Genomic DNA, 57,671 nt, shown 5'->3' with positions numbered 1-57,671 from the left:
GCTCTCTTAGCAAAGGGATTTTTTATAAGGTGGTGAGTAATAAATGATCCGAATCAATCAGGTGAGTAAAATATACCCTGCACGTGGAAAAGGATCTGAAGTAACAGCATTAAAAAATGTTTCTTTAAATATTAATCAAGGGGATATTTTTGGAATCGTCGGTCATAGTGGAGCAGGGAAAAGTACTTTACTACGGATGTTAAATGGATTAGAGAAACCAACTAAGGGATCCATAACCATTAATGATCAAGAGATTTCTAAGCTGAGTGATAAAGAATTGCGCCTTGCTAGACAGAAAATCGGGATGATTTTTCAGCATTTTCATCTATTGTGGTCACGAACAGTAAGAGAAAATGTCGCTTTTCCATTAGAAGTTGCCAGACTTCCAAAAGAGGAAATTTCCGAAAAAGTAGATCATTTATTGAAGAGGGTTGGATTAATGGATCGCGCTGATTCTTATCCTTCACAGCTATCAGGTGGACAAAAGCAACGAGTAGGCATTGCTAGAGCATTAGCTAATGATCCGGCAGTTCTTCTCTGTGATGAAGCGACTTCTGCTTTAGACCCAGAAACAACAGCTTCGATTTTAAATTTGTTAAAGGAGATCAACCAAGAAACAGGCATTACCTTGGTCTTGATTACACATGAAATGAGCGTAGTTCAGTCGATTTGTAATAAGATGGCGGTAATGGAGGATGGAGATATTGTAGAGGAAGGTCTAACTAAGAATATATTTGAAAATCCTCAGCATCCTGTTACTAAAAGGTTTTTACAAAAAGAAGAGAATAGTCATGAGATTTTTACGATTCCTTTTAAGAAGCAAGTGCACTTTGCAGAGTGGATTGAACTCGCTCGTACTTATCAGGTATCCATTCAATTTATAGGTGGGGGGATTGACTCTGTATCCGATGATCATTCGCTATCCTTCCGCTTGCTAGGTAAGCCTGAAAATGTCGCTAAAGTAAAGGATAAAATCATACTAAACATATCTGAACAGGAGGTGATTGATTATGCTTGAGCAGGTTGACTGGGGCCAAGTTTGGATAGCCACTCAAGAAACATGTTATATGGTCGGTATTTCGACGCTTTTCACTGTATTACTTGGGATTCCCCTTGGTGTATTGTTATTCATTACAGATCGAGATCAATTATGGGAAAATATAGCTTTACAACGTGTTTTAGGACTGATTGTGAATTTTTTACGTGCTGTTCCGTTTATTGTACTAGTTTTATTGTTATTTCCAGTTTCAGAGTTTCTTCTCAACACCTCATTGGGACCGACAGCAGCTACAGTGCCGCTAATTGCAGGGGCCGCTCCTTTTTACGCCCGAATGGTAGAAACGGCGATCCGCGAGATTGACTCAGGTGTGATTGAAGCAGCTCAAGCAATGGGAGCGAGTAAGTTAGCTATTATTCGTAAGGTATTCATACCGGAAGCGCTCCCGGCCATCGTTTCTGGATTAACAGTCACTTGTGTATCCTTAATTTCTTACTCAGCGATGGCTGGAATTGTAGGTGGCGGTGGTTTAGGAGATTCGGCATTTCGTTTTGGTTTTCAATCATTTAATGATCAAATGCTTGTCGTTTGTAGTTTACTACTTATTATACTGGTACAAATTGTGCAAGGAATTGGTGATTGGGTTAGTAAAAAATTGGATAAGAGATAAAGGAGGAATAAATATGAAAAAGTTAAGAGTATTATTTACAGCGGTAATCGTAGCTGCTCTTGGAACAGCATGTGGAGCAGGTGGAGGTAAAAGTGATGCGGATGCAAAAAAATTAACAGTTGCTGCTTCACAGATCCCTCATTCAGAAATTTTGGAGCATGTTAAACCTCAATTGAAGAAAGAGGGGATTGATTTAAAAATAGAAGTACGTCCTGATTATGTGACACCGAATACATTGGTTGAGGAAGGTAAAGCGGATGCAAATTTTTTCCAACATGTTCCTTTCATGGAAGCAACCAATAAAGAAAAAAAATACCATATCGTAAAAGTAGCAAATGTACACATCGAGCCTATGGCGGCATACTCTAAAAAAATAAAGAAAGTAGATGAACTAAAAGAAGGAGCAACGATTGCTCTACCTAACGATACAAGTAATTTAACCCGTAGCCTATTGTTACTCGAAGATCAAAAATTAATTAAACTGGATAATCGTGATGGAAATAAGACAGAACGAAATATTAAAGAAAACCCAAAAAAAATTAAATTTAAACTAGTAGAAGCCGCTCTCTTGCCACGTATTTTAGATCAAATAGATTTAGCAGTAATTAATACTAACTATGCTATTCAAGCGAAATTAAATCCTGTTAAAGATAATTTATTTATTGAAGGCAAAGATTCTCCTTATGCAAACGTATTAGCAACCAAACAAGGTAAAGAAAAAGATGAGTCCATTCAAAAATTAGTGAAAGCTTTAAATTCACCAGATACTAAGAAGTTTATTGAAGATAAGTATAAAGGTGCTGTTGTACCTGCTTTTTAAGATTGAACTAAGTCTGAACAGACTCCTCGTTATGGACATTTGGGGAGTCTGTTTTTTTATTATGTTTTTATTTGGGATACCCAATATATTATAAAATTATTTATAATATATATAAAATAATATACATCCTCCAAGGCTTATCCATATCTACAATCAGAAGTGTTTGTTTTACCCTATATTAAGAAATGGAGTGATTTCATGAGTGAGGATTTTTCACAGCAGGATATCGCTGTGATATACCGATTAATTCAGTCCCGTCGGGATATTCGGCATTTTTCTGATTCTCCTATTCCTAAAGATGTTCTACAAAGGATATTGGAAGCAGCACATTATGCTCCGTCGGTTGGGTTTATGCAACCTTGGAATTTTATTTTGATTACCGAAAATGAAATTAAACAAAAAGTAAAATTATCTTTTGAAGAAACAAACCAAGACCAACTCGATAAACTTTCTCAAGATGAAAGAAAAGAGCTTTATCGTATGCTTAAGTTAGAGGGAATTATGGAGGCACCTTTGAATTTAGCTGTAACCTGTGATCGGAATCGGGATGCACCGTTTGTACTGGGTCGAAGTCCTATGCCTGAAACTGATCTATATAGTACCTGTCTCGCGATACAAAATATGTGGTTAGCAGCTAGGGCAGAAGGGATTGGTATAGGTTGGGTGAGCTTAATGAATCAAAAAGAAGTTGAACAGATTTTAGGGTTACCCGCTCATGTACAACTAGTCGCCTACCTATGTATGGGTTACCCACTCGAATTCCCTGAAAAACCTATGTTAGAAAAGCTTGGTTGGAAGTCACGTCTTTCTTTACAAACATTAGTTTACGAAAATCAATGGGGCAAAGAGTATCCATTGAATTAAGAGCAAAGCTGCAGAAGTAGTTAGTTCTGCAGCTTTGTTCATAGCTTGCTATTGATTATGGTATTAGCTTTGGAAGATTGGGGATTGTTTGGTTACAATCTCCTTTAAGTGGTAATCACCAGCGTCATAGGACATGAGATTGATAAAATCGATTTTATCACCATAATCTTTTACATTGGTGATATAATTGGGGATATTTTCTGTCTTTAAATCATAGAGGCTTGTATTCCATGTACTTGCATAAGCAACATATCTCCGTGGAGTTTCTACTGAGTTGCCAGGCTCCGTTTTAGCCGTGATCTCATTGCTTGCAGAGGAAACATTTCCAGCTGCATCTTTTGCTTTTACAGTGAATGTATAGGTTGTATCAGATGCTAATCCGGTTATTTCTGCAGTGGTACCGCTTACACTAGCGACAAGAGTCGTACCACGATATACATCATAACCTTTTACACCAATATTATCAGTTGAAGCTTTCCAGGTAAGGGTAACACTAGAACTGGTTGTTTTGGTTACGGTTAAGCCAGTAGGAGCTGATGGTGGTTCCTTATCGGGATCTGGGACACTACAATCACTTATATATTTCCAAGGCCCCCATTCACCGCTTTGATCAGGTTGATCTCCTTGTGTCCACCATTTGGCTTCATAATTTTTACCGTTATAAGAAACACGGTTCCCACCACTATAAGCTGTCGTTGCGTTCCATGCAGGATATTGGCAGGTTGTATCACTACTAGATACAGCTGTGGCACTTACTAAATTTGGTGTTAATGTTGGGAATACACTGAATATAAATGTGGAAGTGAGTGCTGAAACTAGTAATGTTTGTTTGCCTTTCTTTCTGAAAGTCATTTCTTCCCCTCCCTTAATAAATAAATGAATCTAGTATTGTGATGTGTTGTATTGTATTTATATACATGCGATTTCTAATCGTATCTATATAAATACTAGATACTGGATTGCATATATATAATATTTTATGTATAAAAAATTAAATCAAGTATTTATCATATAATTTATAAATAAAATATAATAGGGGGATATTGAATCATCAAATGATTGATGCAGATCTTCTTATATAAGGAATAATAAGAGAGTCTATTAATGATAAGTATAAAAAGCTTACTATTATCAATAAGGATTATATAAAATAATATTTTGATATGAAGTTAAAATTATTGAAATAAGGTTTTAAAATAGGTTATAATAAAATGGCAAGTTTTAGAATATTCGATGTTATACTATATAATTAAGAACTTTTATGTAGAGAAAAGGAGATGGATGATGAAAGAAGACTTATCGACACTTACGACAGAAGCACGAAATCCGCAAACGATGAAGATCGATACATTTTCTACAAGGGAAATTTTACAAGTGATGAATGAGGAAGATCAAAAAGTGGCTCTTGCAGTAAAAGAAGTATTATCCGATGTTGAAATCGCTGTCAACAGGGCATTAGAAGCATTGCAAGCTGGTGGACGGATCATCTACGTAGGAGCTGGCACAAGTGGACGGCTTGGTGTGATGGATGCAGTTGAATGCCCTCCCACTTTTAGTGTGCCACCTGATTTAGTGATTGGATTGATAGCAGGTGGAACAGAGGCATTTACTAAGGCGGTTGAAGGGGCAGAAGATCATGAAGCGTTTGGAGAAAATGATTTAATTCAATTGGATCTAAATGAGAGAGATTTGGTGATTGGTATTGCAGCAAGTGGACGAACGCCTTATGTTATTGGAGCACTTCAATATGCTAAAAAAATAGGAGCCAAAACAGTTGCTCTTACTGCTAATCCCAACTCTAAGTTGGGTCATTATGCAGATCAAGTGATCGATGTGGTGGTGGGACCAGAAGTATTGACCGGCTCAACACGTCTTAAAGCAGCTACAGCTCATAAAATGATTTTAAATATGATTTCGACAACAGCGATGATTCGCTTAGGAAAGGTATATGAAAATTTAATGGTCGATGTGAAAGTAACCAATCATAAATTATATGAACGGGCTATTCGGATCATTCGTACTTTGACAAAAGTAGATGAACAGACAGCAAGACAGGCTTTAGAGCAAGCCAACAATGAAGTAAAGATAGCAATCGTGATGTTACAAACAGGAACTTCCATAGTAGAAGCAAAACAGCGTCTTAACCAAGCTCAAGGGGATGTACGAGCTGCTATTAAAATAGGAGATGAAAGATGACAACAGGTGTTTTTCAACGTATTCATTCTGTTTTGACAGCGCTTCCGATTTCTGAGAGGAAAATCGCCCAATATATTTTGGAGTATCCACATGAGGTCCTAAATCAGAGTGCTCAACAATTGGGACAATCGACAAACACAAGTGGTGCTGCAGTTGTTCGTCTATGTAAATCTCTTGGTTTAAAGGGCTTACCCGATTTAAAAGTCCGCTTGGCTGGGGATTTGGCCAAGAATACCCCTACCCCATTAGGCTATCGAGATATAGAACCGGAAGATAAGATCGAATCCATCATCGACAAAACGCTTCAAAATCATATTCAAGTCATTGAAGATACTGCTAGTTTGTTGGATTTAGCTAAATTAAAGCAAGCTCTTTATTTGCTAAATCAAGCTGAAACGATTCATGTTTTTGGTGTGGGTGCTTCGGGAATAGTTGCCCAAGATGCTCAGCATAAATTTTTACGTTTAAATAAGCATGCTACTGCTTTTACAGATACACATATGATTGCTATGCTTCTCGCAAATGCCAACTCTTCTGATCTTTTATTTGGAATTTCTTACTCAGGTGAAACAAAAGAAGTGATTGATTTATTAATTTTAGCTAAAAAATATGGATTAAACACGATCGGTCTGTCTAAGTTTGGTTTTCGAACGATCGATAATCATGTAGATGTATCATTAAAAGTATCTGGAGAATATGAAGCCGTATTTCGAAGTGCAGCGACGGCTTCTCGAATGGCTCAGCTATTTTGTATCGATGTACTCTTTTTTAGTTTAATATCACAAGATTACGAACCAATGATAAAGCATATTGACCACACTAGACAGGCTGTGAAATATCTGAAGGATCGGACATATAAATAATTCGTTCACAAGGAGGAGACCGGCGTGTCCGATGATATAAAAAGGTTAGCTAGTGAGATATTAGAGGTATTGGGTGGAGCAAGTAATATTGAATCTTATACCCATTGTATGACTCGTTTACGCGTCAAAACCATAGACGATAAACAAATAGATCAAAAAAAACTAAAGCAAATTGATGGAGTATTAGGAGTAATTGAAGCGGACACCCTTCAAATAGTCATTGGTCCAGGAAAGGTAAATAAAGTTGCTACTGCATTTGGGAAGTTATTAAAAGAAGAGGAGAGCACCCAGCTAAAAGAAAGAGCCAAAGAGTTAAAAAAAGAAGCGAGAGCAAAAAGCGAAACTTCATTCCATCAGATATTAAAAAAAATCGCTAGTATCTTCATTCCGCTTATTCCAGCACTGGTTGCATCAGGGCTTATAACAGGAATGACCAAAGCAGCAATCCAAGCAGGATGGTTAAATGAAAAAACGGAACTAGCTCAAATACTTACCCTGATCGGTGGAGGTTTATTTGTCTACTTAGCGATCTTTGTCGGGATCAATACAGCCAAGGAGTTTGGGGGTTCTCCGGCTTTGGGTGGGTTAGCAGGAGCCTTGATCATAAACCCAGCTATTGCAGAAGTAACTCTGTTTGGCCAGAAACTCGTTCCTGGACGGGGTGGACTGATTGGCGTAATGATTGCAGCTATTTTTATAGCTTATATGGAACGGCTAATTCGAAAGCGAATGCCTGCCTCCATTGATATTGTGTTTACACCAACCCTTTCTTTGTTGATTACAGGATTATTTACTTATCTTGTTTTTATGCCACTCGGAGGTTGGATCTCTGATGGAATCACCAAATTATTATTGCAAATTTTAGATATTGGCGGGATTATTGCAGGTTTTATTTTAGGAGCTACTTTTTTACCTCTTGTTGTAACTGGATTACATCAAGGATTAACCCCTGTTCATTTGGAACTCATTAATCAAATCGGAGATGATCCTCTATTGCCGATTCTAGCCATGAGCGGAGCAGGACAAGTTGGTGCAGCCTTGGCAATTTATGTGAAAACGAAGAAGAAGCGACTTAAACGAGCAGTGGGAGGAGCTTTACCAGCTGGAATGTTAGGAATTGGGGAACCGCTAATATTTGGAGTGACATTACCTTTAGGAAGACCTTTTTTAACAGCATGTTTAGGTGCAGGAGTAGGAGGAGCATTTCAGGCCTTTTTTAAAGTAGCTACGATTTCTGTCGGTGTATCTGGACTACCACTCACGTTTCTAGTTCATACTGAACAGATTGTTTATTATTTAATAGGCGTGCTTATTGCATATCTCGCTGGTTTTGTCTTTACCTATTTCTTTGGTTTTAACGATGAGATGGCAAGTGAATTTAAAGAATAATGATAAAAGACCAATACCCCAGTACATAAAGTACATGGGGTATTGGTCTTGACGATAAGAGCTGGTATAATACATTATTCTGCATCAGTTGTCAGATTCCTGCTAATTTTTCCATTTACTGTTGAAAAAGCAGGTATAAAATTTGCGATTAGACCGATAATCGGGCTAAAAGCAAGGCAATAAAGGCTTCCTGTTATTGGGAAATCCCATAACGTTTTGTCTAAGGCAGCGATGAGATGAGCTCCTAAGAAGATACTGACAATCATTCCGAGGAATCCTCCGGCAGTGGTAACTAAGATACCTTCCCACAGGATGAGTCGCAAGACCTGCCTACGTTTCCCCCCTAAGGCTCTCAACACTGCAAATTCAGCTCGTCGTTCTTGTAAGCTACTGGCTGTATTATTAAGTAGACCTAAAAGAGAAAATAGCGCAATCAGTGATACAGCGGCCCCTAAAAGCCATAACCGCTGCTTATATTGCTCAATAAACTTGCCAAATTCCTCCGTTCGGCTCGTTAGAATTGCTTTGGATAAAGAAGGATCTTTAAGTTTTTGATTGATTTGTTTTTCGATCTCTTTTTTAGCCGATGATTTAGTTACATCAAAGTAAATTTTGTCAATCGTAGAGATTCCGAAGATTTTCTTAGTGATGTCCGTATGGGTAATGAGTAGAAGGTCGTCTTTGGGCGCAAAAGGATATGGATCGATAATCCCGACTATTTTTAGAGTGATTCGTTTAGGAGGACCGTCTCCCCATTTGAGCTGTGTATCTTCTTTTAGAGCTATTGGATCCCCTAGCTTATAACCTGTCAGTTCGGAAAATGTTTTCGTAATCACGACACCATTTTGTTTTAGAGCAGATGAATTAATCTGTCCAGATATAATACGAAAAGGTAACTGTTTATAAATAGTTTCTAGGTCCGATCCGATTAAGCTAACCAGTGTTTGATAGCTACCATTCTCAGGAAAAAGGGATAGTTTCTCTTTCTTGATTTTTTTGATGTCTAGATTTTGTGTAGAAAAATGACCACGATTGTATAAAGGGAATGCTTTCATATGAGGCAGTTTAGCAATCGAGTCATAAATCTGTTCGGAAAATCCGGCTTCGCTATGTGAAGTATTGGCATCCAAAATATATTCCATCGGATATATTTCTGAGAGCTGCTTTTCTTGTTCATCTTTTAACAGATAAAGAATACTTAAGCCAACGTTTCCGATAATGATGGCTAACATCAGAACACTCGCAAGTTGAGTACTACGATGAAGCTGCCGTAACGTATTTCGGCTGGACAGAATGCGATCAGAGGATTGAACTAATTGGAATACCCAGCTAATTCCTCGTACCAATAAGGGAAGAATCCAAGAAACTGCGAGAAAGACCCCTATTGTAAATAGAAGACCACTAACTAAATAAATCGTTTGACTTGGCGTACGCATTAGGTTCCAGATTGTTAATGTGACTGAACTAATGATACAAAGCAGGGAGACCCACTTAATCACTGGCTTCTGCTTTTGAGATTGTGGTGCAGCTTGCCGAAAAGCGACCATAGGTGGCACTTGACTACTTCGGTAAGCTGGGATCAGTGATGCCAGTGTGATGAAGAGAATCCCCCCCATTAATGATAAAAGAATAAGTGTCCATGGGATTACAATGGGTACTATAGGGAGAGCCATCCATTTCATTAGCGATTGTTGAAGTAAAAATGAAAGACCGACTCCACCCCCTAGACCAAGAAGACTCCCTGAGGTACTCACCAAAATCGCTTCATGAATGACTAAGCGAAACAATTGATTTTTCTTCCCGCCAAGTAAGCGAATCGTAGCTAATTCCTTTTTGCGTTCGTGAAGAGACATTTGTAAGATCGTGATCATAAGAAGTGCACTGCCGATAAGAATGGTAACATTAAGCCCATAGACGACAGGTTTTAAGCCGCCTAGGTTTTCTCGTTCTTTATCAATCAGATCTCGTTTGTCGATATGGATCCGAGGGAATTGGTTACGGATTTGTTCAATAACAGCAGCCTTACTTTTTAAATCAGTTAGTTGAACTAACATCATGGTTATACGCCCTTGTTTAGCGGTGGTTTCTTGTAGCCATGCTAGATCAAATAGCGCAATATTGACATCTGTAACATGTAAAATACCTGAGATAGTTAGTCTCTTCTTTTTCTGACTTGCAAAGGGTATCTTGACTGAATCCCCTATACGTAATCCCTTCTTCTTCATATAAGGAAGGGATAAGACTACTTCGCCTGCTCTTGGTAGTTGTCCCTGCTTGATTCTTTTTATTAAATCCATTTCTTTAGCTAATGGGTTGTTGTTAACTCCAATATAGATAAAAGGGATAGGTGAGCCATCGAAAAAAATAGGATTCTCATCGATATAAGGATAGTAGAAAGGAGCTATCTCTTTCACTTGGGGTATTCTCTTAATCTTTGCAATATCGCTCTCAGATAAGAATTGCTTCGTCTTTTGGTACCCGACCATTAGATCATAATTACCATACTTTTGTTTGATTCCTAATTCACTTGCCTGTTCAAGGGTAGCGAGTAAAATTTGTGAAATGACTAAAATAATCATGGCTAAGGCAACACCAAGGATAGCAAAGCCCGTTCTTTTTTTATATCCATAAAAAAAACGCCAAACTAACTGCCTCATGAGATCGAACCCCCGATCTCCTCAACTACCTTCATTAAAAAGGAAGCATTGGCTTGTGGATGATCAGAAGTAAAGGTGTGTTCATAAACGATTCGACCATCTTGGAGAAAAATGACTCGATCGGCATACGCAGCTACATGTGGATCATGAGTTACCATGGCCAATGAATGATTTCTTTCTGCACAAAAGCGCTGTAAAATCGTTAAAATCTCTTTGCTGGTTTTAGAGTCCAAGCTACCTGTTGGTTCATCTGCGAGAATTAATTTCGGATCATTGATGAGGGATCGCGCGATAGCGACACGTTGTTGTTGACCTCCAGACATTTGTGATGGTAGGGATTTCGCTAACTGACCAATCCCCATAAATTGGAGTAGTTGTCTTGCTTTGACGGTGAGTTGTTGATTGGTTTTCCCAGCTAGCATAGCAGGTAAAGTTACATTTTCTTCAGCTGATAAAACAGGAATGAGATGAAAAAATTGAAAGATAAAACCGATTTGATCACGACGAAGCTCTGTTAATTGACTATCATTTAATCGATGTAGTGCCTTCCCATTAAAAAGAACTTCACCAGTAGTTGGTTGATCCAGTCCAGACAAAAGATGAAGTAACGTTGATTTTCCAGAACCACTGGTTCCCATAATGGCTACAAATTCACCTTCATAGATGGATAGTTGAATATCTTTTAGTGCATGAAACTGATTGATACCTTTACCATAGGTTTTATTTAATGAAATGGTTTGGATTACCGCATTCATTTCCTCACACCCTTTCGTTGACTGTTTTTAATGGTAGAGGATAAAGTTCAATAGCCTATGAGCAAAATCTCAATAAAGTATCAATTCTTTATTAAATAGTAGTAATGATTTTTATTGGGTTATTTCTTTTTGCTAGAGTTATATATAGGGAAAAATCATAAAGTTGAGGGGTTTGCCATGAGTGAAACCATTCTAATTGTGGATGATGAAAGAGAAATTGTAGAACTGATGCGAGACTTCCTAGAAGTAGAAGGTTATACTGTTTTACTGGCTGAGGATGCCATACAGGCAAAATCGCTTTTAGATAGACATTCGGTTGACTGTATGCTTCTCGATATTATGATGCCGGGTGAATCAGGCTTTTCTTTGTGTCGACAAATTCGTGAAGAAAGTGATCTTCCCATCCTCTTTCTAAGTGCACGTGAACATGACACGGATAAGATTCGGGGATTAAGTCTAGGAGCGGATGATTATATTGTGAAAACAGCCACACCTGGGGAGGTAGTGGCACGGATTAAAGCAGTCTTACGGCGAACCAAAGGGGAGCTAAAGCGACAAAAGATACCACGTCTAACAAGTGGAGAGATTGAAGTAGATGTACAAGCTCATGACGTATGGATTCGGGGGGAACAAGTCCCGTTTACTGCGAAGGAATACGCCTTGTTAACCTTCTTATTACAACATCCTCAGCAAGTGTTTACCTATGATCAATTACTAGAGCAAGTATGGGGAGATGTATATTCGGATCATCATACCGTACGTGTTTATATTGCGCGGATTCGTAATAAGATCGAGAAAAATCCGGCTGATCCGGAATATATTCAAACAATTTGGGGGATGGGGTATAAATGGAATGGACCACGAGGAGGATAGAGTTTTCTTTATCAACGAAGAAATGGTTAATTTTAATTTTAGTTGCTTGTGTCATATTTCCGATAGTAAGTTTGAGGCAAATATCGGACGCATTTGATCAGCAGATCATTCAGTCAACGGAATTTTTCAATATGGAGGATTGGATTGATCAACGACTAATTAGGCAATATCCATCGTGGAATGATCCAAATTGGCGTAAAAAATTGATTCCCGAGTTACAAAAGCATCAATTGGCAGTCCGTCTGCTTGATGAAAAAGGACGAACCATTTTTTCTACCCTTAACTATAAAGATACCTATACAACAGGGAAGTATCGAGTATCAAAAGGAACTTCTGAAGAATATTACATTTGGCAAGATGGAAAAGTGAAAGGAACTCTTCATCTGTATCAATTAGACGGCTATTATCAATTTGTTTCTTCTGAAAAAGATCTTTTTTTTGATGAGCGAGAGGAACTATCTCTTCTTTCTTGGGGAATCCTGATGATCTTCTGCTTTTCGATAGCTGCTTTCTTCACCCATCGTGCTCTAATTATCCCATTGCAAAAACTTGGAGATGCAGCGAGAGGGATTGGGAAACGACAGTTTGATTTTGAGTTGAAACGAACACGAGTGAAAGAAATCAACGAAGTGATTCAAGCTTTTCATGTGATGAGAAATGACTTAACTCACTCGATTCAGCAGCAAGCGAAGATGGAAGAAGAGCGGAAACTATTTATTTCTTCGATTATCCATGATTTACGTACTCCACTTTTTTCGATTCGCGGATATTTGGAAGGGATTCAAACAGGAATTGCCCATACCCCAGAGCGATTAGAAAAGTATGTAACGATTTGTCGAGAGAAAGCAGATCTACTTGGTCAGCTTATTTCTGACCTGTTCTTATTTACGAAGTTAGACTTATTGGAGCAAAAGCCAGAATGGAATCGGATCGAATTATTGCCAATACTTAAGCGAAGTGTAGAGGACTTTCATTTTGCTAGCGAGCAGAAGGAAATCGAATTAATCGAAGAGTATCCTAAGCAAACGATCTGGATCAATGGAGATACGACTTGGCTCATTCGGGCGTTGCATAATTTGCTACATAATGCTCAGCAGCATACTCCTAAAGGTGGCCGAATTAAACTCGGTGTTCATATCAAGAAACATGTTGCTTTTATTCGGATACATAATACTGGCAAAGGACTTGATCCCAAGGAGATTCCTAAACTATTTACACCACTTTATCGTGGAGAAAAATCGAGAAATCGTAAAACAGGTGGAGCTGGACTGGGACTTACGATTGCGAAGCGAGTTTTTGTGTCTCATGGAGGCGATTTAAGAGCCTATAATGATGAAGAGGGAGGAGCTGTCTTCACGGGTGTTTTACCTATTTTAAAAGAAAAAGAGCACCATTAAGGTGCTATGATCGGTACATCACGGTATTCAGTTGCCTCATATTTAATACGTGCTTGTCCATTCGTCCAATTCGTTACTTGTTCAGTCAATTTATTTTCTTCGCCAGCCGGAACCCAAACAGTCCAACAAATATGATCAGTAAATTGTGGTGTGTCTAACATATATCCAGTTTGGCGTAGTTCATACTCCATTTTACCCATAAAATGATAGTCAAAAGATAAAGTAACAGCTTGATGGAGTAGGCGTTTTACCATGCCGGCTGCAGAAATAGCAGCGGAAGCCCCTTGGCTATAAGCACGAACTAACCCACCGGCTCCTAGCTTAATTCCTCCAAAGTAACGAGTGACTACAATGGCTGTATATAATAAGTCTTTCGCATGAATTACTTCTAAAATGGGTCTACCAGCTGTTCCGGCTGGCTCTCCATCATCTGAAGATTTTTGTTTGGTATCTGTAATCATATAAGCATAGCAATTATGTGTGGCATCCCAATGTTTTTTGGCGATTTCTCCAACAAAGTGGGTTGCTTCTTCTTCCGATTTTACATGCTTAGCCCGACAGATAAAGCGGGACTTTTGGATAATGATCTCAGTTTCACCATAATCACCAATGGTTAAATAAGATGACTGTGACATAGAATTTCCACCCTCTTCTATTGTCATTATAAAAGAATAAGGAAAGGCTAGGTAGCCTTTCCTTATTCTTCTGTTTGAGATATTTCATTTTGTTTTACATTGCCATCTAAATTGGATTGATCAGGAGTCATATGATCCTTGTTGAGTTTTAGGTCTTTTTCGATCTCTTTATTATCTTGATAAACGCTTTCTGGATCATTATCATGCATGGCAGCAAATTTTTCTTCCCAATCCGAGAGAGGTGATGGTTCTAGCGATTTAGTAGCTTTATAGTCTAATTGTTTTTGTAAGATAAAACTAACTTCTTCCCTTTCTCTATTGGACCATAATTCATACCAACCGCCGTTAATCCAAGTTCCCTCGGAACGAAATTGATAACGTTGAATATTTCCTTTCGACATTTGATAGATTTTCGCTAAGGATGGAATATCCCCTGTACTAAAGTTGTGACTAAAGTTCGCTCCTACTGCTTTTACCACATCATTAAACTGTAACAGAGCATCGGCACTAACCAGCTTGTCCATTAATTTCATAATCACTTCACGTTGTCGTTCGTTGCGTGCCATATCACCAAGTGGATCTTGTTTTCTCATTCGTACATATGCTAAGGCATGTGCTCCGTCTAGATGAGTAGGTCCTGGTTTAAAATGAGCCCATTTACCACCGATCATCTCCTGAGAGAAAGGTTTTTTTACATCCACATCTACGCCGCCCAATGCATCTACTACATCGGTAAATCCTTGAAAGTTGATTTTAGCATAGTAATCGATGGGGACATTTAAGAAATTTTCGATGGTTTCGCGAATGGTTTGTACTGGGTCTAAATTATGCTTATAGCCCATATGTGAGGAGTGATTTAACTTACTAACTTCACCGGTTGAGATTCGTACTTTTAAGTCACGAGGTAGGCTGATTAGCTTTATCGATTTTGTTTTTGGATTGACAGCTGCTACCATAATCACATCAGGGCGCCAATTTTTGGATTCATGTCCACGTTGGTCTGTTCCGAGTAAGAGTACTGTGAATGGGGTTTCATCAATGACAACTTCGTTTTCCCTTAACTTGGATTTGCCAATTAGGTTATGACCTAAAGCAATGGCTTCAAAAATTTGATTTCCAGCATAAATACCTATAGTAAGAAAAACAAGTAAAACGGCGATAACGGACCGGATAACCCACTTTCGTTTTCTCTTTTTCTTGGTAGGCTTTGTTGTTTGATCGAGCGAAGTCGTCTCTTCTTCTTCTTTTTTTACTTTCGGTTGAATTTCCTCTGAGACTTCGACCTGTGCGTTTTCATTAAGTTTTTCAATAGATAGATTTTGATTTGGAGCTATGGAATTTTCGGACTGGGATTGCTCTTCAGAACTAGAATCTACCGTATCTTTCTTATCTGGTATATAACTATCTTTTACACTTTCATTAACTAATGTTAAACTTTCCGTACTTACTTTTTCTTCTTCTTGCAATATTTCATCTGATTTTGCGTTCATTGGTACCGCCTTTTCAACAATTGTTTCTTCTTTGTTTTTCATCCCGTCATTAGCTGCTTTAGTTTGCTCAGCAGTGTTTTTGTCTATTGCTTGATCTGTGTTTAAAAGATCTGTGATAATTGGAGATGGCTCCATTTGTTTATGATTGATTATGTCAACTTCTAATTCGTCCACGGCTATCTCAGATTCTGTATGAGTTAAGTGTTCTACAGATGAAATGACTTTTTGTTCATTCAGTTCTCCGGTTGTAGAGATAGAAGGCTTGGAATCTGCTTTAGAATCTATATTAGGCTTATTCATTGCGGAATTTTTTAATAGATGCTTTCTTTTCTTTTTTTTATTTTTTTTCCCCATTTTTTTCCTCCCTTCATCTTAAACAAAATAACTATATATTGTACTTATAAACTTAAAAAATCAATATCTTATATGGAGGTGTATATATATTACAACTAACCTTATTTTAATCTTTGGTTGAAGTGTTCCACTGATTTAGCTCGAAAATTTTATGACAATAACAGATAATTAGATTGAATGATTTACCAATTCAGAAATAAACTGATATAATGCCGATTTTTTCCTAATACAATAGATATATTCATCCACTCAACGATAATGAACTTACTTCCAAACATATTTACTTGATAAGTTAGCAACCCTTTTTAGCCATAAACGAGTAAATTAAGATTGATGGTTAGGAGTACTTGAGCAGTGAATGAAAGACTTTTCATATATCACATCAATATATATAAAAATATTATATCATATATAGTTTAATTTACTAAGAAGATAGAAATGGTGATATCTGGTGGTGAGTCATGCAAATAGTTGTTTTTCTAAATGCTTTAGGGTATTCTATTGTTGATATAAAAGGTGAATAGGGAGCACATTGCTTACTAAATAACTTTTAGCTTGTATCAGAGGATTTTAATTTGGTCTTTCCTCTTTTGGAAAGGCTTTTTCTTTGTTAATGGTAGGTAAGAAAGGGGAGAAACAAATGGCGTTAGATCATAAACGTTCTTTGTTTACATCAGAGTCTGTTACCGTTGGTCATCCAGATAAAATTTGCGACCAAATTTCGGATGCTATTTTAGATGCTATTTTAGCAAAAGATCCAAATGCACGTGTAGCGTGTGAAACTTCTGTAACCACTGGACTGGTATTAGTGGCCGGAGAAATATCTACAAACTGCTATGTCGATATTCCAAAAATTGTACGTTCCACGATTAAGGATATTGGTTACACCCGTGCTAAATTCGGATTTGATTCAGAGACATGTGCTGTGATAACATCCATTGATGAACAATCATCAGATATTGCGATGGGTGTCGATGAAGCCTTAGAAAAAAAAGAAGGTAAAATGAATGATCAGGAGATCGAAACGATTGGTGCCGGGGATCAAGGTCTCATGTTTGGCTTCGCCTGCAATGAAACGGAAGAATTAATGCCACTCCCTATTTCCTTGGCACATCGATTGGCACGTCGTCTGCATGAAGTACGTGTAAATGGTACACTTGATTATCTACGTCCCGATGGTAAAACACAGGTAACTATCGAGTATGAGGGAAATCGTCCTATTCGAATTGACGCTATCGTCGTTTCAACACAACATGCTGATCATATTGAACTAAAGCAAATTCAAAATGATATTCGTCAACATGTCATTCTACCCATTGTTCCAGAAGAGATGTTGGATGAAAATACCAAGTACTTTATTAATCCAACAGGCCGGTTTGTAATTGGTGGACCACAAGGTGATGCAGGGCTTACAGGTCGGAAAATCATTGTCGATACGTATGGTGGTTATGCACGACATGGTGGTGGAGCATTCTCTGGAAAAGATCCGACTAAAGTAGACCGCTCAGGTGCTTATGCTGCACGTTATGTAGCTAAAAATATTGTCGCAGCTGGACTTGCTGAAAAGTGTGAAGTGCAGCTAGCTTATGCGATTGGTGTAGCGCGTCCAGTATCGATTCGTGTCGATACTTTTGGTACAGGGAAGGTATCCGAAGATAAATTAGTTGAGCTGGTTGAGAAGCATTTTGACCTACGTCCAGCTGGTATTATTCGTGAGTTAGATTTACGTCGTCCTATCTATCGTCAAACGGCTGCATATGGTCACTTTGGCCGAACAGATATTGACTTGCCTTGGGAGAAAACGGATAAAGCAGAAGTACTTAAGCAAGAAGCTGGTGAGTTATAATTCCTAAGGATTAGGGGAATTTAGATGGATGTCGGGTACTCGGAAGATATTCCGAATGCCCGACGTTTTTTTATAAAAAGTATGTTCCTATCTCAATCATCAATATATGAAGACACACAAATCGTTTCAGTATAGGATCAACTTTTCGACCCTAGGGGTGTCTCAAGAATGGTACTTTCTATGGAATAATTAAGGACTATTGTAGTTCAAAAGGGCATTTTTCCTATTTTAAACACTGAATTGACATGATAAAATATAATAAGAGGTATGTCTATTTGCAATTTTAAGGAAAAGAGGTGGATGCCTTGGTTGAGAGTCATATAGAGGTGAACGACGATCATCCAAGCCAACACCATGTTTATACAAAAACATTGATCCGTATACTAATTGCTGATTCTGATTTGAATTATCGTACAAAGGTTAGAGCAGCCATTGGATTAGAGAAAGATATGGTGGTGGTTGGGGAGTGTAGTGAAGGATTAGATGTCCCGCGATTGTGTAAACTGCATATGCCACACATCGTGGTGATGGATTTACATTTACCCAACATGAATAGTGTAGAAGTCACTTTTCGAATTTGCCAAATGACTCCTCAAACTAAGGTGCTTATCCTATCCCGACAAGATGATCCATATGTGTTGGAAACAATTCGATCTGGCGCTACAGGATATTTATTAAAAAATATAGATGACAAACATGTAATGGAAGCAATTCGAGTACTTGCTTACGGTGGAGTTTATATTCATCCGATCATGATGGGAAGATTGGTGAACGAATTTAGAAGGCTAAGCAGAGAAAATGGAAAGTACGAAAGAGTATCACCGTTTTCATGGCGAGAAATTTTAACCTATCGTGAAATGGAAGTACTTCGTTTGATGTCACAAGGAAAAAATAATCGTTTGATAAGCGAACAATTAGAAATTAGCGAAAAGACTGTAAAAAACCATGTAAGTAAGATTTTGTATAAATTAAATGTTCGAGACCGTACCCAAGCAGTTCTATTTGCGATTAAATACGGTTGGGTACCACTGATTTAGGGTAAAGGATATGTAATTGATATATGTTCACCTTCTTTATTCACTTGCATATGATTAAAGGAAATAAAAGGAGGGGCCCTAATGGAACAGTGGGTACTCTTTTTGGGATTTGTGATAGGCGGTATTTTACTGCTATACATCGTCCATCTTCTTTTAAAATACTTAGGAAAGAGATTTGGAAAAGCGTATCGCAATAAAGCAGATCACTTGGTTATCATCACTGGGAATAATCAACAGTCGATTGAACGTGTTATCTGGTCATATTATTTCTGGAACCGTTTTCGTGGGAAACCAGGTCAAATTACTTGTTTAGATATGGGTTCACTTGATGATACATTAGTGATTTTGCAAAAATTAAAGCGAAAATATCCAGGTCTTCGCATTGTAAAAATCGATGCAACCGCTGAAGATGCAATTTCAGACTGGATTCAATCACAACAAAAAGGAAAAGGTAAGATTTTAGTGATAGATTTAAGAGATATGGATAAATCTGAAGAAAGATATCTTGCATAAAAGACGACAAGGTCAGGCATCAAGTATAGATGCCTGACCTTTTTAGTGCTGATATATGTTGTTCTTATGGCTATGGGGTTCATTTACTTTGACCATATAAAGCTTTGATCTAGTATTTTAATGATTTATATCTTATGTTCTTGAACAGGGAGTGAGATGTTTTGGAGATGTTTGTCTACCAAGTTATTGAAAGTAATCAGCTTTATCTTAGTCTCTGTATTGAGGTAGATCGAGTTTATTGGAGAAAAAGAGGGGCTGATATTGCTATTTTGTTTTCTACATCATCAATCGGAGAAGCTTATTCATGGATTCAAAATAGAAAAGACCAATATATCATGAATGGTAAAAAGCCAGTTGCTTTATCAAAGTATCATCAACTCTTTTTATCTTGGTCAAGTCTCGAGCAGGAAGCAGAAAAATTATTTAACTTGTTGCAAGGACGTGCTCTACTCTGGTCAGAATTAATCTCATTTCTACATAAAAAGAATATAATCAATATAAAGTTAACATTATTACCCATTTTGCAACTGTTATATCTAGAGAACAGAATGGAAATAAAACCAGGTGTCACATGTAACGATGTTATATATCGTTGGACATGCCATCGCTGTATGTCAGATCGAAAATATTTGCGAATGACGGACTGTGCTACTTGTGGTAAGCAATGTTCGATGTGTGAGCAATGTATATGGTTAGGACGATCACGTACATGTACTCCTTTCTTCCTCTTTGCTCCATCTTCTATAAAAAAAGAAAAACTAATCAGTGTTAAACCACTTTCACTTACTGCTGCTCAGCAAAAAGTGTGTGAGCAAATTTTATCGTTTACCCAAAGCGAAGAAAAACAATTTCTTTTATGGGCAGTAACAGGGGCTGGGAAAACAGAAATGATGGTACCCGTGATAGCTCAAATACGGAGCGAGGGGAAAAAGATATGTTGGGTAACACCACGCAAAGATGTTGTTCATGAATTACAGCCACGTATAAAGCGAATATTTCCACAAGAAAGAGTACTGGCGTTGTATGGTGGAAGTTCAGACTTATGGATGGAAGGTGACATTGTAATAGCGACTGCACACCAGCTTTGGCGTTATTTTCAAGCATTTGATTTGATAATAGTTGACGAGGTGGATGCATTCCCACTATACCAAAATATAGCTTTAGAAAAAGGGATTGAACGAGCTTTATCTACGGGTGGAAAAATGATTTTACTAACAGCGACTCCTCCACGTCAATGGCTAGAGTGGAGCCGTTCAGGAAAACTTCCATCTGCTACTCTTTCAGCTCGTTATCATGGTCATCCATTACCCGTTCCAAAACTGATCCAAGAAAGGAGGCTCTGGGATAAGATTGAAAATAGAAAGCCTATTACCCCCTTTAATCATTTCATCAAACAGGTTATAACTTATCAAGGACAAGCTCTTATTTTTGTTCCAGAGATTAGAAGAGTAAAGCAAGTATTGGAATGGATTCGGGAAAATGGTCATGGGCATTTAGCGATGGCAGGAGTTTACAGTCAGATGTCTAACCGTGAGGAAGTAATTCGAAGGTTCCGAAATGTTGAGCTTGATTGCTTGGTTACAACCACCATTTTAGAAAGAGGTGTAACTGTTCCTAAGTGTTTTGTTATGGTACTAGGTGCAGATAACCTTCTATTTGATCAAGCCGCACTAATACAAATGGCAGGGCGTGTTGGTCGATCATCAACATATCCATATGGCGAAGTTTGGTTTTTAGCTACTGAACGCACAGAAGGACAGCTACAAGCAAAGAAACAGATTACTTATCTAAATCGATTAGCAAAAAAAGAAGGATTTATTAGAAAAGAGGCGTATTACCAATGAGGAGGTGGTGGTCGACTCTCTTTCCTTTGTCAAAGCCATGCTGGTTTTGTTCCACGCCAATTCGTTCACTTCCTTTTGCGTGCATTTGGAAGCAAATATGCTTTACTTGTCAAGAGCATTTTATGCGAATCAATGGCTCAGTCTGTCAGAAATGTGGAAGACCCATGGTAGAAGAGGAAAACCCAGCCTGTTTAGATTGTAGCCAAATAGATTCATCGACATTTACGCCCAATCGCAGTGTAGTACTTTATCAAGGCCAAGCTAAGAAAATTATTCAAATTTTTAAGTATCGGGGACAGGAGCGTCTGGCAGTTCCTTTAGGGCGTTGGATGGCTGAAGTCTGCTTTCAATATTATCGCTCTGTCCCTTTTTCTCTAATTACGTACGTACCTTTGCATGAAAACCGCTTAAAACAAAGAGGGTTTAATCAAGCAGAGCTTCTGGCCCAAGTGATGGGAAGGCAGTTAAGACTTCCTGTTCAAAAATTATTGATTCGAAGAAGAGAAACTTCTTCCCAAAGTCAACGAAGCCGCAAAGAAAGACTCCAGGCTTTACAACATGCTTTTATCTTAAATGAAGAATTTGATTCAACTTGGTTAAGTAGACAGTGTGTATTACTTGTCGATGATGTATATACTACAGGCTCAACATTACGTGAGTGTGTAAAGCCACTTAGTGAGATTGGAGTTAAGCAAGTTTATACAATTACTTTTGCTAGGTAAAGTCATTTCTATCTAAACAAATGTATAGATAGAGAAAAAGTAGTCAAGACTTTAAATTAACAAACTAGTCTAAATAGGAGGTGCATTTCTGCTACCATGTTTTGTAGCAGAAGAATTGAATGAATAAAACGGATTTAATAGAGAAAGTTGCTGAAAGTACTGGGAAAACTAAAAAAGAAGCAGCACTGGTAGTGGATACTGTTTTTCAATCCATTGCTGATGCATTAAAAAATGGAGAAAAGGTAACGTTGATTGGCTTTGGGAATTTTGAAGTGCGTGAACGAGCGGCAAGATCTGGTCGAAATCCTCAAACTGGAGAAAAAATACATATTGAGGCCAGTAAAGTTCCATCATTTAAGCCTGGTAAGCAGCTTAAAGAAGCAGTCAATACATAAAGATAAAATGGTAAAAAGAAGTGGTTCCAGTCAGTCTGGAATCACTTCTTTTTATGGATAAAATAGGTTTAAAAGGAAGGATTTGTGTTCGCAAAATAGTAGATAATATAAAAATAATTTCATAGTACAGTTGATTTCAGTATTATAAAATAAGAACAAATTATAATAAGAATAAATATTAATAGGTTATTTGAGAATGAAATTAAGTTATTTTCTGTATGTTGTTAATAATAACCAGTTGAGTTTGCATTTTTATACATGTAAAATTATTCTTATATGTAATTATTATAGATCTATCCACAAACGCTTTAAAAGACTCCAATCGGTCATCTCTTCCCACATAACAAGTTATTTTAATTGATCTAAACGTAGATTAGAGGTTTCTCTCTTAATCAATCGCTCTTCGTACTTAACTTACTCCCGCAAAAGGTATGGCGTAAAGGCCTGGGATGATCTAGATATCCAATCAAATGATGCAACATAATGTGATCAGTAACTATAAATAAAATTGACTATTCAATATGAATAAAATTAAGTGATTATTTATTATAAATATAAAATTATGTTGTATAGCTCAATCAAAAATCTGAGTTATATTTATGAATCATTCCAAACAGGTTCTACTCTAAAAACAATTCACCTTAAAGTGGACCTTCAGGAAGTGCTTGCTGATCAAGCATTTATGAATGATTTGTGATTGAACTATACAACCTTCTTTATTTTAAAAATCTATCGGAGGTGTTGAAGTGAAAAAATTATTGGGCTTGGTTATGGTTGCAGTTGTCGCTAGTGCTATGATTCTAACAAGTTGCAATATCAAGGTGGATTTTGGAGGAAAAGAAAGTTCAGCAAATGGAAAAAGGCTTGTTGTAGCCACAGATGCTCAGTTTCCCCCGTTTGAAAGTCTTGGGGCTGATGGAATTATTACAGGCTTTGATGCAGAGATATTGGATGCATCAGCTAAAGCAGCTGGAATTGAGGTGGATTTAAAACATGTAGGCTGGGACCCCATGTTTAAAGAAATAGATCAAGGGAAAGCAGATGCTGCCATTGCTGCCATATCGATCACATCTGAGCGACAAAGTAAGTATGATTTTACAAATCCATATTTCGTTTCTAAGCAATTACTTTTAGTTCCAGTAGAATCTAATGCTAAAACCTTAGGGGATTTAAAAGGATTTAAGATTGGTGCACTTGTTAACTCAACAGGAGCTGCAACAGTTAAAGAAGAATTTGGAGAAAATTACTCTAGATTGAAGGAATTCGATGATACTCCAACAGCAGTAAAGGAACTGGCTGCGGGTCGTTTAGATGCTGTGGTAGCAGATAGTGGTGTTGTCAAGTACTATGTCAAGACACTTGAAAAAGCAGAGGTCAAAAAAGAAGAAAAAATCTCATCTGAAAAAGGTGAGCATACATTTGTTGTCAAGATTGGAAGCACAAAAATTAAAGCAGTAGAAGATCCGTTTTTTTCACCGGAAAGCTATGGCATTATGGTGAAAAAAGGTAATAAAGAAGTTATTAAAAAATTTAATGAAGGATTGCAAAAGATTAGAGCCAATGGTACTTATGACCAAATTTATAAGAAGTACTTTGGAGAAGAATAAATATTTCTTTGTATATAAAATAGATAACATTATTATACATTAGGGCATATTCCGTTATTTGGCTAACAAGTTCATGCGTTTAGAATAGTGAGTAGCTAATTTTAATAGAGCATTCACTGATAGATCGACTACTCAAGATACATGGCTAAACTATATAAAAATCTAATATTAAAATATGTCAATATGTTTAATTTGTATAATTTGATTGCATACAAATTTTCTATTATTTGTTATTATAACTACAAATGGATATTTATGATTTTATCTATGTTACTGAATTGATAGCAAGGAGCGATGATAGTGAAAAGAGGCCTTTTATTATTAGTCACTGTTTTTATGACGATTAGCTTGGTACTTGTAGGTTGTGGTTCAAAAGCAAATAACAATGAGACTTCATCTTCTAGTTCTAAGAAAATCCGTGTAGGGACAGAAGCCCAATTTCCGCCTTTTGAAAAAATGGAATCCGATGGGAAAATCACTGGCTTTGATGCAGATATAATAGCCGCTGTAGCTAAAGCTGCTGGTATGGAATCGGATTTAAAGCATATGGGCTGGGATGCTATGTTTGATGGTATTAGCAGAGGGAAGTTAGATGTTGCGATCGCTGCTATTACAATGACAGATGAGCGTAAACAAAAGTTTGACTTTAGTGAACCGTATTTTGATGCAAAACAATGGATTCTATTACCCAAAGGTTCAAATGTGAAAACATTAAAAGAGTTAAATGGTAAAAAAATCGGTGTGATGGCAGGAACAACGGGTGAAGAAGTTGTAAAAAACGCATTTGGAAAAACTTATGCTAACTTAAAGGGATATGATGATGTACCTGGTGCTGTAGATGATCTCCAATTGAAGCGTTTGGATGCTGTCGTCGTCGATAAAGCAGTTGCCATTGATTACTTGAAAAAGCTAGGACAAGACAAATTTGAAACAGTAGAAGATCCATCAATTAAAATTGAGAAATATGGAATTTTGGTTAAAAAAGGTAATAAAGAATTACTTAATAAAATCAATGAAGGTCTAAAGAAAATTCGCCAAGATGGTACATATGACAAAATTTATGAAAAATATTTTGGTAAAAAGTAATATGTACATCGTAGCTTGATTGAGGAAAAAATGTACCATCTCGACGAAAGTATCAAATCACTTTTCACTAGATTAGCTTTTACACTATGCATTAGCAGAGAAAGTGGGGAAGCGATGCGAGGTTGATTAGTTAATTTTAAGTTTAATGAAAAAGAGGAGATCCCTCGTACTTTTGACAAAGCGAGTTTGTAGCTTTCCCCAGAAATACCCTATTAAAAGGTGTTTCATGGAAATGACTTTGTCATTAGTATCGGGGAGATGTCCCCTTTTTGATGTAATTTATTTTTTAGAATAAAGGATATTATATGTCAGATGGGACTATTCTGTGGATATGTGTATAATTTTGTGATTAACTTGTTAATGATGAAGGGATAAAGGCGGAGGAACTATTACTATGAGTATTGATTGGTCTGTAGTTATCGAATACAAAGATTTTTTTATTCGTGGGTTTATTACTACTATTGAGTTAACCATTGTTGGAATTGGGTTTGGTCTTTTGATCGGTTTGATCTTAGGGCTAATGCAGATTTCAGGTAAAGCTTACTTAAAGATACCTGCACGTATTTATGTCGATTTATTTCGAGGAACTCCTTTATTACTACAGGTTTTAGCCATACATTTTGCGGTTATTCCAACGATTTGTGAAGAAATTTTGCAAATAACTCCACCGTCTGCATTATTCTCCGGTTTTGTGGCTCTATCTTTAAATGCAGGAGCTTATATATCGGAGATTTTCCGTGGAGGAATTGAGTCGATCGAAAAAGGACAAATGGAAGCGGCTCGTTCTTTGGGAATGAACTATGCACAGGCAATGAGATTAGTTATTTTACCTCAAGCATTCAAACGGATGTTACCTCCTTTAGGTAATGAGTTTATCGCTTTATTAAAGGATTCTTCCCTTGTGACAGTCATAGCAGTAAATGATATTACCTATGCTGCCTTTACGACTGCTAAATCTACTTTCGAGCGTATGGGTCCATATATTACAGCAGCCGTGATGTATTTAATTATCACATTAATACTATCTCGTGTTGTCTTCTATCTAGAAAAACATTTTACACCGCAAACGAGAAAGAAGTGAGATGACCATGATCCAAGTAAAAGATTTAAAAAAAAGCTATGGAGAACATCAAGTTTTAAAAGGTATCACAACAGAAATTCATGAGCGTGAAGTAGTTTGTGTAATTGGTCCAAGTGGGTCAGGTAAAAGTACATTTTTGCGTTGTTTAAATCTATTGGAGGAGGTTACTTCAGGTAAAGTTATCATTAATGGCTTTGATCTGACGGATCCGAAAACAGATATAAACCAAGTTCGAACAAATGTAGGAATGGTGTTTCAACAATTTGAGCTATTTCCACACAAAAGAGTCATCGAAAATATTACGCTTGCTCCGATCCATGTACGAAAGGTTTCTCAAGAGCAAGCAGAAAAGAAAGCGCTTCAATTACTTCAAAAGGTTGGATTAGAAGAGAAAGCACAAGCTTATCCTGAAGAATTATCTGGTGGGCAAAAGCAACGGGTAGCTATTGCGAGAGCTTTGGCTATGGAACCAAAAGTAATGTTATTTGATGAACCTACTTCGGCTTTAGATCCTGAGATGGTCGGTGAGGTTTTAGCGGTAATGAAAGAATTAGCACAAGAGGGAATGACGATGGTGGTTGTAACCCACGAGATGGGATTTGCACGTGAAGTAGCAGATCGAGTATTTTTTATCGATGAGGGTTTAATTCTGGAAGAAGGTACACCAGAACAAGTTTTTACTTCTCCAAAACATGAACGGACTCAAGTGTTTTTAAGTAAGGTGTTGTAGCATACGACTTCTTAAAATGAAATTATACATGATAATAATGAAGGGGATGGCCCGAAAAAGATGAAAACATCTTTTTGATGTCATTCCCTTTGTTTTGAAAATGTATATCAAAATGGGAATAATAGTTTAAATATAAATAAATTACCCGAATGGTTATTTATATAATAAATATTAAAGTGCAGAAATGTAAATAAAAACCAGTTGCATTCGTATCTTTATACATATAAAATTTTATTTATAATTAGTATTAATATATTTATAAATCAAAACCAAGATGATCAAAGGAAGAAAATCTGGGTAAGTTATTTTACTACATAGAACAGAGATACGAATGAATTCATAAATAAGCTAAAAGGTTCTCGGATAGGTATGTGTAATAAAATCATAAACTTTTATTAAAATAAATTTGCCTTTTCGTGATTATACCGAATAGAGGAATGATTAAACCTATTTTTGCGACTTCCAATATCATTTAATATTACCTTCATTTACCAATGTAAATTTGTTATATAAATTTTTAGATTAAATATTCTTGAGTCAGTCTTTACTTTATTTGTTTATTTACAAATAATAGGATCATTTAGGTGATCGATTGCAAGTTATCCATGATGGAACTTCTTTTTAAAAATCCAATTGGAGGTGTTAAAGTGAAAAAGTTATTAGGTTTGGTTATTATTTTTGTTGTTTCTACTGTTCTTGTTCTCACTAGCTGTAATATTAAGGTAGACTTTGGTGGGGAAGAAAGTTCGGCAAATGAGAAAAGGTTGTTGGTGGCAACAGATGCCCAGTTTCCTCCTTTTGAAAGTCTTGGAGGAGATGGGATGATCACGGGGTTTGATGCTGATATTTTAAATGCGATAGCTAAAGAAGCAGGGATTGAAGCAGATTTAAAACATGTAGGCTGGGAACCCATGTTCAAAGAAGTAGAACAAGATAAAGCAGATGCAGCAATTGCAGCAATTTCGATTACACCTGAGCGACAAAGTAAATATGACTTTACAAATCCATACTTTATTTCTAAGCAGTTACTTTTACTTCCAGTAGAATCAAATGCAAGTTCTATGGAAGATTTAAAAGGGCAAAAGATTGGAACCCTTGTTAATTCAACAGGATCTAAAACAGTAAAAAAAGAATTTGGTGAAAATTACTCCAAATTAAAGGAATTTGATGATATTCCGACGGCAGTCAAAGAATTAGCAGCAGGTCGCTTAAGTGCAGTAGTAGCCGATAGTGGGGTTGTTAAGTACTATGTTAAAACACTTGAAAAGTCGGAGATAAAAAAAGAAGAGAAGATTTCTTCTTCAAACGGTGAACAAACATTTATTGTCAAGGTTGGAAGTACAAAAATCAAAGCACTAGAAGATCCATTTTTTACACCAGAAAGTTATGGTATTGTAGTGAAAAAAGGAAACGCTGAATTGCTAAAAAAATTAAATGATGGATTGCAAAAGATTAGAGCAAACGGTACTTATGATAAAATTTATAAAAAGTATTTTGGAGAAGAATAAACCCTCGATAAACACTGGAGCTTATCATACTGCTTATTTTTGAAATTCATATTACGTATAAAGTTAACTCAAAAGGGTCAAAACCAACAAAGACAAAATACCCATTTCACTCTAAAAAGTGAAGTGGGTTTCTTAATTTATTTAGTTAAAAATAGAACAACTCTTTAAAAGAGAGGATTATATTATTTTTTGGTTAATTTTTCTTTTGGAATTTGTTAATAATTTAGCAGGGATTTTTTAAGATGGGCGGGAATAGATAAATTATAAAGCGGAAGGAGGATTCACCTTATGAACTATGTCATCCGTGGAAATAATCTACAAGTCACAGATGCATTACGAGAGTTTATCGAAAAGAAACTCTCAAGACTGGAGAAATATTTTGACACACCAACTGATGCCCATGTTGCATTAAGCGTACAAAAAGAACGACATAAAGTTGAAGTAACCATTCCTTATCCTGGCTTGTTGGTACGTGCTGAAGAAGTAAGTGAAGATATGTATGCATCTGTCGATCTGGTTATTCAGAAGCTTGAAAGGCAGATTCGTAAGTACAAAACAAAAGTGAATCGCAAGTTTCGTCAGGATGGAAGCCTCCGCTCTATACAGTTTGAGAATGCTTTTACTACACAGTCTGTAGCAATAGCTACCAAAGATGAGGAAGAAGACTTTGAAATAGTTCGTCGCAAACAATTTGAATTAAAGCCTATGGATACTGAAGAAGCTATTTTACAAATGGATTTACTCGGTCATAACTTTTTTGTCTATATCAATGTAGAAACAGATCAGGTAAATGTGATTTATAAACGTAAAGATGGAAAGTATGGATTGATTGAAGCAGAATAAGTGATCAAAGGGGTAAACCCTAAAATATTAGATATTAAAACAATGGACGCCTGTATTTAACAGGCGTCCATTGTTTTAATCTTTTATACAGCATGATACATAATTCGATTGAAAATCCAGATCATACCTAGAGGAAGTCACTCATCGTTTTTGTGTAGGATCAGCTTTTGTACCAAACCTTTAGTGGGAGTGAGTGGGGAAGTGATGAGCAGCTAATTCAGGGGGCACCTCTTTATATAGAAAAGTTTGTCTAACAGTGGACTTATCCTTGAATAGGATAGATACATATAAATTTAATTCAAATGTAATGTTTTACTATGTAATGAAAATCTAGCTTCAGTAGTTAGTGAAATGAATGATCCTATGTTATGATAAACAAGGTATGGGGATCGGCTTACGTATGGTAGTTTATATGAATTAGAAAATGTCATTCCTGCTTAATGGAGGAGTGTTGCGGGATCGGTATAAGATATTTACATTTTAGATACCGAATCCAAAATGAGTGAATTATAGATGAAATATTTTAATTTGCTAAGGGGTTTTTGGAATGAAAGTTGTGACAGTAGTTGGGGCTAGACCACAATTTATTAAGGCAGCACCAGTATCTCGTGTATTGAGAAAAGTAGGCCAAGAGATTTTGGTTCACACAGGGCAACATTATGATAAGGTGATGTCAGATGTCTTTTTTGAAGAATTAAATATTCCAAGACCTGACTATCACTTACATGTTGGCTCCAAATCGCATGGAGAACAAACAGGAGCTATGTTGGCTAAGGTTGAAGAAGTTTTACTTAAAGAAAAGCCGGATTGTTTATTAGTTTATGGGGATACGAATTCCACTTTAGCAGGTGCATTAGCTGCAGCCAAGTTACATATTCCTGTGGCTCATGTAGAAGCAGGATTAAGAAGCTTTAACCGCCGTATGCCAGAAGAGATTAATCGAGTACTTACAGATCATGTTTCAAAATGGTTATTTTGCCCGACAGAAACAGCAGTACATCATCTTCAAAACGAAGGAATTACAGCAGGCGTCCATTTGAGCGGAGATGTTATGTTAGATGCAGTTAATTATAATCGTAAGTTAGCTGAGCAAGAGTCGAAAATTCTTAGCCGACTGAATTTAGAACCTAGCTCTTTTCTTTTAATTACACTACATCGTGCTGAAAACACAGATGATCCTAAGCGACTTAAAGAGATTGTACAAGCTATAAATCAACTAGAGGATCAAGCCGTCTTACCTCTTCACCCACGTACCTATGGAAAACTAGAACAGTACCAGCTAGAGATTGCTAATCCAAATGTTATGGTGATAGAACCAGTGGGCTATTTGGATATGCTTCAATTAGAAGTTAACGCTAAGAAAATTTTAACTGACTCTGGTGGTGTACAAAAAGAAGCTTTCTTTGCACAAGTCCCATGTATTACCATGCGTGATGAGACGGAGTGGACAGAAACGGTTGAACTAGGTACAAATAGATTAGTTGGTGCAAGTCATAAGGAAATATTGCATGCGGTTAGTCATTTTACTGTTGACTTTGCACAAATTCCACCTGTTTTTGGTGATGGAAAAGCAGCAGAAAAAATTGTGAGTCAGTTGATGGGTGAATAACATACGAGTTTATCGTTGCCTATCATTAATCAGAAGCTAATCAAGAACAATAGCAAGAAAGATTTACCAAAGAATGGGTCTCTCTTGAAGTTGTTTCAATAACTTTAATTGGTAAGAGAGACCCATTTCGGTTATCTATGTTTAAATGTTCAAAGATTGTTATAATGGATGTGTATTTTTGTGGAAAATACCAGTACTTAGGTTGCATAGGATAGGTTAATATGATAAAAGAAAACTTATGATTACTTTTTAGGTACTTCGGAAAGGATTTTACTTCAACTTTATGTTTAAGACTAAACGGGTTAATTGCAGGTCAATGATAAAGGAAAGCAACTAGTTTTGTTGATTAGAACTTTGTATTTTTAAGGATGGGGTAAGGTGATAGAAAAATTATTTAGCAGGTCGCGTCTTGAAATACTATTTTATGTCATGATGGCCTTCGCTTTATTAGGCCCTACTTTTGGTGTGAAACTATTGCCAAACTTTAATTTAATGTTTTTTCGAATTGCATTTTTTGTTTTACTTATCGCTTTGATCGTTCGCTTTATTTCGACGAAGCAATTAGAGGCTTCTCATCTAAAGCCAATTCGTTGGCCTATCGCTTTTTTTGCGTTTTGGCTGCTTTATGCTGCAATTTCACTTATTTGGGTAATTAATTTAAAATTTGGGATTCGCTATCTCTTCTTTTTAGCTATGATGATCCCATTTTGTATAGCTTTTCCATACTTTGCACATAGTCAAAAACAGCTTAGGCGAACTTTCGTTGTAGGTTTTGCGGTTTTCTGTATAATGGTGTTATTTGGTTTCTTTGAGTCGATCACTTATTTTCATTTACCTTCGTCACGCTATTATATGAGTGATAGTGCATCAGTTACTTCTTTTTTTAGAAATCAAAACGACTTTGCAACTTATATAACATTGGCTTTCCCATTTTTAGCAACGGCAATGTATGCTTTGAAATTGTCGCGTAAAATGAAGATTTGCCTTTATATCTTAATTGTTATTGCTCTATATTGCTTGTTAGCCACAGGATCACGTAGCAATACCTTCTTTGCACTTCCTCTCATTCTTATTATCTGGTTATTAGCATTACCTTTCACTGTTCAGAAAGAAAAACTAACTAAAAAGTATATATTTAAAGGAATAGCAGTTATCTTATCGGTTGTATTATTGGTTAGTTTGCTTAGTCAAGTTTTACTTGCGCAAAATGGTCGAGATAAGTTAGCAAGCACCTTTGGTATTTTTAAAGATCTCAAAGGTGGCACCATGAATATCCATGAGCTTGATGAGGTGGAAAAGGGTGAGGGAACCGGAGGCCAAAGTATTACTGTTAGGAAATATCTACTCCTTTATGGTTTAGACTTCTTACAAAAGAGTCATTTCCTTGGTGTAGGTGCGGGAAATGTAGAAGCACATATGAAAGGAAAAAAAGGAGTTAATAAAGTAAATATCCATAACTGGTGGGCAGAGGTATTGGTGAATTTTGGGGTCATTGTTTTTGTTCTTTATATGTCTGTATATTTATGGCTCCTGGTTAAACTTTGGAATCTCTCGCGAATCAAAAAAGCACCTCATGTTTCTTCATTCGTTCGATGGAGTGCCTTGTCTAGTTTATTAGCACTCATTGGCTTTTCTTTTGGAGGGATTGCTCCAAGTTCGTGTATTCACTTTACTCCTATGTGGTCTGTAATTGGCATTGCATTAGCAGTTGTAGCAATTGGAGAGAAGCAAAGAACAGAAGGACAAACTGCATAAATTCTCTATAGAAGCTAGAGAAAAATGAAAAAGCAGCCTAACTATCATCTTTTTGTATGTTGAAAAGGTGCATTTTAGCTGTTAGCCGTATTCAAAAGGCTAACAGCTAAGGTTATTCCTTTATTTTTATTCATCAGAATTGTGGATCTCTAATGAAGGAAGTGAAAGAGATTGCGAATATGGTTAGTAAATCATTATGCTGTTCCACCGAATATTGCTGGGATTACTCGTCATTATGAGCTAGCAAAAGTGTGGGCAGAAGAAAATAATGCTGATGTGACTTTGTGGATGTCTAGTTTTATACATCCACGTCGAACATTTATATCACAAGAAGAAAAAGCAGAATTGGAAAAAGTGGATCGTTTAAACCTCAAGTGGCTTTGGTCTTTCCCACATAAACAAAATGATTTTCGCCGTATTTTTAATATGGGAAGCTTTGCACTCGTCTTTTTTTTACGAGGTTTATTTGAGAAAAAACCAGATATTATTGTAGCTTCATCTCCCCATTTGTTTACGGCTTTTGCCGGATGGTTATTAGCAAAGCTAAAAAGTTGTCCTTTTGTATTTGAGGTACGAGACTTATGGCCGGATTCCCTTATTAAAATGGGTGGCTTAAATAATCGGATGATCGTTAACCTTTTGACATGGATGGAATCCTTATTATATAGAAAAGCAGATCAGATTGTCGTTCTAACAGAGCATCAACGCAATTTTATTGCGGATAAAGGTATTGATCGAGATAAAATCGAGTTAATACCAAATGGCATTGTCGTAGGATCTTGGAAGCCGAATGTGAACAAGAGAGCGGAATTTAAGAGGAAAATGGGTATTCCTGTTGATGACTTTGTAGCGATTTATACAGGAGCACACGGTCCCGCGAATGCCCTTGAGTATGTCGTAAGGGCAGGGAAGTTTTTGCCGGATGGAACACACATTGTTCTGATTGGTGATGGTCCTGAGAAGGAAAAATTAATCCGTATCAAGCAAGAAGAAGGAATCGAAAATATCCACTTTTTAGATCCCGTCCCTAAAGCGGAGATTTTTGATTATACGTATGCTGCTGATTGCGGAATTATTTCATTAGCAAATAATGACATCTTTAAGGGAGCTAGACCAAATAAATTGTTCGACTACACTTTTGTTGGGAAACCGATTATTACCACTGTTGATGGAGAAGTACGAGAAATCGTTGAAAAAAATGGTGTTGGTATTTATAGTGGAGCAGAAGATCCTGAAGGACTAGCTAAAGCCATTGAACGGATACGAAACTATACTCCTAAATTACTAGAACAAATAGCGAAAAACGGTCGAGAATATATAGACCGGGAAGGGGATCGTCAAAAGTTAGCACACCGCTTCTTTGGCTTATTAAAAAAGTGTGTTGAAGCTGTTACTAGTAAGAAAACAGCTGTTTCAACAGATCAAACTGCACAAACAAATGATGATAAGAAATAAAACGATGCGATGAGTAAAAATAGCAGGTAAAACAAGCCTGCTATTTTTTGTGCCATTATGAGAGTTAATATTAGGGCTATTAGGAAATATGCTTCACCTAGTTGAATGGCTTATGTTTGCCCTCAAAGAGGCAAGTGTGTTTCATAAGAAAAGCTCTGCGAAACTCGATGGGCTAGTCACTTAGTGAGAGCGAGAGAGGAAGCGATGAGCGGTCGATTAAGAAGGCGCCCTCTGTAAATCTTGCAAAAGTGAAAGGTTAATATTCTGTTTTGAAAGTTAAATCGATGGGAAGCCTCTTTTATCCTATGTAAACTAGGATTAACAAAACAGAAACACGGAGGGCAAAAACATGAATCAGAAAAAAGGAATGCTGGATATCGGAATTTTTATCTTGGTGGTATTAGGGATTACATTAGTCTTTAACTTAATCAAAGCGCCACTCTTTATCATGTTGGCTCAAGCAGCACCAATGTTAGCAGTAATAGTAATGTTGATCTTTTTTGGAAATAGAAAAGAAACCTTCTTAAAGATGGGAGTTCATCGTTTAGGAAAAATTCGTTGGTACTTGGTAGCCATACTTGCTAGTGTTCCTGTAATATTGAGCTTTTTGGTAGCATGGAGTGTTGGAATCGTAGATTTACCAACGACAGAACACTTTCCAGCAGGAATGACACAAGTAGGCCGGCTGTTTGCGATGATTCAGTTTTACCTGGGTTTTATGTATTTGACAACTCCGCTCGTATTTGCTTTTGCTGAAGAGATCGGTTGGCGCGGATTTTTACAAGTGCGTTTATCAGAAGAATTAGGAGAGAAAAAAGCGTGGCTTTATACCTCGATGGTTTGGGTTATCTTTCACTATCCTTTCTACCTCAATCAGTATAATGAAGATGGAAATGTTTGGATCAATATGGTTCTTTTTACTGTAACGATCTTGCCGCTTGGACTAGTGATGGGTTGGGTTCGTACGAAGAGTCAAAGTATCTGGCCAGTCGTTCTATTGCATATGCTCATTAACCATATACGATCTTTTATGACAGAGTTTTTCCATCAAAAAGAGTTTGGTTGGTCTTATATCGTTGGAGAATCGGGGCTTGTAGCTTTAGTTATTTGGAGTTTATTAGCTTGGATGATCTGGAAAAATAGTAAGACCGAAGAAAAATCCCTGAAATGTTATATTCGAACAAGCCGTGTGTAGGTCTAGCGGCTTTTTATGCGCCCAGCAAGACGGAAATGTTTGGATGAACAACGTTCTCTTAACCATATTATTAATCGATCATTAAGTACTCTTGTCATGGGAACAATTCTATATTACAATTATGAATAATCATATATAAGGAATGATGTTGATGTCTGTGTGTGCTCTTAACTAAAGCAAATTGGATACGGAGAAGTAATTGAAGGCAAAAAAACTACGCCTGTTATTAAGGGTGAGGTATGCCCAAATGACCTTTCTTCCGTTTGCTCGTTAAGAACACATCAGGATAATGAAGCTGATCTGGCCCTACTAACCTGCATATTTTTGTATACAGGTTTATTTAAAGCTGATCTGAATCTTCAGACCGTGAGTGATCCTTGTGTTCACTTACGGTCTTTTTATTTTTAAGACGAACGAATGAACCTCAGTATCCCTGATCTTGTAAAAATTGCTCATGTAATCATGATTTGTTCAGAGAGTAAGCGGTATAAAGGTGGATAATTATTTTATAATAGCAAGTTTTACTAAATGTAGGAGGGATTCATAGTGGAAGAAAAAACTGAACGTAAGTTGGAGTTTGATATAGTGAAATTAGAGTTAAGCAAATATACACTATCTGATGAAGCAAAGGTATACATTCGTGATCTAAAACCCCAGTATCACAGGGAAACTATAGAGCAACAAATACAAGAGACGACAGAAGCGAAGATCATTTTGAAGAAGGGACAAGTTCCAATACACAGTTTGTCGGGAGTAGCTCAGATGCTTGACCAATTTAATAAGGGGATGGTTTTTAAGCCCTCCCAATTCGAAGTGATCCTTCGATTTATTGAAAGTGGTAACAGACTGAAAGAATTTATGAAAGACAAGGCTCTACTCCCTCCAATAATTAGCAGTTATGCTGAAAATATATCCGAGCTAAAAGAGTTACGAGAGGCCATAATTAACTCGATCCGTCATGGAGTTATAGATAATTATGCCAGTAAAGAGCTAGCGAAAATTCGAAAACAAATTACTACTCATGAACAGAGAATCAAGGATACGGTACAAAAAATAGTACATTCACCCGCCAAGCGTAAGTATCTACAAGAGTACTTTGTCAGCCAGCGTAATGGTCGTTATGTGATTCCTGTTAAGAAAGAGTATCGAAATAAGATTGCTGGTCAGGTACTGGACTCTTCAGCCAGTGGTTCTACCGTGTATATTGAGCCAAAAGGAATTCAAAAAGACCAACAAAAAATATTGGAACTTCAAGGGCATGAATTCATTGAGGAACAGAGAATTCTATCTATGCTTACTGGAATGGCAGAAGTATATGAACAGGAGATTCGCTCAAATGCTGAGATATTAGCCCATTATGACTTTGTGTTTGCTAAAGCTAAATACAGTGAATTCTTGAATGCTCAACCAGTGGAAATTGTAGATACACCCATACTTGATTTAAAAAAGGCGAGACACCCTTTGTTACATCAAGAAGCGAAACCCTTGGATATCGGGTTAGGTGAAACTTTTCGTACCCTAGTGATTACAGGCCCAAATACGGGTGGGAAGACCGTGACATTAAAAACAGCAGGGCTATTGACTGTGATGGCTTTATCTGGTTTGCACATTCCTGCATCTAAAGATAGCCGAGTAGGATTGTTTGAACATGTGTTTATCGATATCGGTGATGATCAAGACATCAAGCAATCCTTAAGTACATTCTCATCCCAAATGAAAAATGTGATTGATATTTTAAATAAGGTCAACCAATATTCACTGGTTTTGTTAGATGAGCTGGGAGCGGGTACAGATCCTGCAGAAGGTATGGGATTAGCTATCGCTATTTTAGATCAATTGAATGAGCGAGGGGCACTTACCATCGCTACTACACATTATAATGACATTAAATCTTATGCATATCGACATCCGGATTTTGAAAATGCCCGAATGGAATTTGATCTGGAAACCTTGATGCCACTATACCAGCTTACTATAGGAAAGCCAGGAGAAAGCCAAGCATTTCAAGTCGCCCGAATGCTAGGTCTTGATCCAAAAATAATAAAAAAGGCACATGAAACGACATATGGTAAGAACCAGCAAATGAAAGCAAATAAATCATAATCATTTGGAGCGTATGGAAAAATCAATAAAAAAGAAATGAATATTCTAAGGTCATACAAACAAGCCGCTAATCATCTAATCGCGGCTTGTTTTGGTTTCATCACAATTTTGGCTTAACCCTCCCAAATAATTGATAAACTTTGTGACGGTAGGAGCCCAGTTGCCATTAGTATCATAGAGGTCATTTTTGGCTCCTACAGGTGCATATTTGGGTGCAATTTCTTTTGGGGTTTCTAAGCCAAGACTGATATAATTACGATATAAATTAGCTGTCATAGCATTGATTCCTTCTTCTAAAGTTTCAAATCGCTGAAACTCCATGGGGTTATCAGGATCCATAAGTCCACCTGGGTTGTTATAATTCTTTACAGCATTCGATGTTCCATAGCCTGTTTCGAATAGAGCAATTGCTGCAACCAAGGTAGGGTCTACATTATGATTTTTTCCAGCATTGATAAAGGCAGCTCCTTTATTTTTAAAAACTCCTTTATTTTTTAGTTTTTTATCTAACTCTTCTATTGGAATAATTCGTTGATTGGTCCGACATAGAATATGGTCATTGGGTGCTTTTGAAAGTAGGTAATTATCATAGTGGTCATTTATTATCTTTGATAGTAGGTAATTGCCATAGAAGTTGGACGAACGATACCATAAATAAATGCATAGAATCAGCACGACGGAGGTCAATAAAATTAGTATGAATTTAGCGTATCTTTTAACCATAATATCCCTTTAATCTCTTAGAAATTTTTGTTGGATCTTCATACACAAATCAATAGAAATGATGTTGGATGAGTTTTAGGTAATTATCTGGTTTATGCAATATTAGCAAACGCTTTCGTACTATTTTTGAGTTGTATTTTAGCATATGTATATGGTGGGGGCTATGTAAAAAATATGAACAATATTTAAAGACTAAAAAAGACACAATTTCAAAATAGATAGCGTTCTTTAGAATAGAAGGATATTAAGGTCGTTAAAGCAAAGTGACTTCAATCACCCTCAAACACATGAACCGTGAAAAAAAACTTGTGATTTGTTAAACTAATAGTTAGTATTTTTTTATTAACATGGATGATGATGAACTGTTTAGTTATAAATTTTAACTAATGGAGGGGATGAAGGTGTTTAAAGCCCTTCGTAAATTATTTGATGGCAATGAGCGTCAACTAGCAAAGTATTTTAAGATGGTAGATGAGATTGAGTCTTTGGAGCCTCAAATTTCAACTCTTTCTGATGAAGAGTTACGAGCCAAAACTGATGAATTTAAAGAAAGGCTAGAAAAAGGGGAAACCTTAGATGATCTGTTAATAGAAGCATTTGCAGTTGTACGTGAAACTGCAAAACGTGTTCGTGGTGAGCGCCATTATCGTGTGCAGCTGGTAGGAGGAATTGTCCTTCATCGTGGTGATATAGCTGAAATGAAGACTGGGGAAGGAAAAACGTTGGTCACTACTTTGCCAGCCTACCTCAACGCACTATCTGGTAAAGGCGTTCATGTTGTTACAGTGAACGACTATCTAGCTAAACGGGACTGTGAATTGCTACGGCCAGTTTTTGAGTTTTTAGGATTAACAGTAGGGTTAAACTTACCTCATATGTCTCCAGAAGAAAAGAGAGCTGCTTATCTAGCAGATATCACTTATGGTACGAATAATGAATTTGGTTTTGACTATCTGCGTGATAACATGGTGCTATATCCAGAACAACTGACACAACGTGAACTAAACTATGCGATTATCGATGAGGTTGACAGTATTTTAATCGATGAAGCTCGTACACCTCTTATTATTAGCGGTCAGGCAAGTAAAGCTACAGACCTATATTATGTAGCCGATCAAGTTGTCCGTCGCCTAAAAAAGGAAGAAGATTTTACGATTGATATCAAAACAAAACAGGTGTCACTAACTGAAGACGGAGCCAAGAAAGTTGAGTCTTTTTTAGGGATTGACAACTTGTATGATCTAAAAAATATCTCTTTAAACCATCACGTTCAGCAAGCCTTGAAGGCACACACACTGATGAAACGAGATGAAGATTATGTAGTTAATGAAGAAGGTGTTGTAATTGTAGACGAGTTTACAGGCCGCTTGATGCAAGGTCGTCGATATAGTGACGGATTACACCAAGCGATTGAAGCTAAAGAAGGTCTACAAGTTCAACGTGAAAGCATGACATTAGCTACCGTTACCTTACAAAACTATTTCCGTTTGTATCAAAAGCTTGCTGGGATGACAGGTACGGCTAAAACAGAAGAAGAGGAATTCCGTACGATTTACAATATGAATGTCATTCAAATTCCTACAAACCGCCCAATGATTCGTGAAGATCTATCCGATTTGTTATATAAAACGGAAGATGCAAAGTTTCGTGCAGTTGTAAACGAGATTACTGAGCGTCATAAAAAAGGTCAACCTGTATTAGTTGGTACTGTTTCAATTGAGAAGTCGGAAAAACTATCACGGATGCTAAAAAAAGTGGGAATTCCTCACCAAGTGCTTAATGCCAAGAATCATGAGCGTGAGGCGGAAATTATTGCCCAAGCGGGACAACGTGGTATGGTCACGATATCGACGAATATGGCCGGACGGGGTACCGATATTAAATTGGGTGAAGGTGTTGATAAACTTGGCGGTTTGCATGTACTTGGAACCGAACGACACGAAAGCCGTCGAATTGATAATCAGTTACGTGGTCGTTCAGGTAGACAAGGAGATCCTGGCTCGTCTCAGTTCTACTTATCTTTCTCGGATGAGCTGATGCGCCGTTTTGGATCTGAACGGATCGAAGGAATGTTAGAAAAAATGGGCTTTGATGAAGATGAAGCTATCCACGGAAGTACGTTTACTAAGGCAGTGAAGAATGCACAGAAAAAAGTGGAAGGTAATAACTTTGATGCGCGGCGTTGGGTACTCAAATATGATAATGTACTCAATGACCAACGTGAGATTATTTATAAACAACGTCGGGAAGTATTAATGAGCAATGACTTATCTGAAACTGTTCTAGCTATGGCTAAATCAGTGATTGAGAGAATTGTAGGCATTCACACGAGTGGAGAGCTTGAAGAGGATTGGGATCTTGAAGCGATTGTTGATTTTATTTCGAGTAACCTCTTGCCAGAAGGTCGTATTGAAGTAGAGGACTTGGAAAACAAAGAGCCTGAAGAGATGATCCAAACGATTGATGAAGCAATCGTAAAGTATTATGAAGAGAGAAAAGAAGAACTAGGTAATGAACGTTTACAAGAGTTTTCTAAAGTTGTCATTTTACGAACCGTTGACCGTAAATGGATGGATCACATCGATGCTATGGAAGAACTAAGACAAGGTATTCATTTGCGAGCTTATGGACAAGATGATCCACTTCGCTCTTATCAATTTGAAGGTCGTGCGATGTATGATCAAATGGTTGAGGATATCGAAGAGGAAGTTATCAAATATGTATTGAAAGCAGTTGTGCACGAAGAAGATGAATTTGAACGCGAAGAAGTAGCCGTAAATACAGTTGCTTCTTCTGGTGGTGGAGATCAAGAGAGCAAAGAGTCGAAAAAACAACCTGTTCGGCGTGGTGAGAAGATTGGGCGTAATGAACCTTGTCCATGTGGAAGTGGGAAAAAGTATAAAAACTGTTGTCAAAAAACGAAGCGATTAGAAAGTATAAATGCGTAAACAAAAAGCGTAAGGAGAATCAGAAGTGTCGATTGTCCAATCCATGGAATAAGAGGAGAGTTATATTGGGCTAAGAGGTCTCTGGCCCTATCTATACGGGATTAGAAGTTCTAAGAGACGTTATCTCTTAGAACTTCTATAGTGTCTATCTTAGTGAAATAAGTGGAATCGGTTGGCAACCTGCATCAGCCTGTTACAGCTGATGGAAGTTAAATCAGCATGTGCAGTGTTACGTTCTTCTAGAACACTAAGAGAAACGTGACGAAAATACGATCTCCTCGCTACCTAATTTAGGAAAAACGGCACAACTGAAGGAAAATGACTCCTTACGCTTTTTGTTGTTGTTTTAATGAAGCTTCTTTCGCTTTCTTCCTTGATTAATCCGGGTTATAATGGTAAGAGATGTTTTCTAGTTGAGGTGACGAAAATGGAATTAAATGAAATGAGACAGGAATTAGGAACGACAGCCAAACGTTTGGCGGATATCAGGGGGTCTCTTTGACCTCGATGCTAAACAGGAAAGATTAAAACAATTGGAAGAGCAAATGGCTGCACCCGACTTTTGGAATGATCAACATGCCGCACAAAAAGTGATCGACGAAATGAAGCATCTAAAAGAGCAAATCGAGAAGATGGTAGAGCTAGAAGAAAAACAAGAAGAACTACAAATGATTCTAGAACTACTCATAGAAGAGGATGACCCAGCACTATGGGAAGAACAAATCAATGAAATTCATATTTTAAAGAAAATGATTGATTCCTTTGAATTAAATATGATGCTTAATGAACCTTATGATAAAAATAATGCGATTATTGAACTTCATCCTGGAGCAGGTGGAACGGAGTCGCAAGATTGGGCATCCATGCTTTTACGTATGTATACCCGATGGGCTGAAAAAAGTGGCTACAAAGTAGAAACACTGGACTACCTTCCAGGTGAAGAAGCTGGGCTCAAAAGTGTGACTCTACTGATCAAAGGACTAAATGCATATGGATATTTAAAAGCAGAGAAAGGAGTTCATCGCTTAGTTCGTATATCTCCTTTTGATGCTTCAGGTCGTCGACATACATCGTTTGTATCTTTAAATGTTATGCCAGAAGTTGACAATGACGTAGATATCGAGATTAAACCGGATGAGCTTAAAATAGATACCTATCGCTCTAGTGGAGCAGGAGGGCAGCATGTCAATACAACGGATTCTGCGGTCCGAATTACTCATTTACCTACCAATATTGTGGTAACTTGTCAGTCGGAGCGATCTCAAATTAAAAATAGAGAAAGAGCAATGAAAATCTTAAAAGCTCGTTTATACGAACGGAAACTTGAAGAACAACAAAAAGAGTTGAATGCTTTAAAAGGTGAACAAACAGAAATTGGATGGGGGAATCAAATTCGCTCTTATGTCTTCCACCCATATAGCATGGTTAAAGATCACCGTACCCAAGTCGAAGTTGGAAATGTTCAAGCTGTAATGGATGGAGAAATTGGTTCTTTTATTGAAGCTTTTCTTCGTAGTCGTATGAAATAGGCCTGGTTGATAGAGTGGTTTATCTCACAAGAGAGCATGTTCAATAGTCTGATTCAAAGATTTAAAACAGATTGTTTGTCTCATCAAAATTACGGTTCTTCTATGAGTCAAGGATTACAGTGAAATCGTTGAGTTTAAAAGTGATGATAGGTTGAATTAGATTGTAATCTTATCTACTGTAAGAAGTTTTATTTTTATTATGAAGGACAATAAAACATTATTTAGAGAAAATATGCTTCCTGATGGTAGAAATCAATGTAAAAGTCTTTGTAAAGATGCGGGATTGGAAAAACTTGTGAGGAAACTTAAGATCGGGGTGACCAACGATGGTAAATCAATGGAAACATATTATGCTTGAACAGGGGAATGGATGGGCTCTGCTTACTCTTTCTCGCCCTAAAGTGTTGAATGCCTTAAACCAAGAGTTGCTTCAAGAACTTAATGAGGCAATAACTTGGGTGGAACAAGCAGATGATGTTCGCGTTTTGATTTTAACTGGAGCTGGTGATAAAGCTTTTGTCGCTGGTGCTGATATTGCAGAACTACGGCAAATCGATTCTGCACTTGAAGCCGAAAAAGTAGCCCTTCAAGGTCAAGCTCTATTTAATCGCATCGAAAATCTATCTAAACCAGTAATCATGGCAGTCAATGGATTTGCATTGGGGGGTGGATGTGAACTCTCCTTATGTGGGGATATCATTTTATCCTCTGATAATGCTCGCTTTGGACTGCCTGAAGTTAATCTAGGTGTTATTCCAGGATATGGTGGTACACAGAGGTTAGCGAGAGCAATCGGTAAAAATATGGCTAAATATTTATGTATGACTGGAGATTTTCTCACAGCTGCGGAAGCAAAAGAATTGGGACTTGTACAAAAGCTAATCCCTAAAGAACATTTGTTAGATGAAGCGAAGCAATTAGCTGAAAAAATTGCTCAAAAAGCTCCGCTTGCTTTAAATCTTATCAAAAAAGCTGTACATAGGGGATTAGATACCGATTTACAGACAGGATTAGGAGTAGAAGCAGCATACTTTGGGCTCGCCTTTCAAACAGACGATCGTTTAGAGGGAATGGATGCATTTTTACAAAAAAGGCAACCACAATTTAAAGGCCGATAAGTCGGCAAATTAGCCAATTATGTAAGTACGCTGATCGGAATAACTGGAAGCGCCTGTTCCAGTTGGCTAATAATTAGCCGGCAACTTTGCCGGCTTTCGTTATGAAATGATTGTTCAATTATTTGGAAATAATAGATGAAGGAGGTTTTACTATGTCCATACTTATGAACCCAATTCTATGGGTTGGCGTTTTAGTTGTAATTATTGGTGTTATTATAATCAGTATGATCATTAGTAAACGTAGAAAAAAAGAACTAGAAGAATTAGAGAATTTGTTTCCTGGTGAAAGGATGGAAACGAACACAGAAGCAATATCTGTAGAAAAAGTACGTCGAGCTACTTTAGAGCGTGAGAAACGCTTTCAATCTAAGAAAAAAGAGTTGGAACAAAGAAAGCCGCGCAAGATATTACCTGATGAAGATAAAGAAATCATCACTTCAGTAGAAGTGCATGATGAAGGACAGCTTGAGATTGATATGAATGAACAACAGCAGAAACGTTCAAACAAGGGACTTAATTTCCTCTCTAAAAAATCGAAAAACGAGCCACCGATGGTTAATAGTCAAGGTTTAGAAGTAAATATGACAACCAAAAAAGTATCGATAGAGACAGCGAAAGAGGAGCCAAAGCCACCTTCAGCTAATCGACGGAAGTATAAACAAAGTTTATTAAATCCAAGAAGAGAGACAAATAGTGATAATCAGCATAAAAACAACTCTTCTATGCTATCACGAACTATGTTGTCTAAGGGGGGGAATAATTCCCAAGCTAATCCGTCACAAAATGGAGATCAACAGCATCTATCACACAAAAAAACGTTATAAGTGATGGGAAGGGAAGTGGAAACATGTTGAAAAGCAAAAAATTATTTTTAATAGTAGCTATGAGTACAGTTTTACTTGCAGCTTGTGGCTCCAATCAATCTGCCAAAACAGATCAACCGGGGCAAGCACAAGAAGCATCGTTAGCACCTGAAGAAATCTATGCGAATAATTGCTCTAGTTGTCATGGCGGAAATTTAGAAGGTAGAATCGGTCCTAATTTGGAGAAGATTGGTGGTAAAATGTCTAAAGATCAGATCTCTAAAATCATCAAAGATGGAAAAGGATCAATGCCAAGCCAGATGCAGCTTTCTGACCAAGCTAGAGAAAAACTATCAAATTGGTTAGCAGAAAAAAAATAAATGAGTGCTATGATCATTTGTGTCTTGGATGACAAAATTTTTTTTTAGAATCAATTATATAAGTATAGATTCCCTTGATAATTTATGCTAAAATAACTATGGAAAATGTTCATATTAAAAGGGGAGTAGCTGTTACAACAAAGTCGTCATTACGGGAATACCCCGGCTTTGTTGGCAACGTATTATGTTGTTAGCAAGACCTTTACTTTTTTCCTAAAAAAGTAAAGGTCTTTTTATATTTTTTAGGCCCTTTGAGATATGACAACTGATTTTTAAGATTATAATCTGTATTCGAATGAATCAAATTCATGAGGAGGAATGTCAAAAATGGAGTATTTATCGTTAGATTTTCTCTCTGCACTCTTATCCATTATTGTGATTGATCTGGTTTTAGCAGGTGATAATGCAATTGTAATTGGATTGGCTGCCAGAAACTTGCCCCAGGATAAGCAAAAACAAGTGATATTATGGGGAACAGTAGGCGCCTTAGTTATGAGAATTGTTTGTACTTTAGTCGTCGTATGGCTATTAAAAGTCCCAGGATTGCTATTAGTGGGCGGGCTTGTTTTGCTTTGGATTAGTTGTAAGTTGCTTATTGATGATAAAGATCATGAACATGTAACAGCAAAAGAGAGTATGGGAGCAGCTATTCGTACGATTATTATTGCTGATACAGCGATGGGATTAGATAATGTACTAGCAATTGCAGGAGCTGCACATGGGGATTATGTTCTGGTCATACTAGGATTATTAATTAGTGTCCCTATTATTATCTGGGGCAGTACACTATTTTTAAAGTTGATGGATCGCTTTCCGTGGATTATTTACATTGGAGCAGGAATTCTTGCATGGACGGCAGCTAAAATGATTGTTGATGATAATATTGTGAAAGTCTTTTTTGATCAGAATATATGGTTGAAATATATAACTATTGTTGGTATTATTGTTGTTGTCCTTCTAATCGGTAGATTATTAAAAAACAGAAAAATGAAATCTAATCAAGTATAATTAAATTGCTTGGATTTGTTTGTAGGTAAATAACGGCTTTCCTATTCCGTTCTACTACTGCTTAATAAAAACAGTAAAAAAGCTCTTGAACAGAATTAGGAAAGCCACTATTTGCTGGCAATCAATCAACAGCATGTTGCCATCATTCGATGGAAAATCCAGATCATACCTAGAGGAAGTCGTAAATCGTTTTTGTGTAGGATCAGCTTTTGCGCCAAACCTTTAGCGATAGTGAGTGGGGAAGCGATGAGCGGCTAATTAAGAGGGCAACTTGAATCAAGTATAAATAACTTGATTTTTTACTATCAATTATGATTCCATTTATTGATTGTAAAGGAAATTTAAGAGAATTGAGCGTTTTTGTTCATGTTCCTTGGTTAAATGGAAGGAAACTTATCAGTTATAATAATAGTGTAAGGATGTAAGTTTCTTAGTTTGACGATGGGAAGAATTGGAGGAAGAAATACAGATGTGGAACTTGGATGCCTTTTATAACTTTATGAGCTACTTTATAGCAGTACTTCCCATTTTGTTTATTGGTATTTTTGTGTTTATTATATCTACACCTTACAATCATTTTGTTCTAATTAAAGAGGGGGCAAATAACTCAGAGCCTAAAAAAGTAGAAGCGGCAAAAGCTGTGGCTCATGATTTGGGGGGGAGGTTGATTGGTTTAGCTGCTGTTCTTGCTTCTTCCATTTTTAACTCTGTGCCTATCTTTGATTTAGTTATTTGGGGATGTTTAGGAATATTGATACAAGTGATTGTTTTTTACTTATTTCATTTGTTTGCTCCTGTCAATGTTCTAACTGAAATTCCCAATGGAAATGTTGCAGTAGCTATATTTTCTTCTAAACTAAGTATCATTTCTGGGATTACTTTAGCTGCTCTTATCAACTATTGAACATTTGAAAGAAATAGGTGTTTTTGATGGCAAGATTAGAGTATCGACTACTTGATGAAGAGAAAGGATTCCCCATCATTTCCTTTTACAGTCAAATTAGTAAAGAAGAGGTATTGCTTCGCTTTGCTTGTGACTACTTTGTACAAGATCACAAGAGTTATGAGGTGACATCTTGTGCGATTGAAGAAGGGGTATATATTATCTATGTTCGTGTTGATCCTGAAAAGAAGATAGTAGATTCACAGCTTACTTTTATGCCAAATTGGGATGGGATTCGGATTGAATTAAGACATTACCAGCGAGGTGTAAAAGAAGATAAATTAGTTCATCGTTTTCATTTTCATGATTGGCAAGAAGCTTTGGCACATTTGTTAAGTAATTTTCTTTATCTTGAAGAGGTAGAATGGGAAAGAGTAGTTTCCGAAATTGATGAAAACCGGAAGGTGTATGTATATTATGCTAGACCTACTTCAAATTAAAGAATGAAGGGAGATTTTGTAGATGAATAGCAATGGAAATCGTCCATTTGATCAACAATCATTTGGCATACCTGATCCAAATTCAAACAACAGAGGACCGATAAACCCAGACCAACAGCCAAATACACCAAATGGACTGAATAATCCATTTAGCCCAAATCAAAATCCATTTCAGGGGCCTAATAACAATCAAGGACCAATGACTCCACCGCCATTTGGTGGGCAGCCCAATTCATCAGCAGGATTTCAAAATCCATTTCAGGGGCCTAGTAACAATCAAGGACCGGTGACTCCACCACCATTTGGTGGGCAGCCCAATTCATCAGCAGGATTTCAAAATCCATTTCAGGGGCCTAATAATAATCAAGGACCGATGACTCCACCTCCATTTGGTGGGCAACAGAATCAGCAAGGAGGAATGAATAGCCCATTTGGAGGACAGCCATCACAACCTAACACAGGAAATCCTTATCCATATCAACAGCCAAGCCAACCGCCATTGGGTTCAAATCCACCATTTGGTTCACCGACTCCACCACCTGGTTCCCAACCTTATATGCCACCTCAACCGAATCATTTTAATCAATCGGGTGGTGGAGGAAATTGGTCTAGTCCTCCTCCAGAAGGCAAGAAGCCAAAAAAGAAGCGGAAGCTTGGTAAAATAGTAGCTTGGTTTTTAGTTCCTGTGATCGGCTTTTCTGCTTGCGTAGCAGCTGTTTCGGATGATGAGCCAGATGATAGTGACTTGTGCTATGATGATGATAATAATGGTTTATGTGATGATACTTTTGAGCGACATGAACCAGAGGTTTACAAGGTATCTAATGGTAAAAAGTTATACATCAGAGAAGATAGCGATACCTCTAGTGGAGGTTAAGAAAGTGAGCTATCAACAGAGAAGAAACGAAATTTATTTACCTATACGTGAAGAAAAGATTTTTACTTGGGATGTAATGGATGGTGACGAGTATGCTCTGGCTACGATTCATACAATCTCAAGCTCTTTCCGACAAGAGATCTCTTATGCGACAGAGCAATTGGGAAAGATTTTTGCACGAACTGCTGAAGTCGTAAGCCAAGGGCTAAATCAATTGTTAAGAGAATTAGGTATTCCAAAAGAAACATGGAAAACAATTCGAATTCAGATAGATCCAAGCATCCCCACTACAGTGGGGCGCTTTGATTTTGCCAATACACCACATGGGCTTAAAATGTTGGAATTTAATAGTGATACGCCAACAAGCATTGTGGAATCCTTTTATGTGAATGATAAAGTTTGTTCATATTTTGGTGTGGAAAATCCCAATCATAATATGGAGCAGCACTTAAGACAAGCTTTTACACGTATAATTCAACAGTATAAAAGATTAGGATATAAAACAGATCGGATTTATTTTAGCGCCTTGGATTGGCATATAGAAGATGCCGGAACTACACGTTACCTTTTGCAACAATCAGGCCTTTTAGCCAAATTTGCTCCACTTTCTTCTTTGGTTGTTCACCAAAATCGTTTATACGTGGAAAGTGGTCCGCAGAAGACACTTTGGCCTGTAGATATTTTGTATCGACTTTATCCTTTAGAGTTGTTAGCAGAGACAAGAGATAAAGATGGTTATCCAACAGGCCCACATATTTTGAATCTAATCGCTAATCGAAAAGTAGGGATTATTAACCCGCCTGGAGCCTTTATATCCCAAACGAAAGGATTACAAGCATTGATTTGGGGTATTCATGAACAAGGCGTTTTTTTTACTGAAGAAGAACATGAGATTATTGAAAAATATATGATTCCTACCTATTTTGATAACCCATTTCATGGGATAAAGCCATATGTCCGAAAACCAATATTTGGTAGAGAAGGGGGAGCAGTTAGTTTATTTGATAAAGAAGGGAACTTACTCGCTGAAGATAAAGCTCAGCTTTATTGGGAGCAATCAATGATTTACCAAGAAATGGTTGAATTGGAACCGATAACGGTTGAGACTTTAAAAGGAGAATTCTCTGGTCGTCTGCTGTGGGGATCTTTTTTAATTGATGGACATGCTTCGGCCATTATTGCACGTATTGACAAAGAAATTACAGGAGATAACTCTTATTACTTACCTGTGGCTGTGGATTGATGAGGAGGCTTTAGTCATGACGATATGGGGTGCCGTAATGAATGCTAGTATTGGTTTTGTTTTTGTACTTTTATTACTCTCTCTAGGAATTATTCTTTTTTCTTATTTAACACCCTATTCGACATTTCAGCTTATGAAAGAAGGATCTAATTTAAATCACCCCCATAAAGTAGCCCAAGCAAAGGCAGTGGCGTATGAACTAAGTGGTAAAATGGTCGGAATAGGAATTATTTTATTTTGTAGTATTTTTAATATGCATAGTCTTAAAAAAATGGTATTTTGGGGCTTATTGGGTATTTTCTTGGAATTAATCATTTATTATCTATTTATTTTATGTGCTCCCATGAAAGTCGCTTCAGAGATTGAAAAAGGAAACATTGCCATCGCTCATCTTTCCTCTCAAATTTGTGTAGCATCTGGATTATTAATTGGTAGTTTTGCCAGCTTATCATAAAATGTGATAAAAAATCCCGTTGATTCATTAACGGGGTTTTTTTCTATTAAATCCATTTTTATCCACTGTTTTATGGCCCTTATTTTTAATTTTGTTGAATAGATGTTAAAATAAAAAGTATAGAATATCTATCTCATAAAGAGAGGGTTGCGATGGTGCAGAACGGATCAAAAAAGTTTTAGTTGTATAGTCTTTTAGAAAATGTTTTCGCTATAATAATTACAAATGAGGTAATGAAGGGGTGAGCCTTAGCTTTGCCAGTTGATGATGGGTAGATATTTTTGTAAAAAAATTCAGTAATTAAATCAAATAGAGATTGTCCTTTAGAAATTCGATTAATAATTGGGTTAATCAATCCTATTTTAATGATGAGTATATGGGAGGTTCATTTCTTTTGGAAGATGCCATAGGTGTCAGTTTTAAGTTGCTTTTAGTGTTGATCTTAGTGCTATTAAACGGTTTTTTTGTTGCCGCGGAGTTTGCGATTGTCAAAGTTCGCTCAACACAAATTGCACATTTGGAAACCCGCCGAGGAAAAATAGCGCAAAAAGTAATAGCGAACTTAGATGCTTATCTATCAGGTACTCAATTAGGAATCACACTTGCATCACTTGGTTTAGGCTGGGTTGGAGAGCCTTTTATTGCAAAGCTAATTGAGCCTGTTTTTATCTATTTTCAGCTGCCAGAATGGGCTATGCAAACTGCCTCATTTGCGATTGCATTTAGTGTAATTACATTTTTGCATATTGTGTTGGGTGAAATGGCTCCAAAGTCACTCGCAATTCGCCAAGCTGAAAAAGTAGCTTTATGGACTGCAACACCTCTAAACTGGTTTTATCAGCTATTTAAGCCATTTATTTATGTATTAAATGGATCAGCTAACTTGGTTTTAAAAATGTTCGGGGTTGAATTAAAAGAAACACAGCAAGTTCATACTGAAGAAGAAATCCGAATGTTGCTGGCACAAAGCCATCAGGGAGGAGTCATCGACCAAACTGAGCTAACCTTATTTGATAAAGTGTTTGACTTTACAGACCGTGTAGCACGAGAAGTGATGGTTCCGCGTGTAAATATGATTTGCTTATTTGAAGGAAACACATACCAAGAGAATCTTCAAATTATTAATCAGAACCATCATACTCGTTTTCCTCTGTGTGGAAAAGATAAAGATGATATTAAGGGGATTATTCATATTCGGGATGTGTATGATCGGATATCGAAGGGAGACGAACCTTATTTTAAAGATTTGGTCCGCCCAGCGATTGTGGTCCCGGAAACAATGGAGTTACAGGATATATTAAAGACATTACAGAAAAATAAAGTGGAAATGGCGATTGTTGTTGATGAATATGGTGGTACCTCTGGGTTAGTGACTACCGAAGATATTATTGAAGAGATATTTGGTGAGATTCAGGACGAATTTGATGATGAAAAGCCGTTTTTTGAGAAGATTGGTAATGAAACCTCGATTGACTCTCGCCTACTTATCGAAGAAGTAAATGAATATTTTCAAATTAACATTGATGATCCTGATAATGATTCGATTGGTGGCTGGCTTTTTTCAAGGCTCGAACGTGTTCCGCAAGTGGGGGATCAAGTAGAATTTGAAGATTATCTCTTTACAGTAAAAGAAGTAGATCGGTTACGAATTACAAGAATCTTAGTCAAACCCATTCAACCAGTAGAGCTGGAAGTAAGGCTGGATGAGCAAGTAAAAGATTGTGTTTAGATATAGTCCAATAAATAGCAATTCATATTGTGCGGATTTCAGAACAACTACATCTGCAACAGTAGTTGTTCTTTTTTGTTCTAATCAATAGATATGGGATGAATAATCTATTTAAAAAGGTATTTATTTATATTGACATAAAATATATAAAAAAATGTTACATAATGATAAGGAAATGGAGACAAATAAAAAATTTGATCAGTTAATATAAACATAAATAGATTGTTGATTTTATATAGATTTGTTCGATAAAATGGGAAATAGTCCCAATTATTACATTTTCTCTTTCGCTCTATTTTGGTATAAAATAGGGTAATGTAAAGAAACACCAAAAAATGAATGTTAAAACAAATTTAACTTGGTAGGTGATTATGTGATTGAAATGCATGATGTTTGGAAGGTCTATTCCAATGGCGTAGAAGCGCTACGTGGGATCGACTTACGAGTGGATCAAGGAGAATTTGTTTATATCGTAGGCCCTAGTGGATCAGGAAAAAGTACATTAATTAAATTAATGTATAGAGAAGAAGTGCCAACTCATGGTATTGTTCTGATTAATGGTATTAATGTAAAACGGGTCCGCGATTGGAAAATACCACACGTGAGAAGAAAAATTGGCGTCGTGTTCCAAGACTATAAGTTATTACCGAATTTAACTGCGTTTGAAAATGTAGCATTTGCAATGGAAGCTGTAGAAGCGCCACGTCGGAAAATTCGTACTCGCGTTGAAGAAGTATTAGAGTTGGTAGGTTTAACAGAAAGGATGCATGCATTGCCATCTCAGCTTTCTGGGGGGGAACAACAGCGTGTATCTATAGCAAGAGCTATTGTTAATAACCCAACCTTTATTATTGCGGACGAGCCTACAGGAAACTTAGATCCGGAAAACTCTTGGGATATTATGTATCTATTAGAGGAAATTAATATTCGTGGAACAACTGTTGTGATGGCAACTCATAACAAAGATATTGTAAATACGATGAGACAACGAGTAATTGCTATTGAGCAAGGTGTGATTGTTCGTGATGAATTAGGAGGCGAATACGGTTATGAAGATTGATACCTTTTTTCGCCATATACGGGAAGCGTCACGCGGAATTCGCAAAAACAGCTGGATGAGCTTCGCGGCGATTGGTGCAGTAGCAGTCACATTATTTATCTTTGGTTTTTTCCTGATATTTACTTTTAATATAAGCTATTTAACAAAAGAATTGGATAAACAGGTTGCGATCCGTGTTTCTTTAAGAGATGGACTTACTGCTGACGAACAGGAAAAATTGTTAGAGAATATTCAGAAGGATCCAATGGTTAGTAAGGCAAATTTGGTCCCCAAAGAACAGGGAATTCGTGACTTAAAACAACAATGGGGAAAAGATAGTGATTTCTTAGATCAATTACAAGATGGGGATGAAAATCCTTTACCAGATATGATTCACGTTATCCCTAAAAATCCTGAACAAATTAAGCAACTGGAGGCACAACTTGAAAAAAACTCAAGTCAAGTTGAACATGCTGACTCTGGTGGTAATGTTACAGATCGGATTCTTCGTTTTTCAACTTTCATGAGAACGGTTGTTCTTGTATTTAGTTTGGCTTTAGCTATTCTAGCTGCATTCTTAATTTCAAATACGATTAAATTAACCATTATCGCACGTCGTCGAGAAATTGAGGTTATGCGTTTAGTAGGAGCGAGTAACTGGTTTATACGTTGGCCATTCTTCATTGAAGGTGCATTTATCGGGATGATTGGATCGATTGTTCCTATTGGAGTATCGATTGGAGTTTACTATTTTTTCCATCAGATATTAAGCGATGGTGAAACTTATGGTTTGTTTAAAATGATGCCTGTTCTTGATTTAAGCACTAGACTCGGTATTACTACACTCCTAATGGGAATATTCATTGGATCTTTAGGAAGTATGATTTCTGTACGTCGTTTCTTGAAAATCTAGTTTTGAGTCCGATAAGGAGAGGGGATCGTAGCTAAGGATGAGAGCGAAAGCAATCTTTGTGCTATGTTTAATCCTGTTATTTAGTCAAACAGCCATGGCTCAGGACTCCTCGGACTTAAACAGCAAGAAACAAGCCATGAAAGAGCGAGACAGAAAGATTTTGCAGTTAGAAAAAAAGCAAAGAAGGATAGTAAGAGATCAATTAAATATTTTAGCTGAAATACAATATTTGACAAAAAAGTTAAATATGTTTGATCATAAAGTGTTTTCTATTGAACGCTTGTTAGAAACAAGCCAAAATAATATAAAGAAGTTGGAAAAGCGGGCTGCAAAAATAAATGATTCAAAAAATCATCCATCTATCCATTCTAAAAATTTATATGATCAATGGTATGTTTTGCTAGATTCAAGTTCATTTGAGGATTTTTGGAAGAAATTTAATAGTTTCGTAGAGGAGGCTCGCTTAGACGCTAGAAGATTAAGAGATAGTGAAAAAAACAAACAGCGTTTATTTGGTGAGCAGCAAAAATATCAATCCCTTCATAAAGAACTAAAACAGACTAAGTTGAAAGCCAACAAGCTCTATCATGAGTTACATAAAAGGTGGAAGCAGAATGATCAAGTGCTGCAAACGATTCAGACTGAAATGACTCAGTTGGAAGATGATAATGAGTTGCAGCAAAAAGAACTACAAAAATGGATTCAACAAGCAGTGACTAAAGCTCAGATGCATGAAAAGAAAGATGATGATTTTCAACTTTTGAATGGGAATTTACGTCTGCTTCAATGGCCTGTAGCCAATGCACCTTTGACTTCTCCTTTTGGAAATAGATGGGATCCTATTCTACACCAAAATCGGTTACATAAAGGAATTGATATAGGTGGAAAGTTAGGAGCGCCTATTCGGGCAGCAGCGATGGGAGAAGTGATAGAAGCAAGACCATCAAGTAGTTTTGGTTATGTGATTATCCTATATCATGGTAGTGGTCTTTCCACTTTATATGCTCATATGTATGCACAAACAGTTAAAGTGAGAAAAGGGCAACAGGTACAAGCTGGGCAAATTATTGCAGCTGTTGGTAGTAATGGTTGGTCTACTGGACCCCATTTGCATTTTGAAGTGCACAAACATGGTAAGCCTGTTGATCCTATGAATTATCTTAAATAGAGAACAACCTGGATTTAACAAGGGGGTATTGAAACCTTGAAGCAAAAACTAATTGCATGCGCATTAACTATGAGTCTCGCACTTAGCGTTGGAGTGTCCGGCGTTAGTTTTGCTGAAGAGAATAGTTCAAAGAAAAAAGTAGAGAAGAAAAAAGAAGACTTAAAGCAAATTCGAGAAGATAAAAATAAAAAGAAAGAAGAGTTAGACCAGTCGAGCGAAGAAAAGGAAAAGTTGGAAAAGGAAATTGAAGAAATAGAAAAAGATCTAAAAAAAGTAAATAGTCAGCTTGAAGAACAAGGGAAAAAACTAATTAACCAAAAAAAGCAAGTAGAAGAGAAACAAAAAAAGTTTAATAAAACAATTAGACGCATGTATCAAAAAGGCGAGTTTGGCTATATGTCACAGCTACTGGCAGCAGATAGTTTTGGAGAATTTTTAAACCGATTTGAGAGTCTCCGCCTTATTGTGAAGGAAGATAATACGGTAGTGAAAGACTATCGTAAAGAACTAGAGAAAATTCAAAAGACCCAAGATCAGATAGAAAAGCTAAAAAAAGAGAGAGAACCAAAGTTAAAAGAAACACAAAAGAAATTAGAAACAGTAACAAGTAAAATGAAAGATGTTGCCTCTGAATACAAACTACTAGCCAAAAAAGAGGAAATGACCGAGGAAGAATTAAATGAAATTAAAAAATTGATCTCAACAGGTTCAGGAAGCTATTCAGGAGGCAAGCTTGCTTATCCAACGGTGATGGGGCGTATCTCTTCAAACTTTGGAGAGTTTCGTGGAAGTTATAGTCATAAAGGAATCGACTTCCCACGTCCTGTAGGTACACCCATTTATGCGGCAGCTGCCGGTACAGTAATTCGTGCAGGTAGCTCAAGTGGTTTCGGTAACGTGATTATCATTGATCATGGAAATGGATTGGCTACTTGGTATGGTCATATGTATGCTTCAGGAATCTACGTTCATACTGGACAAAAAGTTTCTCGAGGGCAGACAATAGGGGCAGTAGGAAATGCCGGACAAAGTTCAGGTCCGCATTTACACTTTGAAGTACGTATCAATAATGCACCTAGAAATCCTATGGGATATATTCGATAGAGCTAAATAAAAATGAAACGGCCTACTTAAATATTTTTGATTAAGTAGGCCGTTTTATTTTAACTACATTTTCTAAAAATAGCCACACTTAGCGGTTGGGATAAAATATTATCATGCATTAAAATAAAAATGATAGATAACTTTATTAAAATGGCTAGGATCTATAAGAAAACCCTTTAAGCATAAGGAGGAATTGAAACGTTGAAGCAAAAGCTAATCGCATGTGCATTAACCATGGGTCTCGTATTTAGCGTTGGAGTATCTGGTGTTAGTTTTGCAGAAGAAAGTAAGAAAAAAGAAGAGAAGACAGAGAAAAATTTAGAGCAGATTCAAAAGGATAAAAAGAAAACGCAAGAAGAATTAAATCAATCAAAAGAAGCAAAAAAAGAGCTGGAAAAAGAAATGGAGCAATTGGAAAAAGAATTAAAAGATATGAATATCCAGTTAAATGAACATGGGAAAAAACTAATTAACCAAAAAAAGCAAGTAGAAGAGAAACAAAAAAAGTTTAATAAAACGGTTAAACGCATGTATCAAAAAGGCGAGTTTGGCTATATGTCACAGCTACTGGCAGCAGATAGTTTTGGAGAATTTTTAAACCGATTTGAGAGTCTCCGTCTTGTTGTAAAGGAAGATAATGCGGTAGTAAAAGACTATCGTAAAGAACTAGATAAAATTCAAAAGACCCAAGATCAGATAGAAAAGCTAAAAAAAGAGAAAGAACCCAAATTAAAAGAAGCAGAAAAGAAGCTAAAGACCTTAACAGGTAAAATAAAAGATACTAGTTCTCAATTCAATGCCTTAGCTCAAAAAGAGGAAGCAACGAAGGAAGATTTAGATAAAATTAAAAATCTATCTTCAACCGGCTCTGGGAGCTATTCAGGTGGAAAGTTTGCCTACCCAACAACCCGTAACGGACGTGTTTCTTCGCCGTTTTGGGAGAATCGTGGAGGATATTATCATAAGGGAATTGATATCCCACGCCCAGTAGGCACTCCGATTTTTGCTGCGGCTGCTGGTAAAGTGATTGATTCAGGTCCTGCTACTGGTTTTGGTAATTGGATCGTGGTTGATCATGGAAATGGGCTAAAAACGGTGTATGGACATATGTATAGTTGGGGTGTCTATGTTCATACCGGACAAAAGGTCGCAAAGGGGCAAAAAATTGGAGCAGTAGGCGACGACGGAGAAAGTGAAGGAGCTCACTTACACTTTGAAGTGCATAAAAATGGTGTTCCAGTTAACCCGAACAACTATTTTTAAAATATAATCGACTATCATTCGAAACGGTTGTTTAATTTTATGGAAGACTTAAGCAACCGTTCTTATATTACTGGAAGTTTTATTGATAGTCTATGGTTAGGGGGTAAGATTCAAGAATCCATTTATTTGTATTTGCTTACTTGAAAACAATCAAGTTATAATCTTTGCTAAGTTGTTTTTTACGCTTCTGGAAGAAGATATCACGATTTTTTCTTAAAACAGTCACATTTCATGGTTAAGAAAAAAAGGTTAGTTTTAGAGTAAAATAGAAAAATAACTTAGAATCAGATCAAGGTCAGGTAAAGGAGGGCTATTTTGCGTTTGAAAGCATATCTTAATCTGTATTCTTCGTTGGCTGTTATTGCTACGGTAACGCTTACATCTTTGCCTGTTGCGGCTGAAAATGATGTAAATCCTAAAGAGAAACTAAATGAAGTACGAGAAGAGAAGAAGGATGTAATACAAACCATTGAAGAAAATGATAGTTCGCTAACAAAATATACGAAACAAGCAAAAGAAGCAGAACTAAAAATTAAAGAGATTCAAAAGCAAGTGGATAGCAAGTTGATAGAATGGCGAAAAGCAAAGGATGCTGAAAAGGTTTACCGTGATAAGTATAATATGAGAATTCGCCGATTATACCAACAAGGAGAAATGGGCTACATGTCTTCTTTATTGGCTTCGGACTCATTTGGACAGT

General features: G+C 36.9%; 50 protein-coding genes (1 of these 50 running past the window's edge). 44 read left to right on the top strand and 6 right to left on the bottom strand.

Going from position 1 to position 57,671, the window contains the following annotated elements:
* Nucleotides 1-43 precede the first annotated feature (43 nt).
* The 4 genes from DL897_RS09685 (at nucleotide 44) to bluB (ending at nucleotide 3,351) form a co-directional block, all read left to right on the top strand.
* Nucleotides 44-1,018, top strand: coding sequence for a methionine ABC transporter ATP-binding protein (locus DL897_RS09685; protein WP_113658939.1), 975 nt, complete (start codon nucleotides 44-46; stop codon nucleotides 1,016-1,018).
* Nucleotides 1,011-1,667: a methionine ABC transporter permease gene (locus DL897_RS09680; RefSeq protein WP_113658938.1), complete on the top strand. Its 657-nt coding sequence runs from the start codon at nucleotides 1,011-1,013 to the stop codon at nucleotides 1,665-1,667. Before DL897_RS09685 ends, DL897_RS09680 begins: the two co-directional genes overlap by 8 nt.
* A gap of 13 nt (nucleotides 1,668-1,680) precedes the next feature.
* On the top strand, nucleotides 1,681-2,487 hold the full coding sequence (locus DL897_RS09675; protein ID WP_113658937.1) for a MetQ/NlpA family ABC transporter substrate-binding protein: 807 nt from the start codon (nucleotides 1,681-1,683) through the stop codon (nucleotides 2,485-2,487).
* A gap of 198 nt (nucleotides 2,488-2,685) precedes the next feature.
* On the top strand, nucleotides 2,686-3,351 hold the full coding sequence (gene bluB / locus DL897_RS09670; protein ID WP_113658936.1) for a 5,6-dimethylbenzimidazole synthase: 666 nt from the start codon (nucleotides 2,686-2,688) through the stop codon (nucleotides 3,349-3,351).
* 63 nt (nucleotides 3,352-3,414) lie between these two features.
* On the opposite strand, the gene DL897_RS09665 is transcribed toward bluB, so the two are convergent.
* A complete protein-coding gene (locus DL897_RS09665; protein WP_113658935.1) occupies nucleotides 3,415-4,203 on the bottom strand; it encodes a fibronectin type III domain-containing protein in 789 nt (262 codons plus the stop codon).
* 429 nt (nucleotides 4,204-4,632) lie between these two features.
* On the opposite strand from DL897_RS09665, the gene murQ reads away from it, so the two are divergent.
* The 3 genes from murQ to DL897_RS09650 are packed head-to-tail and all read left to right on the top strand — an operon-like array spanning nucleotide 4,633 to nucleotide 7,799.
* Entirely contained in the window at nucleotides 4,633-5,547 is a 915-nt protein-coding gene (gene murQ / locus DL897_RS09660) for an N-acetylmuramic acid 6-phosphate etherase (protein WP_420824129.1), read from the top strand.
* Nucleotides 5,544-6,410: a MurR/RpiR family transcriptional regulator gene (locus DL897_RS09655; RefSeq protein WP_113658933.1), complete on the top strand. Its 867-nt coding sequence runs from the start codon at nucleotides 5,544-5,546 to the stop codon at nucleotides 6,408-6,410. The genes murQ and DL897_RS09655 overlap by 4 nt, the downstream gene beginning before the upstream one ends.
* 24 nt (nucleotides 6,411-6,434) lie before the next feature.
* A complete protein-coding gene (locus DL897_RS09650; RefSeq protein WP_113658932.1) occupies nucleotides 6,435-7,799 on the top strand; it encodes a PTS transporter subunit EIIC in 1,365 nt (454 codons plus the stop codon).
* Nucleotides 7,800-7,873: 74 nt separating this feature from the next.
* Here the strand turns inward: DL897_RS09650 and DL897_RS09645 are convergent, their stop codons facing one another.
* Nucleotides 7,874-10,456 carry an ABC transporter permease gene (locus tag DL897_RS09645; RefSeq protein WP_113658931.1) on the bottom strand — a complete coding sequence of 861 codons (2,583 nt, stop codon included), beginning with the start codon at nucleotides 10,454-10,456 and terminating at the stop codon, nucleotides 7,874-7,876.
* Nucleotides 10,453-11,211: an ABC transporter ATP-binding protein gene (locus tag DL897_RS09640; RefSeq protein WP_113658930.1), complete on the bottom strand. Its 759-nt coding sequence runs from the start codon at nucleotides 11,209-11,211 to the stop codon at nucleotides 10,453-10,455. Before DL897_RS09640 ends, DL897_RS09645 begins: the two co-directional genes overlap by 4 nt.
* A 177-nt stretch (nucleotides 11,212-11,388) precedes the next feature.
* Here DL897_RS09640 and DL897_RS09635 point away from each other — a divergent pair, with 177 nt between their 5' ends.
* A complete protein-coding gene (locus DL897_RS09635; protein WP_113658929.1) occupies nucleotides 11,389-12,084 on the top strand; it encodes a response regulator transcription factor in 696 nt (231 codons plus the stop codon).
* Entirely contained in the window at nucleotides 12,060-13,481 is a 1,422-nt protein-coding gene (locus tag DL897_RS09630; RefSeq protein WP_113658928.1) for a sensor histidine kinase, read from the top strand. The genes DL897_RS09635 and DL897_RS09630 overlap by 25 nt, the downstream gene beginning before the upstream one ends.
* Here DL897_RS09630 and DL897_RS09625 read toward each other — a convergent pair.
* Together DL897_RS09625 and DL897_RS09620 are read right to left on the bottom strand one after the other, a co-directional pair.
* Nucleotides 13,478-14,116 carry a YigZ family protein gene (locus tag DL897_RS09625; RefSeq protein ID WP_113658927.1) on the bottom strand — a complete coding sequence of 213 codons (639 nt, stop codon included), beginning with the start codon at nucleotides 14,114-14,116 and terminating at the stop codon, nucleotides 13,478-13,480. The genes DL897_RS09630 and DL897_RS09625 overlap by 4 nt on opposite strands.
* Nucleotides 14,117-14,178: 62 nt before the next feature.
* A complete protein-coding gene (locus DL897_RS09620; protein ID WP_113658926.1) occupies nucleotides 14,179-15,960 on the bottom strand; it encodes an LCP family protein in 1,782 nt (593 codons plus the stop codon).
* A gap of 640 nt (nucleotides 15,961-16,600) precedes the next feature.
* Here DL897_RS09620 and metK point away from each other — a divergent pair.
* The 17 genes from metK to DL897_RS09535 all read left to right on the top strand — a co-directional run bounded on the left by metK (nucleotide 16,601) and on the right by DL897_RS09535 (nucleotide 37,289).
* On the top strand, nucleotides 16,601-17,806 hold the full coding sequence (gene metK, locus DL897_RS09615; RefSeq protein ID WP_113658925.1) for a methionine adenosyltransferase: 1,206 nt from the start codon (nucleotides 16,601-16,603) through the stop codon (nucleotides 17,804-17,806).
* Between the two features lie 305 nt (nucleotides 17,807-18,111).
* A complete protein-coding gene (locus DL897_RS09610; RefSeq protein ID WP_240627347.1) occupies nucleotides 18,112-18,843 on the top strand; it encodes a LuxR C-terminal-related transcriptional regulator in 732 nt (243 codons plus the stop codon).
* Between the two features lie 81 nt (nucleotides 18,844-18,924).
* The gene (locus DL897_RS09605; protein ID WP_113658924.1) at nucleotides 18,925-19,356 is read left to right on the top strand and encodes a hypothetical protein; all 432 of its coding nucleotides are present in this window, start codon (nucleotides 18,925-18,927) and stop codon (nucleotides 19,354-19,356) included.
* 167 nt (nucleotides 19,357-19,523) lie between these two features.
* On the top strand, nucleotides 19,524-21,200 hold the full coding sequence (locus DL897_RS09600) for a DEAD/DEAH box helicase (protein WP_240627356.1): 1,677 nt from the start codon (nucleotides 19,524-19,526) through the stop codon (nucleotides 21,198-21,200).
* A complete protein-coding gene (locus DL897_RS09595; protein WP_113658922.1) occupies nucleotides 21,197-21,922 on the top strand; it encodes a ComF family protein in 726 nt (241 codons plus the stop codon). The genes DL897_RS09600 and DL897_RS09595 overlap by 4 nt, the downstream gene beginning before the upstream one ends.
* Before the next feature lie 119 nt (nucleotides 21,923-22,041).
* Nucleotides 22,042-22,317 (top strand): HU family DNA-binding protein, encoded by a 276-nt coding sequence (locus DL897_RS09590; protein WP_113658921.1) that lies wholly within the window; start codon nucleotides 22,042-22,044, stop codon nucleotides 22,315-22,317.
* 746 nt (nucleotides 22,318-23,063) lie between these two features.
* The gene (locus DL897_RS09585; RefSeq protein WP_113658920.1) at nucleotides 23,064-23,924 is read left to right on the top strand and encodes a transporter substrate-binding domain-containing protein; all 861 of its coding nucleotides are present in this window, start codon (nucleotides 23,064-23,066) and stop codon (nucleotides 23,922-23,924) included.
* 300 nt (nucleotides 23,925-24,224) lie between these two features.
* Nucleotides 24,225-25,010, top strand: a complete 786-nt coding sequence (locus DL897_RS09580) for a basic amino acid ABC transporter substrate-binding protein (protein ID WP_240627345.1) — start codon at nucleotides 24,225-24,227, stop codon at nucleotides 25,008-25,010.
* A gap of 394 nt (nucleotides 25,011-25,404) precedes the next feature.
* Complete coding sequence (locus DL897_RS09575; protein WP_206186508.1) at nucleotides 25,405-26,091, top strand: amino acid ABC transporter permease; 687 nt, start codon at nucleotides 25,405-25,407, stop codon at nucleotides 26,089-26,091.
* A gap of 7 nt (nucleotides 26,092-26,098) precedes the next feature.
* Complete coding sequence (locus DL897_RS09570; RefSeq protein ID WP_113658998.1) at nucleotides 26,099-26,821, top strand: amino acid ABC transporter ATP-binding protein; 723 nt, start codon at nucleotides 26,099-26,101, stop codon at nucleotides 26,819-26,821.
* Between the two features lie 647 nt (nucleotides 26,822-27,468).
* Nucleotides 27,469-28,329: a transporter substrate-binding domain-containing protein gene (locus DL897_RS09565; RefSeq protein WP_168188743.1), complete on the top strand. Its 861-nt coding sequence runs from the start codon at nucleotides 27,469-27,471 to the stop codon at nucleotides 28,327-28,329.
* A 288-nt stretch (nucleotides 28,330-28,617) separates the two neighbouring features.
* Nucleotides 28,618-29,172, top strand: coding sequence for a ribosome hibernation-promoting factor, HPF/YfiA family (gene hpf / locus DL897_RS09560; protein ID WP_113658917.1), 555 nt, complete (start codon nucleotides 28,618-28,620; stop codon nucleotides 29,170-29,172).
* Between the two features lie 547 nt (nucleotides 29,173-29,719).
* On the top strand, nucleotides 29,720-30,781 hold the full coding sequence (wecB, locus tag DL897_RS09555) for a non-hydrolyzing UDP-N-acetylglucosamine 2-epimerase (RefSeq protein WP_113658916.1): 1,062 nt from the start codon (nucleotides 29,720-29,722) through the stop codon (nucleotides 30,779-30,781).
* A gap of 378 nt (nucleotides 30,782-31,159) precedes the next feature.
* The gene (locus DL897_RS09550) at nucleotides 31,160-32,536 is read left to right on the top strand and encodes an O-antigen ligase family protein (RefSeq protein ID WP_145962215.1); all 1,377 of its coding nucleotides are present in this window, start codon (nucleotides 31,160-31,162) and stop codon (nucleotides 32,534-32,536) included.
* A gap of 171 nt (nucleotides 32,537-32,707) precedes the next feature.
* Nucleotides 32,708-33,991 (top strand): glycosyltransferase family 4 protein, encoded by a 1,284-nt coding sequence (locus DL897_RS09545; protein ID WP_113658914.1) that lies wholly within the window; start codon nucleotides 32,708-32,710, stop codon nucleotides 33,989-33,991.
* 349 nt (nucleotides 33,992-34,340) lie between these two features.
* A complete protein-coding gene (locus DL897_RS09540; RefSeq protein WP_113658913.1) occupies nucleotides 34,341-35,186 on the top strand; it encodes a CPBP family intramembrane glutamic endopeptidase in 846 nt (281 codons plus the stop codon).
* Nucleotides 35,187-35,732: 546 nt separating this feature from the next.
* Nucleotides 35,733-37,289, top strand: a complete 1,557-nt coding sequence (locus tag DL897_RS09535) for an endonuclease MutS2 (protein WP_113658912.1) — start codon at nucleotides 35,733-35,735, stop codon at nucleotides 37,287-37,289.
* A gap of 75 nt (nucleotides 37,290-37,364) precedes the next feature.
* On the opposite strand, the gene DL897_RS09530 is transcribed toward DL897_RS09535, so the two are convergent.
* The gene (locus tag DL897_RS09530) at nucleotides 37,365-38,012 is read right to left on the bottom strand and encodes a glucosaminidase domain-containing protein (RefSeq protein WP_113658911.1); all 648 of its coding nucleotides are present in this window, start codon (nucleotides 38,010-38,012) and stop codon (nucleotides 37,365-37,367) included.
* Between the two features lie 401 nt (nucleotides 38,013-38,413).
* On the opposite strand from DL897_RS09530, the gene secA reads away from it, so the two are divergent.
* The 18 genes from secA to DL897_RS09440 all read left to right on the top strand — a co-directional run.
* A complete protein-coding gene (gene secA, locus DL897_RS09525; RefSeq protein WP_113658910.1) occupies nucleotides 38,414-40,960 on the top strand; it encodes a preprotein translocase subunit SecA in 2,547 nt (848 codons plus the stop codon).
* 427 nt (nucleotides 40,961-41,387) lie between these two features.
* Nucleotides 41,388-42,489, top strand: a protein-coding gene (gene prfB / locus DL897_RS09520) for a peptide chain release factor 2 (RefSeq protein WP_113658909.1) whose coding sequence is annotated in 2 segments (ribosomal slippage) — nucleotides 41,388-41,459 and nucleotides 41,461-42,489 — 1,101 coding nt in all. Because the reading frame shifts where the segments join, the coding sequence is not laid out codon by codon here.
* Nucleotides 42,490-42,815: 326 nt separating this feature from the next.
* Nucleotides 42,816-43,607 (top strand): enoyl-CoA hydratase/isomerase family protein, encoded by a 792-nt coding sequence (locus tag DL897_RS09515; RefSeq protein WP_113658908.1) that lies wholly within the window; start codon nucleotides 42,816-42,818, stop codon nucleotides 43,605-43,607.
* Between the two features lie 152 nt (nucleotides 43,608-43,759).
* Nucleotides 43,760-44,431, top strand: a complete 672-nt coding sequence (locus DL897_RS09510; RefSeq protein ID WP_113658907.1) for a hypothetical protein — start codon at nucleotides 43,760-43,762, stop codon at nucleotides 44,429-44,431.
* A gap of 23 nt (nucleotides 44,432-44,454) precedes the next feature.
* On the top strand, nucleotides 44,455-44,790 hold the full coding sequence (locus tag DL897_RS09505) for a c-type cytochrome (protein WP_113658906.1): 336 nt from the start codon (nucleotides 44,455-44,457) through the stop codon (nucleotides 44,788-44,790).
* Nucleotides 44,791-45,117: 327 nt separating this feature from the next.
* Nucleotides 45,118-45,798 (top strand): TerC family protein, encoded by a 681-nt coding sequence (locus tag DL897_RS09500; RefSeq protein ID WP_113658905.1) that lies wholly within the window; start codon nucleotides 45,118-45,120, stop codon nucleotides 45,796-45,798.
* A gap of 469 nt (nucleotides 45,799-46,267) precedes the next feature.
* Nucleotides 46,268-46,702, top strand: a complete 435-nt coding sequence (locus DL897_RS09495; protein ID WP_113658904.1) for a DUF350 domain-containing protein — start codon at nucleotides 46,268-46,270, stop codon at nucleotides 46,700-46,702.
* Nucleotides 46,703-46,728: 26 nt separating this feature from the next.
* On the top strand, nucleotides 46,729-47,181 hold the full coding sequence (locus DL897_RS09490; RefSeq protein WP_113658903.1) for a hypothetical protein: 453 nt from the start codon (nucleotides 46,729-46,731) through the stop codon (nucleotides 47,179-47,181).
* A gap of 22 nt (nucleotides 47,182-47,203) precedes the next feature.
* A complete protein-coding gene (locus DL897_RS09485) occupies nucleotides 47,204-48,058 on the top strand; it encodes a hypothetical protein (protein WP_113658902.1) in 855 nt (284 codons plus the stop codon).
* 4 nt (nucleotides 48,059-48,062) lie between these two features.
* Nucleotides 48,063-49,301: a glutathionylspermidine synthase family protein gene (locus DL897_RS09480; protein WP_240627343.1), complete on the top strand. Its 1,239-nt coding sequence runs from the start codon at nucleotides 48,063-48,065 to the stop codon at nucleotides 49,299-49,301.
* A 16-nt stretch (nucleotides 49,302-49,317) separates the two neighbouring features.
* The gene (locus DL897_RS09475) at nucleotides 49,318-49,755 is read left to right on the top strand and encodes a DUF350 domain-containing protein (protein WP_168188742.1); all 438 of its coding nucleotides are present in this window, start codon (nucleotides 49,318-49,320) and stop codon (nucleotides 49,753-49,755) included.
* Between the two features lie 394 nt (nucleotides 49,756-50,149).
* Nucleotides 50,150-51,484, top strand: coding sequence for a hemolysin family protein (locus tag DL897_RS09470; protein WP_240627341.1), 1,335 nt, complete (start codon nucleotides 50,150-50,152; stop codon nucleotides 51,482-51,484).
* Between the two features lie 373 nt (nucleotides 51,485-51,857).
* Entirely contained in the window at nucleotides 51,858-52,544 is a 687-nt protein-coding gene (ftsE, locus tag DL897_RS09465; RefSeq protein ID WP_113658898.1) for a cell division ATP-binding protein FtsE, read from the top strand.
* The gene (gene ftsX / locus DL897_RS09460; protein WP_113658897.1) at nucleotides 52,534-53,436 is read left to right on the top strand and encodes a permease-like cell division protein FtsX; all 903 of its coding nucleotides are present in this window, start codon (nucleotides 52,534-52,536) and stop codon (nucleotides 53,434-53,436) included. Before ftsE ends, ftsX begins: the two co-directional genes overlap by 11 nt.
* A gap of 37 nt (nucleotides 53,437-53,473) precedes the next feature.
* Nucleotides 53,474-54,604 (top strand): M23 family metallopeptidase, encoded by a 1,131-nt coding sequence (locus DL897_RS09455; protein WP_113658896.1) that lies wholly within the window; start codon nucleotides 53,474-53,476, stop codon nucleotides 54,602-54,604.
* A gap of 36 nt (nucleotides 54,605-54,640) precedes the next feature.
* Nucleotides 54,641-55,708: a peptidoglycan DD-metalloendopeptidase family protein gene (locus DL897_RS09450; protein ID WP_113658895.1), complete on the top strand. Its 1,068-nt coding sequence runs from the start codon at nucleotides 54,641-54,643 to the stop codon at nucleotides 55,706-55,708.
* 201 nt (nucleotides 55,709-55,909) lie between these two features.
* On the top strand, nucleotides 55,910-56,971 hold the full coding sequence (locus DL897_RS09445) for a murein hydrolase activator EnvC family protein (protein WP_113658894.1): 1,062 nt from the start codon (nucleotides 55,910-55,912) through the stop codon (nucleotides 56,969-56,971).
* Nucleotides 56,972-57,286: 315 nt separating this feature from the next.
* On the top strand, nucleotides 57,287-57,671 hold the start of the coding sequence (locus DL897_RS09440; RefSeq protein WP_113658893.1) for a murein hydrolase activator EnvC family protein. The gene runs 722 nt beyond the window's last position; the window shows 385 of its 1,107 coding nt (coding positions 1-385); it begins with the start codon at nucleotides 57,287-57,289; its stop codon lies off the right edge, out of view.

It is taken from the genome of Thermoflavimicrobium daqui, assembly GCF_003313465.1.
GTDB classification, from domain to species: Bacteria; Bacillota; Bacilli; order Thermoactinomycetales; family Thermoactinomycetaceae; genus Thermoflavimicrobium; species Thermoflavimicrobium daqui.
Note: the sequence above shows the minus strand (reverse complement) of the source record. Positions and strands in the feature narration are given on the sequence as shown.

Excerpts from the sequence above, each read along its gene's own strand:
- hpf (WP_113658917.1), top strand. The coding sequence starts at position 28,618 with ATGAACTATGTCATCCGTGGAAATAATCTACAAGTCACAGATGCATTA.
- DL897_RS09630 (WP_113658928.1), top strand. The coding sequence starts at position 12,060 with ATGGAATGGACCACGAGGAGGATAGAGTTTTCTTTATCAACGAAGAAA.
- DL897_RS09595 (WP_113658922.1), top strand. The coding sequence starts at position 21,197 with ATGAGGAGGTGGTGGTCGACTCTCTTTCCTTTGTCAAAGCCATGCTGG.
- DL897_RS09625 (WP_113658927.1), bottom strand. The coding sequence starts at position 14,116 with ATGTCACAGTCATCTTATTTAACCATTGGTGATTATGGTGAAACTGAG.
- ftsX (WP_113658897.1), top strand. The coding sequence starts at position 52,534 with ATGAAGATTGATACCTTTTTTCGCCATATACGGGAAGCGTCACGCGGA.
- DL897_RS09675 (WP_113658937.1), top strand. The coding sequence starts at position 1,681 with ATGAAAAAGTTAAGAGTATTATTTACAGCGGTAATCGTAGCTGCTCTT.
- DL897_RS09640 (WP_113658930.1), bottom strand. The coding sequence starts at position 11,211 with ATGAATGCGGTAATCCAAACCATTTCATTAAATAAAACCTATGGTAAA.
- DL897_RS09500 (WP_113658905.1), top strand. The coding sequence starts at position 45,118 with ATGGAGTATTTATCGTTAGATTTTCTCTCTGCACTCTTATCCATTATT.
- DL897_RS09495 (WP_113658904.1), top strand. The coding sequence starts at position 46,268 with ATGTGGAACTTGGATGCCTTTTATAACTTTATGAGCTACTTTATAGCA.
- DL897_RS09620 (WP_113658926.1), bottom strand. The coding sequence starts at position 15,960 with ATGGGGAAAAAAAATAAAAAAAAGAAAAGAAAGCATCTATTAAAAAAT.
- DL897_RS09570 (WP_113658998.1), top strand. The coding sequence starts at position 26,099 with ATGATCCAAGTAAAAGATTTAAAAAAAAGCTATGGAGAACATCAAGTT.
- DL897_RS09540 (WP_113658913.1), top strand. The coding sequence starts at position 34,341 with ATGAATCAGAAAAAAGGAATGCTGGATATCGGAATTTTTATCTTGGTG.
- metK (WP_113658925.1), top strand. The coding sequence starts at position 16,601 with ATGGCGTTAGATCATAAACGTTCTTTGTTTACATCAGAGTCTGTTACC.
- DL897_RS09490 (WP_113658903.1), top strand. The coding sequence starts at position 46,729 with ATGGCAAGATTAGAGTATCGACTACTTGATGAAGAGAAAGGATTCCCC.
- DL897_RS09475 (WP_168188742.1), top strand. The coding sequence starts at position 49,318 with ATGACGATATGGGGTGCCGTAATGAATGCTAGTATTGGTTTTGTTTTT.
- murQ (WP_420824129.1), top strand. The coding sequence starts at position 4,633 with ATGATGAAAGAAGACTTATCGACACTTACGACAGAAGCACGAAATCCG.
- DL897_RS09645 (WP_113658931.1), bottom strand. The coding sequence starts at position 10,456 with ATGAGGCAGTTAGTTTGGCGTTTTTTTTATGGATATAAAAAAAGAACG.
- DL897_RS09685 (WP_113658939.1), top strand. The coding sequence starts at position 44 with ATGATCCGAATCAATCAGGTGAGTAAAATATACCCTGCACGTGGAAAA.
- DL897_RS09680 (WP_113658938.1), top strand. The coding sequence starts at position 1,011 with ATGCTTGAGCAGGTTGACTGGGGCCAAGTTTGGATAGCCACTCAAGAA.
- DL897_RS09635 (WP_113658929.1), top strand. The coding sequence starts at position 11,389 with ATGAGTGAAACCATTCTAATTGTGGATGATGAAAGAGAAATTGTAGAA.
- DL897_RS09600 (WP_240627356.1), top strand. The coding sequence starts at position 19,524 with ATGTTTGTCTACCAAGTTATTGAAAGTAATCAGCTTTATCTTAGTCTC.
- DL897_RS09530 (WP_113658911.1), bottom strand. The coding sequence starts at position 38,012 with ATGGTTAAAAGATACGCTAAATTCATACTAATTTTATTGACCTCCGTC.
- DL897_RS09505 (WP_113658906.1), top strand. The coding sequence starts at position 44,455 with ATGTTGAAAAGCAAAAAATTATTTTTAATAGTAGCTATGAGTACAGTT.
- DL897_RS09575 (WP_206186508.1), top strand. The coding sequence starts at position 25,405 with ATGAGTATTGATTGGTCTGTAGTTATCGAATACAAAGATTTTTTTATT.
- wecB (WP_113658916.1), top strand. The coding sequence starts at position 29,720 with ATGAAAGTTGTGACAGTAGTTGGGGCTAGACCACAATTTATTAAGGCA.
- bluB (WP_113658936.1), top strand. The coding sequence starts at position 2,686 with ATGAGTGAGGATTTTTCACAGCAGGATATCGCTGTGATATACCGATTA.
- DL897_RS09655 (WP_113658933.1), top strand. The coding sequence starts at position 5,544 with ATGACAACAGGTGTTTTTCAACGTATTCATTCTGTTTTGACAGCGCTT.
- DL897_RS09455 (WP_113658896.1), top strand. The coding sequence starts at position 53,474 with ATGAGAGCGAAAGCAATCTTTGTGCTATGTTTAATCCTGTTATTTAGT.
- DL897_RS09485 (WP_113658902.1), top strand. The coding sequence starts at position 47,204 with ATGAATAGCAATGGAAATCGTCCATTTGATCAACAATCATTTGGCATA.
- DL897_RS09510 (WP_113658907.1), top strand. The coding sequence starts at position 43,760 with ATGTCCATACTTATGAACCCAATTCTATGGGTTGGCGTTTTAGTTGTA.
- DL897_RS09605 (WP_113658924.1), top strand. The coding sequence starts at position 18,925 with ATGGAACAGTGGGTACTCTTTTTGGGATTTGTGATAGGCGGTATTTTA.
- DL897_RS09665 (WP_113658935.1), bottom strand. The coding sequence starts at position 4,203 with ATGACTTTCAGAAAGAAAGGCAAACAAACATTACTAGTTTCAGCACTC.
- DL897_RS09590 (WP_113658921.1), top strand. The coding sequence starts at position 22,042 with ATGAATAAAACGGATTTAATAGAGAAAGTTGCTGAAAGTACTGGGAAA.
- DL897_RS09515 (WP_113658908.1), top strand. The coding sequence starts at position 42,816 with ATGGTAAATCAATGGAAACATATTATGCTTGAACAGGGGAATGGATGG.